The organism is Pseudomonas reinekei, from assembly GCF_001945365.1.
GTDB classification, from domain to species: Bacteria; Pseudomonadota; Gammaproteobacteria; order Pseudomonadales; family Pseudomonadaceae; genus Aquipseudomonas; species Aquipseudomonas reinekei.
The window spans coordinates 1-57,671 of the sequence record NZ_MSTQ01000018.1 but is presented as its reverse complement, the minus strand read 5'-3'; the positions used below and the strand labels follow the sequence as shown (position 1 = coordinate 57,671).

General features: G+C 58.6%; 44 protein-coding genes and 1 pseudogene (1 of these 45 running past the window's edge). 25 read left to right on the top strand and 20 right to left on the bottom strand.

The genetic code is table 11. The features are described from left to right. The 3 genes and pseudogenes from BVK86_RS23325 to BVK86_RS23320 all read right to left on the bottom strand — a co-directional run. Window positions 1–187 carry the start of an endonuclease/exonuclease/phosphatase family protein gene (locus BVK86_RS23325; RefSeq protein WP_075948662.1) on the bottom strand. The gene continues 611 nt to the left of window position 1, outside the view, so 187 of the gene's 798 nt are visible here — the first part of the coding sequence; it begins with the start codon at window positions 185–187; its stop codon lies off the left edge, out of view. 41 nt (window positions 188–228) lie between these two features. Further along, a pseudogene (locus BVK86_RS29570) lies at window positions 229–321 on the bottom strand (DUF72 domain-containing protein); the annotation flags it as partial. 156 nt (window positions 322–477) lie between these two features. Next, window positions 478–4,782, bottom strand: a complete 4,305-nt coding sequence (locus BVK86_RS23320) for a DEAD/DEAH box helicase (protein WP_075948661.1) — start codon at window positions 4,780–4,782, stop codon at window positions 478–480. Window positions 4,783–5,004: 222 nt separating this feature from the next. Here BVK86_RS23320 and BVK86_RS23315 point away from each other — a divergent pair, with 222 nt between their 5' ends. Then, window positions 5,005–5,889: a sugar nucleotide-binding protein gene (locus BVK86_RS23315; RefSeq protein ID WP_075948660.1), complete on the top strand. Its 885-nt coding sequence runs from the start codon at window positions 5,005–5,007 to the stop codon at window positions 5,887–5,889. Then, window positions 5,882–6,811, top strand: coding sequence for an NAD-dependent epimerase/dehydratase family protein (locus BVK86_RS23310; protein WP_075948659.1), 930 nt, complete (start codon window positions 5,882–5,884; stop codon window positions 6,809–6,811). Before BVK86_RS23315 ends, BVK86_RS23310 begins: the two co-directional genes overlap by 8 nt. Before the next feature lie 87 nt (window positions 6,812–6,898). On the opposite strand, the gene BVK86_RS23305 is transcribed toward BVK86_RS23310, so the two are convergent. The 5 genes from BVK86_RS23305 to BVK86_RS23285 all read right to left on the bottom strand — a co-directional run bounded on the left by BVK86_RS23305 (window position 6,899) and on the right by BVK86_RS23285 (window position 10,967). After that, a complete protein-coding gene (locus BVK86_RS23305; RefSeq protein ID WP_075948658.1) occupies window positions 6,899–7,597 on the bottom strand; it encodes an OmpW/AlkL family protein in 699 nt (232 codons plus the stop codon). 222 nt (window positions 7,598–7,819) lie between these two features. Then, window positions 7,820–8,338, bottom strand: coding sequence for a DUF3299 domain-containing protein (locus BVK86_RS23300; RefSeq protein ID WP_075948657.1), 519 nt, complete (start codon window positions 8,336–8,338; stop codon window positions 7,820–7,822). 11 nt (window positions 8,339–8,349) lie between these two features. Further along, a complete protein-coding gene (locus BVK86_RS23295) occupies window positions 8,350–9,615 on the bottom strand; it encodes an ABC transporter permease (protein ID WP_075948656.1) in 1,266 nt (421 codons plus the stop codon). A 1-nt stretch (window position 9,616) separates the two neighbouring features. Continuing rightward, window positions 9,617–10,327 carry an ABC transporter ATP-binding protein gene (locus BVK86_RS23290; protein ID WP_075948655.1) on the bottom strand — a complete coding sequence of 237 codons (711 nt, stop codon included), beginning with the start codon at window positions 10,325–10,327 and terminating at the stop codon, window positions 9,617–9,619. Between the two features lie 49 nt (window positions 10,328–10,376). After that, on the bottom strand, window positions 10,377–10,967 hold the full coding sequence (locus BVK86_RS23285) for a DUF2796 domain-containing protein (RefSeq protein WP_075948654.1): 591 nt from the start codon (window positions 10,965–10,967) through the stop codon (window positions 10,377–10,379). A 134-nt stretch (window positions 10,968–11,101) separates the two neighbouring features. Here BVK86_RS23285 and BVK86_RS23280 point away from each other — a divergent pair, with 134 nt between their 5' ends. Continuing rightward, a complete protein-coding gene (locus BVK86_RS23280; RefSeq protein ID WP_075948653.1) occupies window positions 11,102–11,452 on the top strand; it encodes a hypothetical protein in 351 nt (116 codons plus the stop codon). On the opposite strand, the gene trxA is transcribed toward BVK86_RS23280, so the two are convergent. From trxA to BVK86_RS23265, 3 genes are all read right to left on the bottom strand, one after another. Beyond that, window positions 11,449–12,321 carry a thioredoxin gene (gene trxA / locus BVK86_RS23275; protein ID WP_075948652.1) on the bottom strand — a complete coding sequence of 291 codons (873 nt, stop codon included), beginning with the start codon at window positions 12,319–12,321 and terminating at the stop codon, window positions 11,449–11,451. The two genes, BVK86_RS23280 and trxA, sit on opposite strands and share 4 nt — an antisense overlap. A 169-nt stretch (window positions 12,322–12,490) precedes the next feature. Beyond that, entirely contained in the window at window positions 12,491–13,147 is a 657-nt protein-coding gene (locus tag BVK86_RS23270) for a class I SAM-dependent methyltransferase (RefSeq protein WP_075948651.1), read from the bottom strand. After that, the gene (locus BVK86_RS23265) at window positions 13,144–13,608 is read right to left on the bottom strand and encodes a YbaY family lipoprotein (RefSeq protein WP_075948684.1); all 465 of its coding nucleotides are present in this window, start codon (window positions 13,606–13,608) and stop codon (window positions 13,144–13,146) included. The genes BVK86_RS23270 and BVK86_RS23265 overlap by 4 nt, the downstream gene beginning before the upstream one ends. A gap of 127 nt (window positions 13,609–13,735) precedes the next feature. Here BVK86_RS23265 and nrdR point away from each other — a divergent pair, with 127 nt between their 5' ends. The 13 genes from nrdR (at window position 13,736) to BVK86_RS23200 (ending at window position 23,876) form a co-directional block, all read left to right on the top strand. After that, window positions 13,736–14,200 (top strand): transcriptional regulator NrdR, encoded by a 465-nt coding sequence (gene nrdR / locus BVK86_RS23260; RefSeq protein ID WP_003228656.1) that lies wholly within the window; start codon window positions 13,736–13,738, stop codon window positions 14,198–14,200. After that, the gene (gene ribD, locus BVK86_RS23255; RefSeq protein ID WP_075948650.1) at window positions 14,197–15,330 is read left to right on the top strand and encodes a bifunctional diaminohydroxyphosphoribosylaminopyrimidine deaminase/5-amino-6-(5-phosphoribosylamino)uracil reductase RibD; all 1,134 of its coding nucleotides are present in this window, start codon (window positions 14,197–14,199) and stop codon (window positions 15,328–15,330) included. Before nrdR ends, ribD begins: the two co-directional genes overlap by 4 nt. Before the next feature lie 47 nt (window positions 15,331–15,377). After that, window positions 15,378–16,040: a riboflavin synthase gene (locus BVK86_RS23250; RefSeq protein WP_075948649.1), complete on the top strand. Its 663-nt coding sequence runs from the start codon at window positions 15,378–15,380 to the stop codon at window positions 16,038–16,040. Window positions 16,041–16,070: 30 nt separating this feature from the next. Beyond that, window positions 16,071–17,162 carry a bifunctional 3,4-dihydroxy-2-butanone-4-phosphate synthase/GTP cyclohydrolase II gene (gene ribBA / locus BVK86_RS23245; RefSeq protein WP_075948648.1) on the top strand — a complete coding sequence of 364 codons (1,092 nt, stop codon included), beginning with the start codon at window positions 16,071–16,073 and terminating at the stop codon, window positions 17,160–17,162. 91 nt (window positions 17,163–17,253) lie between these two features. After that, complete coding sequence (ribH, locus tag BVK86_RS23240) at window positions 17,254–17,730, top strand: 6,7-dimethyl-8-ribityllumazine synthase (RefSeq protein ID WP_003228649.1); 477 nt, start codon at window positions 17,254–17,256, stop codon at window positions 17,728–17,730. After that, window positions 17,727–18,227: a transcription antitermination factor NusB gene (gene nusB / locus BVK86_RS23235; RefSeq protein ID WP_003185935.1), complete on the top strand. Its 501-nt coding sequence runs from the start codon at window positions 17,727–17,729 to the stop codon at window positions 18,225–18,227. Before ribH ends, nusB begins: the two co-directional genes overlap by 4 nt. A gap of 23 nt (window positions 18,228–18,250) precedes the next feature. Continuing rightward, a complete protein-coding gene (gene thiL, locus BVK86_RS23230; RefSeq protein WP_075948647.1) occupies window positions 18,251–19,216 on the top strand; it encodes a thiamine-phosphate kinase in 966 nt (321 codons plus the stop codon). Continuing rightward, window positions 19,213–19,716 (top strand): phosphatidylglycerophosphatase A family protein, encoded by a 504-nt coding sequence (locus tag BVK86_RS23225; RefSeq protein WP_075948646.1) that lies wholly within the window; start codon window positions 19,213–19,215, stop codon window positions 19,714–19,716. The genes thiL and BVK86_RS23225 overlap by 4 nt, the downstream gene beginning before the upstream one ends. Before the next feature lie 23 nt (window positions 19,717–19,739). Next, window positions 19,740–20,480 (top strand): substrate-binding periplasmic protein, encoded by a 741-nt coding sequence (locus tag BVK86_RS23220; protein ID WP_075948645.1) that lies wholly within the window; start codon window positions 19,740–19,742, stop codon window positions 20,478–20,480. 163 nt (window positions 20,481–20,643) lie between these two features. Further along, window positions 20,644–21,261: a GTP cyclohydrolase II gene (ribA, locus tag BVK86_RS23215; RefSeq protein WP_075948644.1), complete on the top strand. Its 618-nt coding sequence runs from the start codon at window positions 20,644–20,646 to the stop codon at window positions 21,259–21,261. Continuing rightward, window positions 21,258–21,677 (top strand): MFS transporter, encoded by a 420-nt coding sequence (locus tag BVK86_RS23210; protein ID WP_075948643.1) that lies wholly within the window; start codon window positions 21,258–21,260, stop codon window positions 21,675–21,677. Before ribA ends, BVK86_RS23210 begins: the two co-directional genes overlap by 4 nt. Continuing rightward, window positions 21,677–22,477, top strand: a complete 801-nt coding sequence (locus BVK86_RS23205; RefSeq protein WP_075948642.1) for a cobalamin-binding protein — start codon at window positions 21,677–21,679, stop codon at window positions 22,475–22,477. Before BVK86_RS23210 ends, BVK86_RS23205 begins: the two co-directional genes overlap by 1 nt. 217 nt (window positions 22,478–22,694) lie before the next feature. After that, window positions 22,695–23,876, top strand: coding sequence for a pyridoxal phosphate-dependent aminotransferase (locus BVK86_RS23200; RefSeq protein WP_075948641.1), 1,182 nt, complete (start codon window positions 22,695–22,697; stop codon window positions 23,874–23,876). Between the two features lie 70 nt (window positions 23,877–23,946). On the opposite strand, the gene BVK86_RS23195 is transcribed toward BVK86_RS23200, so the two are convergent. From BVK86_RS23195 to BVK86_RS23180, 4 genes are all read right to left on the bottom strand, one after another. Beyond that, window positions 23,947–25,830: a TonB-dependent receptor domain-containing protein gene (locus BVK86_RS23195; RefSeq protein ID WP_075948640.1), complete on the bottom strand. Its 1,884-nt coding sequence runs from the start codon at window positions 25,828–25,830 to the stop codon at window positions 23,947–23,949. Window positions 25,831–25,980: 150 nt separating this feature from the next. Further along, window positions 25,981–27,879 carry a 1-deoxy-D-xylulose-5-phosphate synthase gene (gene dxs / locus BVK86_RS23190; protein WP_075948639.1) on the bottom strand — a complete coding sequence of 633 codons (1,899 nt, stop codon included), beginning with the start codon at window positions 27,877–27,879 and terminating at the stop codon, window positions 25,981–25,983. A 91-nt stretch (window positions 27,880–27,970) separates the two neighbouring features. Further along, a complete protein-coding gene (gene ispA, locus BVK86_RS23185) occupies window positions 27,971–28,858 on the bottom strand; it encodes a (2E,6E)-farnesyl diphosphate synthase (RefSeq protein ID WP_075948638.1) in 888 nt (295 codons plus the stop codon). Further along, window positions 28,855–29,097: an exodeoxyribonuclease VII small subunit gene (locus tag BVK86_RS23180; RefSeq protein ID WP_075948637.1), complete on the bottom strand. Its 243-nt coding sequence runs from the start codon at window positions 29,095–29,097 to the stop codon at window positions 28,855–28,857. The genes ispA and BVK86_RS23180 overlap by 4 nt, the downstream gene beginning before the upstream one ends. 248 nt (window positions 29,098–29,345) lie before the next feature. Here BVK86_RS23180 and BVK86_RS23175 point away from each other — a divergent pair, with 248 nt between their 5' ends. From BVK86_RS23175 to BVK86_RS23140, 9 genes are all read left to right on the top strand, one after another. Then, entirely contained in the window at window positions 29,346–30,134 is a 789-nt protein-coding gene (locus BVK86_RS23175) for a YfaP family protein (protein ID WP_075948636.1), read from the top strand. Window positions 30,135–30,170: 36 nt separating this feature from the next. Continuing rightward, a complete protein-coding gene (locus BVK86_RS23170; protein WP_075948635.1) occupies window positions 30,171–31,883 on the top strand; it encodes a DUF2138 domain-containing protein in 1,713 nt (570 codons plus the stop codon). After that, entirely contained in the window at window positions 31,868–32,518 is a 651-nt protein-coding gene (locus BVK86_RS23165; RefSeq protein ID WP_075948634.1) for a DUF1175 domain-containing protein, read from the top strand. The genes BVK86_RS23170 and BVK86_RS23165 overlap by 16 nt, the downstream gene beginning before the upstream one ends. Then, window positions 32,515–37,074, top strand: coding sequence for an alpha-2-macroglobulin family protein (locus BVK86_RS23160; protein ID WP_075948633.1), 4,560 nt, complete (start codon window positions 32,515–32,517; stop codon window positions 37,072–37,074). The genes BVK86_RS23165 and BVK86_RS23160 overlap by 4 nt, the downstream gene beginning before the upstream one ends. 1 nt (window position 37,075) lies before the next feature. Next, on the top strand, window positions 37,076–38,695 hold the full coding sequence (locus BVK86_RS23155) for a DUF2300 domain-containing protein (protein ID WP_075948632.1): 1,620 nt from the start codon (window positions 37,076–37,078) through the stop codon (window positions 38,693–38,695). Between the two features lie 3 nt (window positions 38,696–38,698). Further along, window positions 38,699–39,508: a YfaP family protein gene (locus BVK86_RS23150; RefSeq protein WP_075948631.1), complete on the top strand. Its 810-nt coding sequence runs from the start codon at window positions 38,699–38,701 to the stop codon at window positions 39,506–39,508. A gap of 508 nt (window positions 39,509–40,016) precedes the next feature. After that, entirely contained in the window at window positions 40,017–42,554 is a 2,538-nt protein-coding gene (locus BVK86_RS23145) for an ABC-three component system protein (RefSeq protein ID WP_075948630.1), read from the top strand. Next, a complete protein-coding gene (locus BVK86_RS29560) occupies window positions 42,551–43,255 on the top strand; it encodes an ABC-three component system middle component 1 (RefSeq protein WP_139315792.1) in 705 nt (234 codons plus the stop codon). The genes BVK86_RS23145 and BVK86_RS29560 overlap by 4 nt, the downstream gene beginning before the upstream one ends. Then, window positions 43,252–46,356, top strand: coding sequence for an AAA family ATPase (locus tag BVK86_RS23140; protein WP_075948629.1), 3,105 nt, complete (start codon window positions 43,252–43,254; stop codon window positions 46,354–46,356). The genes BVK86_RS29560 and BVK86_RS23140 overlap by 4 nt, the downstream gene beginning before the upstream one ends. A 233-nt stretch (window positions 46,357–46,589) precedes the next feature. Here the strand turns inward: BVK86_RS23140 and BVK86_RS23135 are convergent, their stop codons facing one another. The 5 genes from BVK86_RS23135 to BVK86_RS23115 form a co-directional block, all read right to left on the bottom strand. Next, a complete protein-coding gene (locus BVK86_RS23135; RefSeq protein ID WP_075948628.1) occupies window positions 46,590–48,368 on the bottom strand; it encodes an Hsp70 family protein in 1,779 nt (592 codons plus the stop codon). Continuing rightward, entirely contained in the window at window positions 48,353–49,558 is a 1,206-nt protein-coding gene (locus BVK86_RS23130; protein ID WP_075948627.1) for a hypothetical protein, read from the bottom strand. Before BVK86_RS23130 ends, BVK86_RS23135 begins: the two co-directional genes overlap by 16 nt. A 3-nt stretch (window positions 49,559–49,561) precedes the next feature. After that, window positions 49,562–50,629, bottom strand: coding sequence for a hypothetical protein (locus tag BVK86_RS23125; RefSeq protein ID WP_075948626.1), 1,068 nt, complete (start codon window positions 50,627–50,629; stop codon window positions 49,562–49,564). Between the two features lie 315 nt (window positions 50,630–50,944). After that, window positions 50,945–54,223, bottom strand: coding sequence for a DEAD/DEAH box helicase family protein (locus BVK86_RS23120; protein WP_075948625.1), 3,279 nt, complete (start codon window positions 54,221–54,223; stop codon window positions 50,945–50,947). 1 nt (window position 54,224) lies between these two features. After that, on the bottom strand, window positions 54,225–57,620 hold the full coding sequence (locus tag BVK86_RS23115) for a DNA methyltransferase (protein ID WP_075948683.1): 3,396 nt from the start codon (window positions 57,618–57,620) through the stop codon (window positions 54,225–54,227). Window positions 57,621–57,671: the final 51 nt, after the last annotated feature.

The window sequence follows — 57,671 nt, the reverse complement described above, 5'->3', positions numbered from 1 at the left end:
CTTCCTGCAAAAACACCACGTCAGCAGAGACGCTGCGCACCGCTTCACGCAACTCCGGCAAAATGAAACGCCGATTCAATGCCGTGAAACCCTTGTGCGTGTTGACCGTCAGTACGGTAAAGCGGTGAACGGCAGTGTTGACGGACGCTTGCTCGTCCGTGACGCCGATCGGTTCGGACAGGCTCATGGCATCACTCCTTCGACCACGGGTTGGCCGGGAGCGGTGAGCAGACTGCGCTTCTGGGGTAAGCCCTCTGGGTTGAAATCCTCCCGCCAGGGCGTGTAGCGCCAACCTGAAATTCCGATGTGAATCACCGCCATGTCGCCTCCCGTCTGAGTGCCGCCTTCTTTTGCTGACTGCGGGGCGGCGACGAAAGTTTCGGTGGGGCTATGAACGGCATGCGTTTCTGAGGTTGCCACAAGGCCTGCAGGCGCCGGCTTGCGGGCGATAGCGCGAAGCGGCCGGCCCAGACAACATCAATACCGGATCAGCCTGTTACTGATCTCGGCACTGACCGACTGATCCAGTTCCATCCAAAAAACCTGCTTGCCCGCAATCTGCGCCGCCACCGGCAACCCATCGCGATACACCAATCGATTACTCACCAGCGCCGGGACTTTCACGCCAGGCAGCAGCGTGCCGGCCAGGTTCAGCGGATCAACCCCGCACACCGCAATCAAGCTCCCGTCATGGGGCCGGCGCCGGACTTCGCGCAGCAACGGTATGGCCTCAGGCAACGCAAATTGCTCGCCCGCCAGGCCACTGACAAACCGCCCGCCACGAATCTCGCCCCGGGCTTCCAGGCGATGGAAAGTGCGCAGCAATTCCCGCCAGCTCGGTAACCAATCTGCCTCCCGCTCAAGCAATCGCCAGAACACCACGCCATAGCGACGCAACAAGGTCATGGCGATGTGTTCCAGGGTCTCGGCGGGTATTGCTGCCGGACGCGGATTATCCACAACCGGCGCAGCGACACCACGCCTGAGCAACGCCCAGCGCCCGGCGTCATCCATCCCCCCGACAAAGGCCCCGCGCCCGCGTCGGCTGCTGCGGTTCTGCCGTTTACTGGCCGGAGTGATCAACGCCCGCAGACCGGCAAAGCTGTCAGCGTTCACCAGCCCGGCGCCGACCAATTCCTGCAAGGCGATTTCCAGTTCCGAGCGCAGCAGGTGTGCTTCATGAGTCAGCTCGTCAAAAAACAGTGCGCCCTGTTGGCTAAGGGCCGCGTGGACCTTTTGTGTTTTCGGCGACAGCTCGCTGACCGGCGTTTGCTCGGTCAACTCGCTCCAGAGCCCGACCCGGTTGCGCGGCAACAACACAATGGGCGTACTGCGCAGGGCGGTACCGGCGCTCTTGTTGGGCGCGGTCAGGCGGGTCCACACCAGTTTGCCGTTGCGGCACAGCTCATCGAGCCAGGTCGGCGAATAGTCCTTGATGCGCGCCGGGAGGATGTCGCTGTCCCAGGCTGATGCGGCGGCGGGGTAGCCTTCGAATTGCGCGATGATCGCCGGCAACACCGCATTGCCCTGACCTTGGGCCGTGCTGGACAGATGCTGCCAGTCGAACAGAAACCGCATGAAATCCTGCAACGCCACGGGCTCGATTTCCCGCCGCAAACGCTTGACCGTGTAGCGGTGAATTCGCGCGAGCAGGTGCCGTTCGCACCACTCTTCTTCGGCGCAGCCCGGGGTGAATCGGCCTCGCAGCACGTAACCTTCGCGCTCCAGTTGCGCCAAGGCCTGGTTGACTTGAATCGTCGGTAACCCGAGCGGTTCGGCAATCGCTTTCAGCGGCAACGGGCCGAAAGCACTGAGCCGCGCACGCATCACTTCCCGTACGGCGTCGTCCACTTCCCAGGGGGCATCAAAACCCGGCAACGCTTCCAGCTCCGGCCTCATCTCGGCCTGTGGATAGACTGCCCGCAGGCAGTTCAGGCGTTCCCGTGGCAGCCACAGGGCACGATTGATCTGGCAGGCACGCCCGCTGTCGGCCAGGGTTTGCAGCCAGTCGAGCCCGTGCGGATTGGCCCGGGCCTCGGTGTCGGTGATGCACGCCAGGCTCATCAATGCCTCGTGCATCTCATCGACATTAGAGGGTGCAGGCCAGGCTTCTTCGCCCACGGCGACAATCGCCTCGGCATCCAGCGCGCCGAGGTCGTCGGTGGATTGCGGATCGCTCCAGCGTCGGTTGAGCACCGCCTGCGTGCGGCGCTCCTCAAGCGGCGCGTCGTCGAGAAAGGTGTAGGGGCGAGCGCTGAGGATTTCTGCCGCCAGCGGCGAGGGCGCCGGCAAGTCGCGGCTGATCAGGCGAACGTCGCCGCGCTCCATGCGCCGCAGCAAGGCCAGCCAGCCTTCGCAGTCCATGGCTTCGTGCAGGCAATCGTCGAGGGTTTGTTCCACCAGCGGATGGTCGGGAATTTCCCGCTCGCCGGCGAGGTTTTCCACGCAGGCGATCTGGTCGGGAAACACGCTGGCGATCAGGTCTTCACTTTTCATTCGCTGGATTTGTGGCGCTACTTTACGTCCGCCGCTGTAGCGCGGCAGGCCCAGGGCGACCCCGGCATTCCAGCGCCAGCGCACGCCGAACAACGGTGCGTCGAGTACCGCTTGAATCAGGAGGTGCTCGGCACTGTTGCTGTGCAGGTAGCGCCAGACGTCGTCCAGCTCAAAGCTGTGGCTGGTGGACAGCGACAGTACGATGGCATCTTCGCTGGCGGCGGCCTGCAGTTCGAAGTTGAAGGTACGGCAGAAACGCTTGCGCAGGGCCAGGCCCCAGGCGCGGTTAATGCGGCTGCCGAACGGGCTGTGAATGATTAATTGCGTGCCGCCGGACTCGTCGAAAAAACGCTCCATCAGCAGCGTATCTTGCGATGGCAGGGCGCCGAGGGTCTGGCGCGCCCGGGCGAGGTATTCGACCAATTGCCCGGCGCTGGCCAGGTTCAGGCCGAGGGTGTCCGTCAGCCAGTCGAGACTCGGTTGCAAGTTGCCCGGCGTGGCGCCCAGCAACTCATCGAGATGCGCTTGCAGACGGGCGACGGCCACCGACAATTCGGCACTGCGTCCCGGCGCCTCGCCGAGCCAGAACGGAATGGTCGACGGCTGGCCCTGTGCATCTTCGACCCGCACTTTGCCGGTATCCACGCGCAGGATGCGATAGGACGTATTGCCCAGCTGAAAGATATCCCCGGCGATGCTTTCCACGGCGAAGTCTTCGTTGACGCTGCCGATGTTCAGCCCTTGGGGTTCGAGCAGCACGCTGTAGTCGGCGTTGTCCGGAATAGTCCCGCCGCTGGTCACCGCCGTCAGCTTCGCGCCACGGCGCCCGCGCAGGCTGCGGGTGACGGCGTCGCGGTGCAGGTAAGCGCTGCGGATACCCTGACGGCCGTTGTAGCCTTCGGCCAGCATGTGCAGCAGTGCCTGATAGTGTTTGTCGTCGAGTTCGGCGTAGGGCGAAGCGCGGCGCAGCATCTCCAGCAACGCCTGCTCCTGCCATTCCTGACAGCTGACTTCGGCGATGATCTGTTGCGCCAGAACGTCCAGTGGTGCCACGGGAATCAATAACGTATCGAGTTCGCCCCGGCGGACGCAGTCCAGCAATGCGGCGCATTCGATCAGGTCGTCGCGAGTGGTGGCGAACAAACGACCCTTGGGCGTGCCGCCCACCTGGTGTCCGGAGCGGCCAACCCTTTGCAGAAACCCGGAGATCGAACGCGGCGAGGCGATTTGGCACACCAGGTCGACATCGCCGATATCGATACCCAGTTCTAGCGATGCCGTGGCGATCAGCACTTGCAACTCGCCGCGCTTGAGCCGCTGCTCGGCGTCGAGGCGAAACGCCTTGGCCAGGCTGCCGTGGTGGGCGGCCACGGCGTCCTTGCCCAGGCGCTCGCTCAGGTGTCGGCTCAAGCGTTCGGCCAGGCGTCGGGTGTTGACGAAAATCAGCGTGGTGCGATGTTCTCGGGCGAGGGCGGCGAGGCGGTCGTAGACCAGCTCCCAGACATCATTGGCCATCACTGCCGACAACGGCACGGGCGGCACTTCGATGTCCAGATCCCGTGGGCGGGCGTGGCCGATGTCGACGATTTCGCAGGGACGGTCGCGGCCTGCGAGAAAGCGCGAGACAGCGTCGATGGGTTTCTGCGTGGCCGACAGGCCGATGCGCACCAACGGCTCGGCGCACAGCGCCTGCAAGCGTTCGAGGCTCAAGGCCAGGTGACTGCCGCGTTTGCTGGCGGCGATGGCGTGGATTTCGTCGACGATGACCGTGCGCGTGGAGCGGAGCATTTGTCGGCCGGAATCGGACCCGAGCAGCACGTAGAGCGATTCCGGGGTGGTCACCAGAATGTGCGGCGCGGTTTTGCGCATCGCCGTGCGGTCTTTTTGCGGCGTATCGCCAGTGCGCACGGCGGTGGTGATCTGCAATGGCGGCAGGCCCATCAGGCGCAATTGTTCGGTGATGCCGGCGAGCGGGTTTTGCAGGTTGATGCGGATGTCGTTGGACAGTGCCTTGAGTGGCGAGATGTAGACCACCAGGGTTGCGTCGGGCAAGCCTTCAGGGCTTTCCAGGCCGCGATGCACCAGGTCGTCGATGACGGCGAGGAAGGCGGTGAGGGTCTTGCCGGAACCGGTGGGCGCCGCGATCAACGTCGAGCGGCGCTGGCGAATCAACGGCCACGCCCTGGCCTGGGCGGCGGTGACCGCGGGAAAGGTGTGATTGAACCAGGCGCTGACGGCGGGGTGGAAGCCGCTCAGTGCACTGTCTGCGGGGATGGGCAGGTTCATAGAGTGATTTATGCGGGTGGGGGTTGGAAGTTACAAGTACCGCTCGGTTTATTAACGGCTCATGTGGTGAGGGCGCATTGAAATCCCGGACATCTACACTTTACGGATGACGGTTGCGCACTAAACCCGCAAAATGCAACGATTCCGGCATCTATCAACGGCATCGCCCGTGGGCGTTGTCGATACAGCCATTGTTTCAATCAGACTGGGCCTGCTGACTCTATGCGAATGCGCCTTATGTTACTGGGCGGCGGAAATGCCCTTGGGCAGGCGCTGATTCGCCTCGGTGCAGAGGAAGACATCGGTTTCCTCGCCCCCCGCCCGCCGCAAGACGGCTGGGACGCCGCGAGCCTGACGCAACTGCTCGACGACACTCGCCCGGACGCGTTGATCAACCTCGCCTACTACTTCGACTGGTTCCAGGCCGAGGCGGTCAGCGAGCAGCGTCTGGCCGGGCAAGAGCGGGCGGTCGAGCGTCTCGCCGAGCTGTGCCAGCACCACAACATCGTGTTGTTGCAGCCTTCGAGCTATCGCGTGTTCGATGGTTCTCGCGCCACCGCCTACAGCGAAAAAGACGAACCGGTGCCCTTGGGCCTGCGCGGTCAGGCGTTGTGGCGGATCGAACAAAGCGTGCGCGCCACTTGCCCGCAGCACGTGCTGCTGCGCTTCGGCTGGCTGCTCGATGACAGCCCCGACGGCAGCCTCGGACGTTTCCTCGCACGGGCCGAGCAGCCTGAAGAGCTGTTGCTGGCCGACGACCGTCGAGGTAATCCGACGCCGGTGGACGACGCTGCCCGGGTGATCATTTCGGTGCTCAAGCAACTCGACTGCGCCGCGCCGTTGTGGGGGACCTATCACTACGCCGGGCATGAGGCGACCACGCCGCTGGCGCTGGGGCAGGCGATCCTCACCGAAGCCCGGGCCCTGCATGCGCTGGCCATCGAAGCACCGACCGCCCAGGCTCACGCCGCGCGCCCGGACGCCGCCGAAGAGCCGCAACACGCAGTGCTGGCCTGCAAGAAAATTCTACACACCTTTGGAATCAAGCCACGCGCCTGGCGTGCGGCACTTCCCGGACTACTGGACAGGTTCTATCGCCATGGCTGACAGTCCCGTTTTAATCACCGGCGGCGCCGGTTTCATAGGCTCGCACCTGACCGACGCGTTGCTTGCCAAGGGCCATTCGGTACGCATTCTGGATGACTTGTCGACCGGCAAGCGCAGCAACCTGCCGCTGGACAATCCCAAGGTCGAGTTGATCGTCGGCGACGTCGCCGATGCCGCGCTGGTGGCTCGGGCTGTGGCCGGTTGCCGCGCTGTGGCGCACCTGGCGGCGGTGGCGTCGGTGCAGGCGTCGGTGGACGATCCGGTGAGGACGCACCAGAGCAATTTCATCGGTTCGCTGAATGTCTGCGAAGCCATGCGCCAGGCGGGCGTCAAGCGCGTGCTGTTCGCTTCCAGCGCTGCGATCTATGGCAATAACGGCGAAGGCGAATCGATCGATGAAGACACGCCCAAGGCACCGTTGACGCCCTACGCCTCGGACAAGTTGGCGAGCGAGCATTACTTCGATTTCTACCGGCGCGAGCATGGTCTTGAACCGGTGATTTTCCGCTTCTTCAACATCTTCGGCCCGCGCCAGGATCCGTCCTCGCCGTACTCCGGGGTGATCAGTATTTTCAGCGAGCGCGCGCAGAAAGGTTTGCCGATCACCGTGTTTGGCGACGGTGAGCAGACCCGGGATTTTTTCTACGTCGAAGATCTGGTCAAGTTGCTGATGCAGGGCATCGAAAAACCGCAGGCTGACGTCGGCGCAGTGAACGTTGGCTGGAATCAGGCGACCAGTCTCAAGCAATTGCTCGCCGCACTTGAGGAAGTGGTCGGTCAGTTGCCGCCCGTGAGCTACAGCCCGGCGCGCTCCGGGGACATTCGCCATTCGCGGGCCAATAACCGGCGATTGCTGGGGCGATTCAACGCCCCCGCGCAAACACCGATAAGCGTTGGCCTGGCGCGGTTGTTGGGACAATAGAAAAAGGCGCCTGTACAGGCGCCTTCTTTTGTTGCTGATCGTTCCCGTGCAGGGCGTGGAACGACCCATTCACCACCACGTGAATCCTTAGAACTTGTAACCCAGACCAACCATGTAGATGAACGGATCGACGTCCACGTTCACCCGTGCCCGGGTGCCCGGTGCCACCGCGTTGTTTTCCACGGTCGCGCGGGTATCGATGTCGATGTAGCGCACTTGGGCATTGATCATCACGCGATCGGTCAGCATGTAGTCGGCGCCGACCTGCCAGGCCATGCCCCAGGAATTCTTCGCCTTGAAGTTGCTGAAACCGGCGGCACTGGCATCGCTGCCAACGTGTTCGTCGTAGATCCAGGTGTAGTTGATGCCTGCGCCTACATACGGCTGGAAGTCGGATTTGGCGTCCAGCGGGTAGTACACAACGCTCAGTGTCGGCGGCAGGTGTTTGAGCGTACCCAGTTTGCCGTTGGCGGCGCTCAGCGCGGTGTTTTTCAGTTTCACGTCATGCTCGAACGGCGTCGCCGCGAGCAGTTCGATACCCCAGTTGCTGGTGAGCATGTAGGCGAAGTTGAGGCCCAGTTGCGTGTCGCTGCTCATGGTCGCCTTGCCACCCAGGTCGGCGCCGCTCAGCGGACCTTGATCGACCTTGACGCTGGAGCTGTCGGCGGTCGGGTTGGTGGTGATCGCGCCGGCACGAAGGATGATGTCGCCCGCCTCGTGGGCTTGGGCAAGCGGGGCTGCGAGCGCGAGGGTAACCAGCGAGGCGCCGAGCAAGGACTTGTTCATGGGGGCTCCAAAGGACGTTAAAAACTTTCGATGTCCAATGGTAAGCCGGCTAACAATTTGGTCTTTTGACGCAGCTCAATGAAAGTGGGATGGGGTTAGTTTTGTGGTGTTTTTGATGTGCCCATCGCGAGCAGGCTCGCTCCCACAGGAAAATGCATTCCAAATGTGGGAGCGAGCCTGCTCGCGATGACGGTGTTGCTGACTGCGCAAACCTGCCGGATTTCACTCCGGCAATTCATACATGTAAATCTTCTCCGCCTCCATCTGATACCCGGCATCCGCCAACTCGCTGGTCGACGCTTTGACTTGCATCGCACCTTCGATCCAGTACGGCTGATACAGCTCATCGAGCTTCACCCCGACCTCGCTTTTGACGTGCACGATCTGGTTCGACGGCGGTGGCGGCACGTGAATGCAGGCGCCGAAGTACGGCACCAGCAGGAAGTCCGTGGTGCGGCCGTCCTCACTCACTTCCAGCGGCACGATGTAGCCCGGCAGGCGAATGTTCTGGCCGTCGAGGGCTTTGACGACCGGCGCGTTGGGCATGTCCTGCCTGGCTGCCGGTGCCGACTCGGCGGACAGTGCATCACTCATCTTCGACATGTCATGCAGCGGTGTCATGTTCGGCACTTCCGGCAGCGCGTCCGGTGGAATCATTTCCGACCAGGTCAGCTCTTTCGGCTCGGCCGCCCACAGGGGGAGGGCGACCAGCATCAACAGCGCAAGGAAAGCGCGGGGCATTTTCAAAGTCCTCATAAACGGATCGACAGGCCATCGGCCAAGGATTGGCGATAAGCGCGCCAGGCCGGCACGCTGCCCATCAGCAGCGCGGCGATCAGAATGCCACCGAGCAGCGTCCATTCATATTCGCTGGGCCAGGCTAACGGTAAAAACAGCCCATAGTTGGCTTGCACGTATCCTTGGGCCACGGCGATGCATGCGTAAAGCAGGGCCACGCCTGCCACCACGCCGGACAGCGCCAGGGCAAACGCCTCAAGCACCAGCAACGTTGCAACATGCCATGGCCGCGCGCCCACCGAACGCAGAATCGCCATTTCGCGGCGGCGTTCGTTAAGGCTGGTGAGAATCGCCGTAAGCATGCCGATCAACCCGGTCAGCACGACAAACAGCGACACCACGAACAAGGCTTTTTCCGCCGTGCTCATCAGGCTCCACAACTCTTGCAGCGCTACGCCCGGCAGGATCGCCAGCATCGGTTCGCCACGGAATTCGTTGATCTCGCGCTGCAAGGCGAAAGTTGAAATCTTGCTGTTGAGGCCGAGCATGAACGCGGTGATCGCTTGCGGCGTCAGGTCCATGTTGCGGGCCTGCTCGGCACTGATCCGCCCGTTGCCCCGGGCCGGTACGCCGTTGTGCCAATCGATGTGAATCGCCTCCATGCCGCCGAGGCTGATGTGCAGTGTGCGGTCCACCGGTGTGCCGGTGCGCTTGAGAATGCCGACCACGGTGAACGGTTTGTCGTCGTGCTTGACCAGACTGATCGCCGCCACACCGTGGGCCAGCACCAGTTTTTCACCGAGTTTGTAGTGCAGCGCCTGCGCGACTTCGGCGCCGAGCACCACTTCGAAGGGGTCGGTGGCGAAGGCTCGGCCGTCGGCCAGTTCCAGGTGTTGTTGGCGGCCGTACTGGTAATGCTCGAAGTAGGCCTCGGTGGTGCCCATCACCCGATAGCCGCGATGGGAATCGCCGAGGGACATCGGGATCGCCCACTTCACTTTCGGGTTGTTGGCGAAGTGTTCGAAGCTGTCCCAGCGGATGTTGTTGGTGGCGTTGCCGATGCGGAACACCGAATACAACAACAAGTTGACCGAGCCGGAACGCGCGCCGACGATCAGGTCGGTACCGCTGATGGTGCTGGCGAAACTGGCCTTGGCTTCGGTGCGCACGCGCTCCACGGCCAGCAGCAGGCACACCGACAGGGCAATGGCGAACGCGGTGAGGATCGCAGTGAAGCGGCGGTTAGCCAGGCTGGCCATGGCTAGACGAAACAAATACATCTCAGACCTCGGACGGGGTGGCGGCGCGATTAAGCTCGGCCAGCGACAGGTTGCGATCGAACAGCGGCGCCAGGCTCTGGTCATGACTGACAAACAACAGGCTCGAGCCGGCTTCGCGGCACTCGGCAAACAGCAGGCGAATGAAGTTTTCCCGTGCGTCGTAATCGAGCGCCGAGGTCGGTTCGTCGGCGATCACAAGTTCCGGCTGACCGATCAACGCGCGCGCGGCGGCCACCCGTTGCTGCTGGCCGATAGACAGCGAATCGGCACGTCGACCGAGAATGTTTTCATCTTTCAGGCCAAGGTGGGCGAGCAGGGTGGCGGCGGCTTTAGTAACACTGCCGTGACGCTGTTTCGCCCGTTCGGCGCGCAATTTCGAGAAGTGGCAGGGCAGTTCGACGTTCTCGCGCACCGACAGAAACGGCAGCAGGTTGAATTGCTGGAAAATGTAGCCGGTGTGATCGACGCGAAAATGATCGCGGGCACCGGCCGAGAGTTCGGTCAGCTCCCGGCCGAGCAGGCGGATGCTGCCGCGGTCGGGTTTTTGCACGCCGCCGAGCAAGCCGAGCAGGGTGGTCTTGCCACTGCCGCTGGGGCCTTTGAGGAACAGGGTTTCGCCCGGTTCCAGGCGAAACGCCGGGATGTCCAGCAGCGGCGGGTGACCGGGCCAGCTGAAGCCCAGGTCAGACAGTTCGATGAGTGCTTGGGTCATATGGCGCCGGTCTGTTGAGAGATGAGCCCACAGGGGATCGTCCGTGGATTCAGAATTTCAGGCTGGCAGCCTTGGCCGTCACTTCAACCCCTTGCTGCCCGCTTGGTCCGATCAGTTGTACCTGAATTTTCTGGGTGGCCGGGAAGGTATTGAAAATGTTCGCCAGATCCAGGGTCTTCAGCGCGCCCGGCGTGGCGCAGGTGAACCGGTAATGGGCATGGATTTCGCTGTGGTCGTGGTGATGCGCGTCCTTGGCGTCCTCATCGTGATCATCGTCGGCATCTGGTTTGTCGCCGAACAACGGGCTTTCCAGTTCCTGGCTCGCGACCACGCAGCCTGCGGCTTTCGGCAGGTTGAACAGCGCCAGTGGTTTCTCCAGCTGAGTACGAACGGCCGCCACTTTGGCTTTATCGGCATCGGTGGTGGCGGCATGCTCGAAGCCGACCAGGTTCATCGCCGGGCTTTGCAGTTCCAGCTCCAGGGTCTGCCCGTCCAGTGCCGCGTTGAGGCGACCGACACCGTGCTCGTGGGCGCCAAGGCTGCCGTGTTCATGATCGTGATCGTGGTCATGCTCGTCAGCCGCATGGGCGACGGCCAGGGGCAACAAGGCAAACGGCAAAGCGAGCAGCAGACGACGCATGGCGAGTCTCCGGTAGGTAAATGAAGAGTTTGTTATGTAATCTTATAACGTAAGTGTGGAGAGTTTGACTGGCTGCTTGGCGTTGCACAAGTCCCATGGGAGCATGCAAGTCAGAAATGTGCAGGAGCAGACTCATGTTGCGAATTCGCGGAAGCATCGGCGACTGGCCGGTGGATTTGACCCTGGAGATGGATGACGCTGACTGGGCGCGGCTGGGTGCGCAGTTGACCGTGGAAAAAACCGAGGTCAGCGCTGCGCCGGCCAAACCGCAGAATCAGGACGATGCGCTGTGGCAGATCGCCAGGGACCTGTTGCGCAAGGCAGGGCAGTTGAGTGGGCCGGATTTGCTGGAGCAGCTGGAAGGGCTGACCGGCAATGCGTCGGCGGGCAAACGCCTGTTGGTGCGTTTGCGCCATAGCCCGGACGTGAAGGTCGAGAGCGGCGGGGATACGCCGCTCTACCGCTGGTCGTTGGAGCGAGCTTAATAAAGCGCAGCAAACAACTTGCGGCGGTAGGTGCTCACCAACGGATGATCGTTGCCGAGCAGTTCGAACACCTGCAGCAAGGTCTTGTGCGGCAAGCCTTCGCTGTAGCTACGGTTACGGATGAACAGCTTGAGCAGGGCATCCAGTGCGGCGTCGTATTGCTGACGGGCCAGTTGCTGGATCGCCAGTTGATAAACCGCCTCGTCGTCCTGCGGGTCTTTCGCCAGTCGCGCCTTCAGGTCAGCAGCATCCGGCAGATTCCTGGCCAGCCCGAGAAACTTGATCTGCGCCTTGGCACCGGCCAGGGCAGCCTTGTGCTCATCGCTTTTGACCGCGTCGAGCACCGCCTGCGCTTCGTCCAGCTCACCGCGTTCGGTGAGGCAGCGGGCGTACAGGATCAACGCCTTGGCGTTGGTGTTGTCTTCGCCCAGGATCACTTTGAGCAAGGCTTCGGCATCGGCAAAGCGGCTATCGTCAAACAGTGCCTGGGCCTGTTCGAACGGATCGGCGGCGGCTGGCGGCGGCATTTGCACATGGGGTTCGAGCAGGGCGCGTACGGCCGATTCCGGCTGCGCTCCGGCAAAACCGTCCACCGGTTGACCGTCCTTGAACAGCACCACGGTCGGCAGGCTACGGATACCGAAGCGGGCGACGATGTCCTGTTCGATGTCGCAGTTGACCTTGGCCAGCAGCAACTCGCCCTGATAGCTCTCGGCGATGGTCTGCAGCATCGGCATCAGTACTTTGCACGGCGCACACCATTCGGCCCAGAAATCCACCAGTACCGGTTTGTGGAAAGAGTTCTCGATCACTGACTGGTCGAAATCGGCAGTCGTGGCGTCGAAGATGTACGGCGTTTCCTGACTCATGGGCAATCTCGTAGAAGCGTGAATGGGGCAACTATACGGCTTGGTGGGGTCGCGCCGGAAGCGGGGTGTTCGTTAGAGATGCTTCGTTTGACAGGACGTCATCGCGAGCAGGCTCGCTCCCACACTGGAATGCATTCCCTCTGTGGGAGCGAGCCTGCTCGCGATGCTTTTAGCTGCGGCTGGCGTGGTACAGGCTCACATGCCGAAATTCTTCCGGCTCGGCCAGGTCCGGCAAGGTCATTGCCTCAAGCATTTCGATACGCCGGTACAGCGGATGACGAAAATCCCGCACCCGAGAATCCGCCACCAGCGCTTCGCGGCCGCGACTGAGAAACTCGTCGAGCAGCGGCAGGTTCGCCCGGTCGTACAACACGTCTGCCACCAGGATCAGATCGAAGCGATCGGCCTCGGTGAAAAAATCGGTCGAGTAGCTGAGCTGTACATGATTGAGTTCGGCATTCGCCCGACAGGCGGCAATCGCCAGCGGGTCGAGGTCACAGGCCACCACTTCCAGTGCCCCGGCCTTCATAGCGGCAATCCCTGCCACGCCAGAGCCGGCGCCGAAATCCAGCACCCGCTTGCCTTCGACCCAGTGGCGGTGTTCGGCGAGGTAACGAGCCACCGCCAACCCGCTGGCCCAACAGAAACTCCAGTAGGGCGGCTCGTGCAGGATGCGCCGGGTTTCTTCCGGGCTGAAGGCGCGGTCCATGTTGTCGCCATCGATCAGCCACAGCTTCAGGTCGGTCTGCGGAAGTTCACAGGCGACCAATTGCGCATCACCGAGCAACTCACCCAGCGCCCGTTGCAGGTCGAGCGGTGCACTCATGGCGCTTTGACGAACTGCAACTGGCCCAGCGTCTGGGTCGTCGGCTGGCTGATCAGTTGCGACGGCAGATGCAGGATCAACTGACCGGACTGGCTGGCGCGACCACGCAGTTCAACCCGCGCACCGGCCGGGAAGGACTCCGGATTGAAGCGCAGGTGGAATGGCAATACCTGGTTGTTGCCGATCAGGCTGGAGCTGGCGAGCAATTGTTGCGGCCGGTCTTTGTCGTCGATCACCAGCAGTGCGAGTTCGACCTCGGCACCGGTCGGCACACCCTGGAGGGTGCCGCTCAACTCGCGCTGAAACGCGGGCAACGGGCCGAGTTCGGCGGCCTCCTTGGCTTTTTTCTGCGCTTGTTGCGGCGCAGGGCCCGGGGTCGGTGGCTGGGGCTGCGGTGCATCGCTGCTGCAGGCCACCAACAGGCTAAAAAGACTGAGCAAAACGAGCGGACGTAACGACATTGGCAGCTCCGGAAAGATGAAATCCATGGATCAAGTGATCATCCCGTCTGTATACCGCAAACCCTATGGCTTGTCTTGCCACCGGGATGCGCTACCATGGCCCTCCCTTTTTTTGTTGCCTGCCACCATGCACTGTCCCTTCTGCGGTGCCAACGACACCAAGGTCATCGACTCGCGTCTGGTCGCCGAGGGCGAACAGGTGCGCCGCCGGCGTGAATGCCTGGCCTGCGGCGAACGTTTCACGACGTTCGAGACGGCTGAACTGGTGTTGCCGCGCCTGATTAAAACCGACGGCAGTCGCCAGCCGTTCGACGAAGAAAAACTCCGCGCCGGCATGCAGCGCGCGCTGGAAAAGCGCCCGGTGAGTGTCGAGCGCCTCGAGTCGTCGCTGGTGCACATCAAACACAAACTGCGCGCCACCGGCGAACGCGAGGTCAAATCCCTCGTGGTGGGTGAGCTGGTGATGGCCGAGCTGCAGAAGCTCGATGAAGTCGCCTATATCCGCTTTGCCTCGGTGTATCGCCGCTTCCAGGACCTCAACGAGTTCCGCGAAGAGATCGATCGCCTGGCCCGTGAGCCGGTGAAAGAATGACCACATCCGCCGAACAGGCCGTCCTCGACGCGCACTACATGGCTCGCGCGCTGGAATTGGCGCGCAAGGGTCACTACACGACACACCCCAATCCGCGGGTTGGCTGTGTGATCGTCAAGGACGGGCAGATTGTCGGCGAAGGCTGGCATGAGCGCGCCGGTGAACCCCACGCCGAAGTCCATGCCTTGCGCGCCGCCGGTGAGCGGGCCCGGGGCGCCACGGCTTACGTTACCCTCGAACCTTGCAGCCACCATGGCCGCACGCCGCCCTGCGCCGATGCGCTGGTGAATGCCGGTGTGGCGCGGGTGGTCGCGGCGATGCAGGACCCTAATCCGGAAGTCGCCGGTCGTGGCCTGCAACGTCTGGAACAGGCGGGCATCGCCACCAAAAGCGGCGTGCTGGAAAGCGAAGCGCGCAAACTCAATCAAGGCTTCCTCAAACGCATGGAACACGGCTTGCCGTTCGTGCGGGTCAAGCTGGCCATGAGCCTCGACGGCCGCACCGCGATGCAAAGCGGTGAAAGCCAATGGATCACCGGCCCGGCGGCGCGTTCGGCGGTGCAACGCCTGCGTGCCCAGGCCAGCGTGGTGCTGACTGGCGCCGATACGGTGCTGGCGGACAATGCGCGTTTGACCGTGCGCGCCGATGAGCTCGGTCTGGATGCCGAACAAACCGCACTGGCCATGAGTCGGCCGCCACTGCGTGTGCTGGTCGATGGCCGTCTGCGGGTGCCGCTGGATGCGCCATTTTTCAAGGCCGGTCCGGCGCTGGTCGCTACTTGCGTGGCGGTGGAAGAGCAATACGCCAACGGCCCGGAATGCCTGATCGTGCCGGGTTACGATGGGCAGGTCGATCTACGTCAGTTGCTGGTCGAACTGGCCAACCGTCAGGTCAATGAAGTGCTGGTCGAGGCCGGCCCACGGCTGGCGGGGGCCTTTGCCCAGCTCGGTCTGGTGGACGAGTTCCAGATTTTCATCGCCGGCAAGTTCCTGGGGTCTTCGGCGCGGCCATTGCTGGATTGGCCGCTCGCGCAAATGAAGGATGCGCCCGAGCTTAAAATCACCGAAATTCGCGCGGTGGGCGATGACTGGCGGGTCACTGCCATTCCTTCGCCAGCAGCCAGCGTATAATTCCCGGCCATCGCTATAGCGCTGGCTTTGTTCTCGAGGAGAACCTCATGTTTACCGGCATCATCGAATCCATCGGCAGTATTCGTGCATTGACCCCAAAGGGCGGTGATGTACGGGTTCACGTCGACACCGGCAAGCTCGACCTGAGCGACGTCAAACTGGGCGACAGCATCGCGGTCAATGGCGTGTGCCTGACCGCCGTTGAGCTGCCAGGCAACGGCTTCGCGGCGGATGTCAGCCGTGAAACCCTCGACTGCACCGCCATGAACGACCTCAAAAGCGGCAGTCCGGTCAATCTGGAAAAAGCCCTGACCCCGACCACGCGCCTGGGCGGTCACCTGGTCAGCGGTCACGTCGATGGCGTGGGCGAAGTGGTTGCCCGCACCGAGAACGCCCGCGCCGTGGAATTCCGCATTCGCGCGCCGAAAGAACTGGCCAGGTACATCGCCCATAAGGGTTCGATCAGTGTCGACGGCACCAGCCTGACCGTGAACGCGGTCGATGGCGCCGAGTTCCTGTTGACCATCATTCCGCACACCCTGAGCGAAACCATCATGGCGTCGTACCAGCCAGGTCGCCGGGTGAACCTGGAAGTGGACTTGCTGGCCCGTTACCTGGAGCGCTTGCTGCTGGGCGACAAGGCCGCAGAGCCTGCTTCCAGTAACATCACCGAAAGCTTTCTGGCCGCCAACGGCTACCTCAAATCCTGAGCTCTAATTTCGAAAGAAGGGGGGTGCCTTGTGGCGCTCAATAGCATCGAAGAACTGGTTGAAGACATCCGCCAAGGCAAGATGGTCATCCTCATGGATGACGAAGACCGCGAGAACGAAGGCGACCTGATCATGGCCGCCGAGTGCTGCAAGCCCGAGCACATCAACTTCATGGCCAAGCACGCCCGTGGCCTGATCTGCATGCCGATGAGCCGTGAGCGTTGCGAGCTGCTCAAGCTGCCATTGATGGCGCCGCGCAACGGTTCCGGGTTCGGCACCAAGTTCACCGTCTCGATCGAAGCGGCCACCGGCGTGACCACCGGGATCTCCGCCGCCGACCGTGCGCGCACCGTGCAAGCGGCTGCCGCCCGCGATGCCAAGGCTGAAGACATCGTCAGCCCGGGCCACATTTTCCCGCTGATGGCCCAGGCCGGCGGCACCCTGGCTCGTGCCGGCCACACCGAAGCCGCATGCGACCTGGCGCGCATGGCCGGTTTCGAGCCGAGCGGTGTGATCTGTGAAGTGATGAACGACGACGGCACCATGTCCCGTCGCGCCGAGCTGGAAGCGTTTGCCGCTGAACACGACATCAAGATCGGCACCATTGCCGACCTGATTCACTACCGGATGATCCACGAACGTACCGTTCAGCGGATTGCCGAGCAGCCGCTGGACAGCGAACTGGGCCAATTCAACCTGGTGACCTATCGTGATTCCGTGGAAGGCGATGTGCACATGGCACTGACCCTGGGCAATGTCTGCGCCGAAGAACCGACCCTGGTTCGGGTGCACAACATGGACCCGCTGCGCGATTTGCTGATGGTCAACCAGCCCGGCCGCTGGAGCCTGCGCGCCGCCATGGCCAAGGTTGCCGAGGCTGGCAGCGGTGTGGTGCTGCTGCTCGGTCACCCGCTCGATGGCGATGTGTTGTTGGCGCATATCCGCGAAACCGCCGATCACACGGCAGTTAAAAAACCGACCACCTACAGCATTGTCGGTGCCGGTTCGCAGATCCTGCGTGACCTCGGTGTGCGCAAAATGCGCCTGATGTCGGCACCGATGAAATTTAATGCGATATCCGGTTTCGATCTGGAAGTTGTAGAATACGTGCCCTCCGAATAATGACCGGTTGTTTACGGCCTTGAATTCGCGGTTCAAATATCACTGAGGGACGCGTACGAGACGCGTCCCGGCTCTTTAAGAGATCTAACGAATGACCCTGAAGACCATCGAAGGTACCTTCATCGCCCCTAAAGGCCGCTACGCTTTGGTAGTGGGCCGTTTCAACAGCTTCGTCGTTGAAAGCCTGGTCAGCGGTGCAGTTGATGCCCTGGTTCGCCACGGCGTGAGCGAAAGCGACATCACCATCATCCGCGCCCCTGGCGCCTTCGAAATCCCGCTGGTTGCGCAGAAAGTCGCTCAGAAAGGCGAGTTCGCAGCAATCATCGCCCTGGGCGCGGTCATTCGTGGCGGTACTCCGCACTTCGAATACGTGGCTGGCGAGTGCACCAAAGGTCTGGCCCAGGTGTCCATGGAGTTTGGCGTGCCGGTCGCTTTCGGCGTCCTGACCGTTGATTCCATCGAACAAGCCATTGAACGTTCCGGCACCAAGGCCGGTAACAAAGGTGCTGAAGCTGCCCTGTCCGCTCTGGAAATGGTCAGCCTGCTGGCGCAGTTGGAGGCCAAGTGATTAGCGACGAAAGCGATCGTTTCAACCCGCGCGATCCAAAGCCTGCGGATGCCGGCAAGCCATCGAAAAGCGTCAAGCGTCGCGAAGCCCGTCAGCTCGCGACGCAGGCGCTGTACCAATGGCACATGGCCAAGCAGTCGTTGAACGAGATCGAAGCGCAGTTCCGGGTCGATAACGATTTTTCCGATGTCGATGGCGCGTACTTCCGCGAAATTCTGCACGGGGTTCCGCAGTTCAAGACCGAAATCGACACCGCACTCACGCCTTGCCTCGATTTGACCATCGAAGAGCTGGACCCGGTTGAACTGGCGGTTTTGCGCCTGTCGACCTGGGAACTGCTCAAGCGCGTCGACGTGCCGTACCGCGTTGTGATCAACGAAGGTATCGAACTGGCCAAGGTTTTCGGTTCCACCGACGGCCACAAGTTCGTCAACGGTGTGCTCGACAAGCTGGCCCCGCGTCTGCGTGAAGCTGAAGTCAAGGCGTTCAAGCGCTAACCTGCGCTTGAACTGCCATTGCCATGGGTGAGTTTGAGCTGATCCGCAATTTCTTCGCCGCCGCGCCCTGTGCGCAGGGCGGCGAAGGTGTTGCCCTCGGGATCGGCGATGATTGCGCCTTGCTGGCCGTTCCTCCCGGGGAACAGTTGGCCATTTCTACCGATACGCTGGTGGCCGGCGTGCATTTCGCCGACCCCTGCGATCCGTTTCTGCTCGGTCAGCGCTCGCTGGCCGTGGCAGTCAGCGACCTGGCCGCCATGGGCGCCACTCCGGTTGCCTTTACCCTGGCCCTGACCTTGCCGACGGTGACCGCCGATTGGCTGCAAGCCTATGCCCGTGGTTTGAATCGGATGGCGCAAAGCTGCGGCGTGGCGTTGGTTGGCGGCGATACCACTCGCGGGCCGTTGAGCCTGACCATGACCGTGTTCGGTCGCGTGCCGTCCGGCAAAGCGTTGACTCGCAGTGGCGCACAGCCGGGCGATCTGTTGTGTGTCGGCGGAGAGTTGGGGAATGCCGCCGGCGCATTGCCGTTGGTGCTCGGCCAGCGTACGGCAGAAGCGGCCATTGCCGGCCCGTTGCTGGCGCACTATTGGTCGCCGCAACCACAGCTTGGTCTGGGCCAGGCTCTGCGCGGCAAGGCCACTTCGGCGATGGATATTTCCGATGGCCTGCTTGCCGATTGCGGGCATATCGCCCTCGCTTCAAAAGTCTGTCTTCAGGTTGAGCGTGACCGGTTGCCGTTGTCGCAGGCGTTGCTGGCATTCCTTGGCCAGTCCGATGCACAAAGCGCGGCCCTGAGCGGCGGTGACGATTACGTGCTGGCGTTTACCTTGCCGTCCGTCGAGTTGCCGGCGCTGCTGGCCAACGGCTGGCCGATTCATGTCATCGGCCGTGTCGGGAACGGGCAGGGCGTGACGCTGCTGGACGCCGATGGGCAGGACATCACCCCGCAAACCCGGGGTTATCAACATTTTCGGGAGTCACCGTGACAGATCATCCCAAGCAGGTCCCGGCGGAATTCGTACCGCCGTCGGTCTGGCGTAATCCCTGGCATTTCCTGGCGTTCGGCTTCGGCTCGGGCACCTTGCCAAAGGCACCGGGCACCTGGGGGTCGTTAGTTGCGCTACCCTTTATTCCGTTGTGGCAGATGTTGCCCGATTGGGGCTACTGGCTGATGCTGGGCATCACCATGCTGTTTGGCTTCTGGCTGTGCGGCAAGGTGGCTGATGATTTACGCGTGCACGACCATGAAGGCATCGTCTGGGATGAGATGGTCGGGATGTGGATTACCCTGTGGCTGGTGCCCGAAGGATGGCAGTGGTTGTTGGCGGGTTTTTTGGTGTTCCGTTTCTTCGATATTCTCAAGCCGTGGCCGATTCGCTGGATCGACCGGCACGTTCACGGCGGCGTCGGGATCATGCTTGATGACGTATTGGCCGGGGTGTTTGCCTGGCTGGCGATGCAAGGATTGGTGTGGATATTCGCCTAAGGGGTTAAGTGGGAGATCTAGGGATGGCTCGGCGCGGGTTGTTGGCGATGGTGTTGGTCTTGTTTGGCTCATTCGTCCAGGCGGGTGACGCGACCACGACGACGCCTTCGGTGGTTCAACTCGCCAGCGAAGAATGGGAAGACTACACCGCCGCCGATGGACACGGCCTCGCTTGGGACGTGCTGCGCAAGGTCTTTGAGCCGGCAGGCGTCACGCTGAAGATCCGCACCGAACCTTACTTGCGCTCCATGGGCCTGGCCGAGCGCGGTGAGGTCGACGCCTGTGTCGGCTCCTACCGTGACGAATTGCCCGGGCTGATCTATCCCAAGTGGAATTTCGACACCGATCACATCTATGCCCTGGGGTTGGCCAGCAGCCCGGTGCCCACGCCGCAAACCCTGGGCGACTATCGACTGGCCTGGGTCCGGGGTTATGACTACCAGGATTATCTGCCCAACGTTCGCCGTTACAACGAAGTGCTGCGGCGGACCGGCATTGTCTCTATGCTGACTCAAAATCGTGCCGACTTTTACATCGATGCACTGACAGAAGTCGAATACGTGCGCAGTCGGGCCAAGGATCCATCGCAGTTGCGCAGCACCCATATCGCGGAATTACCGTTGTACCTGTGTTTCGCCAAGACCCCCAATGCCCGCGCCCTGGCGAAGCTGTTTGACCAGCGCATGGAGGTGTTGGTGAACAGTGGCGAGCTGAAGCCGATCTTCGAACGCTGGAAACAACCGTACCCATTTGAAGAGCATTAACACGGTTTGTTGCGGTCGGCGATTACCCCTTGCGGAAGTTGTCACGGCGGATATCAAACTTTTTGATAGTTATTGCCGATAATTCAGCCTAAGCGTCGTCTGGAACGTGCTGTTACAATGCCGACCTGCGAATCTTAAGACTCTTTAGATCAGGAGCACACCGGTGCCTGTCGTTTTTGTCGCCGCTTCCAAGCTGCCAACGCCTTTTGCGCAATTCACCATGCACGGTTTTCTCGACGAAGCCACCGGCCGCGAGCACGTTGTGCTGAGCCTGGGTGAGATCGCCGATGGCGCTCCGGTACTCGGCCGGTTGCATTCCGAATGCCTGACGGGCGATGCCTTGTTCAGCCAGCGTTGCGACTGCGGCTCGCAACTTGAAGCCGCCCTGCAGGCCATTGCCCGTGAAGGCCGCGGCGTGTTGCTGTACTTGCGTCAGGAAGGGCGTGGCATTGGCCTGTTGAACAAGATCCGCGCCTACGAGTTGCAGGACGGCGGTGCCGACACCGTTGAAGCCAACGAGCGCCTGGGCTTTGCTGCCGACCAGCGCGATTACGCCATGTGCCTGCCGATGCTGCAGCACCTGGGTGTCAAGTCCTTGCGTCTGATGACCAACAACCCGCGCAAGGTCAAAGCCTTGACCGACATGGGCATCGTGGTTGCCGAGCGCGTGCCGCTGCACACCGGCCATAACCCGCACAACAAACTCTACCTGGCGACCAAGGCCAGCAAACTCGACCACATGATGGGTAACGAACATCAAGGCGAGGTAGATCGGGCGTGACGCGCGGTCAGGTACGGCGGCGACTGTCCGTCAACTGGTGGCAGTACCTGGCGCTGGCCTTGTTGCCGCTGTTCGTGATCAACGGCGTATTCGGCCAGAGCGAGGCGATTTTGCCGGTGCTGGCGATGCCGTTGTTCATCGCCGGTGTCGCCTCGATGTTTGTCAGCCTGAAGTTTTTCGGTGGCTACAAACACGCATTGATCGCCACTCAGAAAGCCCTCGATACCCCTGAAGAACCTGCCGCGTGGATCCGCCTGGCAGCCAAGCGCCGAACGGCGTTCCTCGTCGCCGGCCTGCCAGCATGGATCGGTGCACTGGCCGTGTTCGTGGGGCTGGAAGCGGTACCGCTGATGTTGCTGGCGCTGTCGACCACGGTGCTGTTCTATCTCTACCGTATTCCGCGTCAGCTCGGTTGATGCGTGCGATCTGGCTGACGGTTTTGCTGTTGGCCTTCAGCGGTTCTGCAGCCGCAGTCGAGCGAGTCGTCAGCCTCGCGCCTTCTCTCTCTGAAATCGTCGTTGAACTGGGTTCGGCCGACCTGCTGGTGGGCGTGCTGGATGCCGGTGAGCGTCCTGTCGAACTCAAAGGCCTGCCTTCCGTTGGCCGCTACGGCCAATTGGACATGGAGCGCTTGCTCAGCCTGCAGCCCGATTTGCTGCTGCTCTGGCCCGGCAGCGTTGGTCCGGCCCAGCGTGAGCAACTCAAGCGTTTGAACATCCCGACTTATGTCGCCGAACCCCACGATTTCCAACAGCTCACCGCGCAGATCGAAGCGATAGCCGCTCGGCTCGGGCGACCGGAGCGGGGCGCGGCACTGGCGACCGGTTTGCGTCAGCGACTGGCGGACCTGCGCCAACGCTATCGTCGGGATCAGCCGTTGCGGGTGTTCTACCAGGTGTGGGATCGGCCGCTGTACACCATCGGCGGTGGGCAGATCATCAGCGATGCGCTGCAGGTGTGTGGGGCGCGAAATGTATTCGACGAGCAGACATTGCCAGCGCCGCAAGTCAGCGTGGAGGCGGTGTTGCAGCGCAATCCCGAGATGATTCTGGTCAGCGATCAAACGCAACTCGATGCATGGAAAACCTGGCCGCAGGTGGCGGCTGTAAAGCAAGGGCAGTTGCGCCTGGTGACGGACAAAGGCCTGGAGCGCCCAAGCGGGCAGATGATCGAGGCGACTGCCAGGCTGTGCCAGTTGATCGCCCCCGATCGCTAGGCCGAGGCGCAGCCACTGCGCCAGCTGCGTGGTACCGCTAACAGGAAACGACCGGCAAACTTTTTTGCCGGTTTGCCACCACGGGTGACCGCAGGTTTCGTCGAACCAACTATTGTCATCGAGCAGGGCTTTGCCCGTATCGGCAAAACGCCCCAACGTCAGGCCTGACTTCAACATTGAGTAGAACGTCACCCCGAGGGTTTTCAAGGAGCTTCAAATGAAATACTCGTCCATGGTCGAGCGCATCAGCGGCGAAACCGTCACCGCCTGGGACATCCACTACGCCGCGTGTGATGCGCAGGCACGGGGTGAAGATGCGATCGTGCTGAGCATCGGCGATCCGGATTTCGCCACCGCCGATGAAATTTGCGCCGCAGCGGTTCAGGCAATCAACGCAGGCGACACCCACTACACCCATGTGATCGGTCGGCCGGAACTGCGCGAAGCCGTTGCCTTAAAGCAGACGGCCTTGCTCGGCCAGCCGGTGTCTGCCGACAACGTAGCGCTGGTGGCCGGTGCGCAGAATGGCTTGTACGCGACGGCCATGTGCCTGTTCGAACAGGGTGATGAAGTGCTGGTGCCGGCGCCGATGTACCTGACGTATGCGGCAAGCATTCAGGCCTCGGGGGCGCTGCTGGTACCGATTGCCCAGCCCGCGGAAGATGATTTCCGCCTGACCCTCGCGGCCATCGAGGCAGTGGTCACCGACAAGACGCGCGGCATCGCCCTGGCTACGCCGAACAACCCCACCGGCAACGTCTACACCCATGAGGAGCTCGAAGCTGTGGCGCTGGTCGCTCAGCGTCACAACCTGTGGGTGATCAGCGATGAGGTCTACGGTCAGCTGACCTATGACCGTCCGCACCAGAGCGTGGCCACCTTCGAAGGTATGGCCGACCGCACCGTGGTGCTCAATAGCTTGTCCAAGTCCCACGCCATGACAGGCTGGCGGGTAGGCTGGGTGGTGGGCCCGCGAGCGCTGATCGGTCATCTGGATAACCTGCTGCTGTGCATGCTCTACGGGCTGCCGGGATTTATTCAGGCGGCTGCGCTCAAGGCGCTGGAGCTGGATGAGCAGGTGGTCAGCCATGCGCGGGAACTGTATCTGCGACGTCGAAACCTGGTGGTCGACGGCTTGCGCAATGTGCCGTTGCTCAAGTGCAAGGTGCCCGAGGCCGGCATGTTCATGTTGGTGGATGTGCGCGAGAGCGGGCTGTCGAGCACCGAGTTCGCCTGGCAGCTGTTCCGTGCAACCGGGGTTGCGGTGCTCGACGCCAGTGCGTTCGGCGCCAGCACCGCCGGATTTGTACGGATCTCGTTCACCGTTTCCGATGCCGCGTTAAGAGATGCCTGTCGTCGTATCGCAGGCTTTGTCGAAGGCCTTCAGGCGCGCAGCTGATACACCGATCTGAACGTTTCAGCGAGTGACTGGCCTCATGGGGGCCAGTCAAAACGCTAACAGTTCAAGCTCAGATTTCCGGCGTCCAGGTCACCCCGAACATCCACGCCCGACCTTCTTCGCGATACCCGTACTGGCTGCCGTCATGGCTGTACAGCGTGCGGCTGTAACCCTTGTCCAGCAGGTTATCCACCTTCAACTCCAGCTTGATCTCGCGATTGAGCGCCCAACTGCTGCGTAACCCCAGCAAGGCATAGCCGCCCAACGGTTGTTGATTGCTCAAGTCGTCGTAGCTGCTGCTCACTGCTTGCCAACTGACACCGAGGCCCAGTCGATCGAACTGCCGATCCAGGTCCAGGCTCACGGTGCGTCGTGCGCGACGGGCCAGGGTGTGCCCGCTGTCGCGATCCCGTGGGTCGATGATCGCCACGCCGAGGTTGCTTTGCCAGCCGAACAGTTCCTGTTTCAATGCGGCTTCGACGCCGTTGATCCGGGCCGAGGCGACGTTCTCCGGGCGCGAGTTGCTGCCGAAGATGATCGCGTCTTCAAGGTCCGTGCGGTACAGCGAGGCTTCCAGTCGGCTGTTTTCGGTCAACTGGCTGCGCCATTGCAGTTCATAGCTTTTCGAGGTTTCCGGCTTCAGGTCAGGGTTGCTGAAGTCGGGGTAATACAGGTCGTTGAAGGTGGGGGCGCGGAAGCCTTCGCTGTAGGTCAGCAGCACATCGTTGTTGGGGTTCAGCGGCAGGGTGAGGGTCCCGCTCCAGCTGTTCTGGCCACCGAATTGCTGGTTCTGGTCGCGGCGCAGGCCCAGTTCGGTGGAGAAACTGTCCGCCTGATAACGATGCTGGATGAATGCCGCACGGTTCCAGCGGCTGTTCTCGTCGAACGCGGTGCTGCTGTTGACCCGGTCTTCGTACCAGTCACCGCCGAGGATCAGGCTGTTGCTCTCGTTGAGTGTCAGGTCGTTCTGCCAGTTCAGCGAGTCGCGGTAGGTGTTGAATACGCTGCGTTCATCGCTGAGCTTGTCGAAGGTTTTCTCGCGGTTTTCGCTGTGGCCGAGTTCAATCCGGGTTTTCCACAGGTCGTTGACCCGCGCGTCGACGTAGCTGCTGACGCTGCTCACATCGAATCTGTTGTACGGCTGCTCCTGGACGGATTCGAAAGTATTCAGGTCGAAGCGGCCGAACGGATTGTCGTATTCACTTTTACCGCCGTTATCCAGCACGTTGGCGCCGATTTCGACGTCATCGCTCAACGCATGGCTCACGCTTATGCTGAACGATTTATTGCGGTACGCATCGTGATCGCTGTCGCTGGGGTACGACTCATGGGTGCGATCGATCCCGGCGGTTTCATCGAGGCTGGCGCCGAGATTGAAGCGAGTCTGTTCATCGCCGCCAGACAAATTGACGCTGCGCTCCCAGGTCTGGTGGCTGCCAAAGCCAACGTGCATCTGCGGGCGCAACCCCGGTTCGCTGCCACGCCGGGTAAAAATCTGGATCACCCCGCCAATCGCGTCGCTGCCGTAAATCACCGATCGCGAGCCGCGCAGCACTTCTACGCGCTCGACCTGTTCAATGTTGATGTGCTGCAGATTGCTGTCGCCCGAGGACGAATTGCCGATGCGTTGACCATCTACCAGCACCAGGCTCTGCGCTGACTGCGTGCCGCGAATGTAGATCCCCGGCAGACTGCCACGCCCGCCGGTTTGCGCGACTTGCACCCCGGGCACCCGACGCAGCAGGTCGGTAACGCTGTCTGGTTGCAGACGGTCGATGTCGTCGCGGGTGAACACGGTGTTGGCGGCACTGCTGTCGTTGCGCGCTTCGACCTGGCGGTTGGCGCTGATCAGCACGTCGGGCAGCTTCAGCGCCTGGTCGCGTTCAAAGGTGTCGGCCAGCAGCGGGCCGGACGGCAGAAGGGTCAGCGTCAGGGCGAAGGGGGAGAGTTTCATCGGCAGTCCGTGGGTGTTTCGTAGAGCACACAAATCAAATGTGGGAGCGAGCCTGCTCGCGATGGCGGTGTATCAGTCAACATCTGAGTCGACTGACAGTCCGTTATCGCGAGCAGGCTCGCTCCCACAGGGGTGCATGCATCCAGAGATTCAGATGTTCAGCAGTTGCAAACGCTCGCGGATCGAGGCCTCGATTCCGGTCTCGTCCAGCCCACACTCAGCCAGCATCTGCGCAGGCTTGGCGTGTTCGACGTAGATGTCCGGCAAGCCGAGGTGCAGCATCGACTTGAGGATGTTCTCGCGGGCGAGGAACTCGCTGACCGCGCCACCGGCGCCGCCCATGATCGCGTTCTCTTCGATGGTCACCAGCAATGTGTGGCTGCCAGCGATTTCGCGCACCAGGTCTTCGTCCAGCGGTTTGACGAAGCGCATGTCGACCACCGTTGCATCGAGCTTCTCTGCAACTTTCAGCGCTTCGGCCAACTGCACGCCGAACACCAGCAGGGCGACGTTGCTGCCTTGGCGGCGAACGACGCCTTTACCGATTTCGATCGGTTCGAGGTCTTTCTCGATGGTTGCATTCGGGCCGTTGCCGCGTGGATAACGCACGGCCGCCGGGCCTTCGTAAAGGTGACCGGTGGTGAGCATTTTGCGCAGTTCGTTCTCATCGCTCGGGGTCATCACCAGCATGCCGGGGATGCAGCGCAGGAACGACAGGTCGAAGCTGCCGGCGTGAGTCGGGCCGTCTTCGCCAACAAGACCGGCGCGGTCGATGGCGAACAGTACGTCGAGGTTCTGCACGGCGACGTCATGTATCAACTGGTCGTAGCCGCGCTGCAGGAAGGTCGAATAAATCGCCACTACCGGTTTGGCGCCTTCGCAGGCCATGCCGGCCGCCAGCGTCACAGCGTGTTGCTCGGCAATCGCCACGTCGAAGTAGCGCAGCGGGAAGCGTTCGCTGAAGGCCACCAGATCGGAGCCTTCCTTCATTGCCGGGGTGATCCCGACCAGGCGCGGGTCAGCCGCCGCCATGTCGCACAGCCACTCGCCAAATACACCGGAATACTTCGGCCCGCTGGCCTTTTTCGGCGCAGCGGCCGGGGCGTCCAGTGGTTCGAGTTTGGTGATGGCGTGGTAACCGATCGGGTCGACTTCCGCCGGGGCGAAGCCTTTGCCTTTCTTGGTGACGATGTGCAGGAACTGCGGGCCTTTCAGATCGCGCATGTTGCGCAGGGTGGCGATCAGGGTCGGCAGGTCGTGGCCATCGATCGGGCCGATGTAGTTCCAGCCCAGCTCTTCGAACAGCGTGCCGGGGACCAGCATGCCTTTGGCGTATTCTTCGGTGCGCCGGGCGATTTCCCAGGCACCGGGCAGTCGCGACAGCACTTTTTTGCTGCCTTCGCGCATGCTGGCGTAGGTGCGGCTGGAAAGAATCTTCGCCAGATAGTTCGACAGGCCACCGACGTTACGCGAGATCGACATGTCGTTGTCGTTGAGGATCACCAGCATGTTGGCGTCCACTTCCGGCGCATGGTTCAGCGCTTCGAACGCCATGCCGGCCGTCAACGCGCCGTCGCCGATCACCGCGATCGCCTTGCGATCACTGTTTTGCAGGCGGGCGGCAATCGCCATGCCCAGCGCGGCACTGATCGACGTGCTGGAGTGGCCGACGCCAAAGGTGTCGTACTCGCTCTCGGAGCGGCGCGGGAAAGCGGCAATGCCGTCCTTCTGGCGCAGGGTGCCCATGCGCTCGCGGCGACCGGTGAGGATCTTGTGCGGATAAGCCTGATGACCGACGTCCCACACCAGCCGGTCATCCGGGGTGTCGAAAACGTAATGCAACGCGATGGTCAGCTCGATCACGCCCAGGCCGGCACCGAAATGCCCACCGGTCTGGCCGACCGTGTAGAGCAATTCCAGGCGCAACTCATCGGCCAGGGTTTCCAGCTCGGCTTCGCCTAACCGGCGCAGGCCGTCCGGCGTGTTCGCGCGGTCGAGCAGGGGCGTGGTCGGGCGCTTGCGGGGAATCTCATGAAACGTCGTGGGCATCAGGCGAATCGTTATAGGTATAAAAGATGCGGCAGTTTACCTGATGCATCGGCCCCTGCCCACGCGTTGGTCTTTTTTGGCGGATACGCCGTCAGTTGCGCCGGTCGACGATATACCGGGCCAGGTCGCGCAACGGCTCTGCCGCCGCGTCAAACGGTCGCAGCGCGTGCAGGGCCTGATCGCGCAGTTCCAACGCGTAAGCCTTGGCCGCGTCGAGGCCGAGCAGGGCCGGGTAGGTCGGCTTGTCCCGGGCAATGTCCGCGCCCTGGCGCTTGCCGAGGGTTTCGGTATCGCTTTCGACGTCGAGAATGTCGTCCTGCACCTGGAACGCCAGGCCGATGGCCTGTGCATAAGTCTGCAGGGATTTCAGTTCGTCCTTCTCGGCACGGCCGCTGGCCAGGGCTCCGAGCTTGACGCTGACTTCGATCAACGCGCCGGTCTTGTGCCGATGCATGTATTCGAGGGCTTTTTGATCAAGCTTCAGGCCGACTGAGCCCAGGTCGATGGCTTGACCGCCGACCATGCCCGCCGGGCCCGCTGCCTTGGCCAATGCGCTGACCATGTGCAGGCGAATCTCTGCATGCGCATCGCTCAGGCGCGGGTCGAGCAGGGCGCTGAAGGCCAGGCTCTGCAAGCCGTCGCCGGCGAGGATCGCGCAGGCTTCATCGAATTTCTTGTGAGTGGTGGGCTGGCCGCGACGCAGGTCGTCATCGTCCATGGCCGGCAAATCGTCATGCACCAGCGAGTAAGCGTGGATCAACTCCACCGCGCAGGCGGCGCCGTTGGCTTGCTCAGGCTTGCCGCCCAACGCTTCGCAGGCCGCGTAGGCCAGCAAGGGACGAACGCGCTTGCCGCCGTTCATCACGCTGTAGCGCATGGCTTCGTACAACCGCGCCAGTTCAGGGCTCGGTGCGGTGAACAAGGTGTCCAGCGCCGCATTGACCCGACCCTGGCTGGTCGCCGAATACGCTTCAATCATTCTGGCAGGTCCGCGTCGAAGGGTTCCTCGGCCAACTCGCCATCCCGTTCGAGCAGCACCTGAACCTTTTGCTCGGCCTGGGCCAGCGCCGCCTGGCAATCGCGGGTCAGACCGATACCTTGCTCGAAAGCGGTCAACGAATCTTCCAGCGACAATTCGCCATTCTCCAGTCGCTCGACCAGCGTTTGCAGGTCGGCGAGGGATTGTTCGAAATCCAGTGCAGCTTTTTTGCGGGCCATGGCGGCGATTTCCGGTTGACGTTAAACCGGCGCGACACTAGCAGATAGGGGGTTCATGGGCAAATGAGCGGGGTGATTCCCGCCGCATTTTCAATGGGGTCCGATTGTGATGATGCGCAGCAGCGTCTAACCTTCGCGCCATCGATGACCCAACCGTCACGGGTCTTTCAGACGAAACGCAGTATCTACATCTGTAACGCGCCGAGGATCAGGCGCAAGGTTTCGTCATGCATGGCAGGAGGCGTCACATGCGCTTATTTTTTTTGCTGCTGATCGGGTGGGTCTGTGTGCCGGCAATGGCCACGCCGGGTGCCGAATTGTCGGAACCGGTGGGCGGCTGGCGCTTTAATGGTTTGCTGGACCGCACGGAAAACCCGCGAGTCGCCTATCCCACGCCACCCATCGACCGGGGCGTGCAGCGAAATCGCACGATGATCGAAGGCCAGCTCAAGGCCATCGGTACGCAACGCGGGCCCCACACGCTGGCGGTCAATGGCAACCCCCTGAACCTGTACACCGACGATCAGGGGCGTTTCGCCCGGCCGTACGCGTTCGGCGCCGGTTCCAACAGCGTCGAAGTGCGCAGTGCCGAAGGTCAGTCGCTCAAGCGCGTTCAATTCTATGAAGCCAATCATTTACGTACGCCGGCGCGGATTCGCGTGGTGTTGGGCTGGGATGACCCGAAGGCCGAACTCGATCTGCACATCATCACGCCTGACGGCCAACACGCGTTTTGGGCTCACTCGGCGCTGACCAACGGCGGCGGCCTCGACCCGGACGGCGTCGACGGTCCCGGCCCGGAAATGTTCACCATGACCGCACCGCTGCATGGCACCTATCTGGTTTACGTCAACTATTGGGGCAACTTCGGCAGCGGCGGCTATAACTTCGATGAGGCTGGCAACCAGAACGAGGTGATCACTTCGCAGATCAACCTGGTGCTCAACGAAAACACGGTCGACGAAAAACGCGAGACTTTCATCGTGCCCTTGCGGGCCATCGGTGACCTGCTGCTGGTCAAGACTTTCAACTATTAAGCATCCCGCACCACGGATGACATCGGGTTTTGTGAAATGAGCGATAACACCGTTACCCCGGCTGCCGAAACACCGAACGCCAAACCGTCCCGTCGCTGGCCGGCCATTGTGGTCGGGCTGTGCCTGGTCGCCGGTGTGGCCGCTGGCATGGGCTGGCTGATGAAAAAAAGCACCGCGCCGGCGCCGCAACTGGCGGCGGAAAAACTGGGCATGAGCCGCCCCGATGGTTTGCTCGAAACCCGTTCCTTGAGCCAATTGCCCAAGGATTTGCTGGCCGTGCCGTTCCTCAAGGAAACCCTGACCGAAGATTTCGTCTTCTATTACGAAGCCCACGCCGATCGCCTCGGCCTGATCGGCAGCTTGCGGCGGATCATCTACGAACATGACCTGAAGTTGCAGGACACACTGATCGAGCAACTGTTCGACCAACCGGCGGACGTCGCGCTGTGGCGCGGGGCGGATGGGCGGCTCAAGGAATTTCTGCTGGTGATGGATCGCGGTGGCCTGGCCAAAGTGCTGGAACCGCTGGCAAAAGTGGCGCTGGATGATTCGCAACTGAGCAAAGTCGCAGACGTGAAAGTCGGCACCGATGACGTGGCGCTTTATCAGCTCACCTACAACGCCAGCAGGGCGCTGGTGTTCGGCTCCCATGGCGACAAACTGGTGGTGCTGTCCAACCCGACCAGGCTTTACGACCCTGACAGTGGCGTGACACTGGAAGCGGGCGGCGTTTCAACCAAGGCCATCGCGGCGCTGCTCAACGGCGAAAAACTGTTCCCCGAAGCCTTCGGCCTGCCACCCCGTGCGCCGGAGGTGAAACAGCGCCTGTCGGTCAACGCCAGTGTGTTGGCCATGGGTTATCAGCGCTTCATTCCCAACTTCGCCGGCTTGCGTTTCGACATGGACGATAAAGGCTGGCACAGCTTCCTGGCCATGGATGAGCTGGAGAATCAGCCAGACTTCGATTTCAAACCGGTCTGGCAAGCCATGCCCATGGGCGCCAGCGCTTGTGTGGCGCTGCCGCTGGCCGCTGAACAACAGACACCGTTGCTGGTAAAACTCGGTGCCGAAGAGCGCGCCGCTCAAGCGTTGACCGAGCACATGGGCGGTGCGGCAGGGCTTTGCTGGTACGCCGACTCGCGCCTGTACACGCCGCTGCTGGTGGCCAGTCTCAAGGATGAAGACAGTGCCAGCCTGGATGGCGATCTGGGCAAGTTGTTCGGTTCGATGGTCGGCGCCTACGAAGGCAAGGTTGATGAGCATGCGTTCCCGGTGGTGGAGAAACAGGAAGGCCAGAGCCATCAATGGCAGCGTCAGGTCAGCTCCAGTTTCGGTCCCTACGCGGCCAAGGCTGCCGAGAATCCGGACGCGATCAGCGGCAAGGCGTTCATGCGCGTGAGCCTCGCGCGGCATGGTTCGACGCTGCTGTTTTCCCTCGACGACAAGCTGGTGGACAAGGCACTCGGGACCCTCGACAAACGCTTCCCGCCGATGGCCGATGTGGTGCCCAAAGACCTGCTGATGCCGGTGTATTTCGGCCCCGAATCCATGGCGCAACTGATGCAGCAGGAAACCCTAGACAGCCTGCCCCAGGACATGGAACCGGTGTTTTACAACGCCGCGCAAACCTACCTGATCCCGAAATTGCGCAAGCTCGGCGGCTATGGCAAGTACGCCCTGACCCTGCCTGAAGGCAGCGAGCCGGACGGTCATTGGCAATGGCTGCCGCTGGAATGGAAAGCCCTGTGAACACGTTGATCCGCAGCCTCGGTTTCCTCGCTTTGCTGCTAAGCGCGGGTGCCTGGGCGATCGAAACACCCGCGCTGAATGTGCAGCAATCCCAAGTGTTCCGCGCCTGGTTTGTGCGCATCGCCCAGGAGCAACTGAGCCAGGGCCCGAGCCCACGCTGGTACCAACAGGACTGCGCCGGGCTGGTGCGGTTTGCCGCCAACGAGGCACTGAAAGTCCACGACGACAAATGGCTGCGCAGCAATGGCCTGTCCAACCGTTATCTGCCGCCGGAATTGCAATTGAGCGACGCCCAGCGCGGCCTCGCTCAGCAATGGCAACAGGGTGGCGGCAAGGTCGGGCCGTACGTCAATGCGATCAAGTTGATTCAGTTCAACAGTCATCTGGTCGGTCGCGATGTCGCGCAAGCACGGCCTGGCGACCTGATGTTTTTCGATCAGGGCGACGACCAGCACCTGATGATCTGGATGGGCCGCTACATTGCCTATCACACCGGTACCACCACCCCCACCGACAACGGCATGCGTTCGGCAAGCCTGCAACAACTCATGACATGGAAGGACACCCGATGGATACCCGATGCAGCCAACCCGAACTTCATCGGCGTCTATCGACTGAATTTTCTCTCCCAATGACCGGTGCCCGCATGCTGCGTTTTCTGTCTCTGCTGTTGGTCATGGTGTTGCCTTTCTCGGCGGTCAACGCCGAAGACACTGTCGAACCCAGCGGCTACACGCCGGTCCCCGGCGAAAGTTTTTTCCTGTTGGCCGACAGCAGTTTTGCCAGCGACGAACAAGCGATGGTGCGCCTGGAAGCGCCAGGTCGTGACTACCGGCGCTTTCGCATGGAGCCTTACGGCGGCGCCGACATTCGCGTGTATCGCATCGACAAGCCGCTGGATTTCCTCAAGCGTCAGAAGAACCTGCACCGCGTGGTCAGCGATGGCCAGTTCAAGGGCGAAGGCTTGTCCAACACGCTCGCGTACCTGTGGGACAACTGGTATCGAAAATCCCGTCGCGTGATGCAGCGGGCATTCTCCTATGAGTCGCGCAAACAGGTTACCGAGGAAGTCCCGGAACTGAAAATGGGCGCCGCCATGGCCGCGCCGACGCCTTACGACGCGCCACCACAATTCGCGCTGATTCCGGGCCTGCCAGTGGCCAGCCAGTTCCGCTATCCATTGTGGCAAGCCAAACCGATCCAGCCGCCGCAAGGCGTGAACCTGGCCGGTTCTTCCAGCGAATTTGTCAGCGTCGCGCCGGGTAACGTTTACATCCCGTTGGGCACTTTGAGGCCGGGGCTGTATCTGGTCGAAGCGCTGATCGGCAAGTACCGCGCGACCACCATGGTCTTCGTCTCCAACACCGTGGCGGTGAGCAAGATTGCCGGCGATGAATTGCTGGTGTGGGCCGCGCGCAAACACCAAGGCAGTTCGGTGCCCAAGGTCAATGTGCTCTGGACCGACGGCCTCGGCGTGATGAGCAGTGGCGCCACCGATGCCGAGGGGTTGCTGCGCCTGAAACACGTCAGCCCCGAGCGCTCGTTCGTGATTGGCGAGGACGAAGAGGGCGGGGTTTTCGTCTCGGAAAATTTCTACTACGACAGCGAAATCTACGACACCAAACTCTATGCCTTCACCGACCGGCCGCTGTATCGGCCCGGTGATTGGGTCTCGCTGAAAATCGTCGGCCGCGAATTCAAGAACGCCCGCGATTCGGTGCAGCCAAGCGCTGCCGACGTCAACGTGACCGTGCTGGATGCGACCGGCACCGCACTGCAATCCCTGGACTTGAAGCTTGATTCAAAGGCCGGCACCCAAGGCCGGTTCCAATTGCCGGACAACGCCGTGGCCGGTGGCTACGAGTTGCGCTTCAGCTACAAGGATCAGGCCTACAGCAGCGCCTTCCGCGTGGCTGAATACATCAAGCCGCACTTCGAAATTTCCCTCAACCTGGCCAAGCAGGATTACCGCACCGGCGAGGCGGTCAAGGGCAGTCTGGTGCTGCTGTACCCGGATGGGAAACCGGTGGCCAATGCCAAATTGAGCCTCAGCCTGCGTGCCCAGCAACTGTCGATGGTTGACAACGAACTGCAATACCTCGGGCAATTCCCGGTGGAGCTGACCAGCACCGAATTGACCACCGACGCCAAGGGCGCTGCGACTCTGGATCTGCCGGCCGCCGACAAACCGAGCCGCTACATGCTCACCGTGTTTGCCAGTGACGGCGCGGCGTATCGGGTCAAGACCACCAAGGAAATTCTCATCGATCGTGGTGCGGCGAATTTCCGCTTGAGCGCACCACAGCGGTTCAGCGCGGTGGGCGACAAGGTTGCGTTCAGCTTCGTCAACGAAAGCGAACAAAGCGCAGCGGTTACCCCGAGCAGCTACGGCTGGGTTCGCCTGGAAGACCAGAGCACCGGTGAAGGCAAGCTGGCGGCCGCCGATAAAAGTTTCACCCTGGCCTTTGACCGGCCCGGCACCTACAACCTGACACTCCGTGACGACCACGGCCGAACCCTCGGCGCCACCGGGCATTCAGTCACCGGCGACGGGGTCAAAGCCGTACCGGGTACCGTGGAAATCGTCCTCGATAAAGCGGAGTACAAGGCCGGCGATGAAGCACTGGCGTTGATCACCTTCCCCGAGCCGATCAACGATGCGTTGCTGTCGCTGGAACGCGACAAGGTCGAGGCTACCGCGCTGCTGTCCAGGGGCGGCGACTGGTTGAAGATGGAGAAACTCAGCGACACTCAGTACCGCGCGCGCATTCCGGTGAAGGACGGTTTTGCACCGAACCTGACGTTCTCGGTGCTGTACACCAAGGGCGGTCAGTACAGCTTCCAGAACGCCGGCATCAAGGTGATTACGCCGCAGATCGATGTGGCGATCAGCACGGACAAGGAAACGTATCAGCCGGGCGAAACGGTTTCTGTCGATCTGACGACGCAGTTCGCCGGCAAGCCGATTCCGGCGCATCTGACGGTCAGCGTGGTTGACGAAATGGTCTACGCGCTGCAACCGGAAGTAGCACCCACCATCGACCAGTTCTTCTATCACCCACGACGCAATAACGTGCGCACCAGTGCCAGCCTGTCGTTCATCAGTTATGACGTCGCGCTGCCGGGCAGCCCCGGTGCGCCGGGCAAAGCCAACCGCAGCGAACGCGGGGTGAAAGTGCTGGAGCGCCCTCGTCGCGAAGACGTCGACACCGCCGCCTGGCAACCGGAGCTGCTGACCGATGCCGAGGGCAAAACCCGTTTCACCTTCAAGATGCCGGACTCGCTGACCCGCTGGCGCATCACCGCGCGGGCGATCGCCGACGATGGTCAGGTCGGGCAGAAAAAGCAATTCGTGCGTTCGGATAAACCGCTGTACCTGAAGTGGAGCGGGCCGAGCAAGTTCCGCACGGGCGACCAGCCTGATCTCGGTGTGTTTGCTTTCAGTCAGGCGCAAAACCCGATCAAGGCTGAACTGGTGACGCATTACCAGGGCAGTGAGCAGCGCCTACCTGTCACGCTCAACAGCGGCATCAACTACATCCCGCTTCCCTCGTTCGCGCTGACGAGCGGCGAATGGACCGCCGAACTGCTGCAGGACGGCACAATCGCGGACGCCCTGGCTGTGCGCTTGAGCGCAAGCGGCGAAGGCTGGCAAGTGACGCAAAGCCAACGCCTGGATGTCGCCAGCGGTGATACGCCGCTGGCGATGCCGGCAGACGCCACGGACATTCGCCTGCGTCTGGATGACAGCCCGCAAGCGCTGTTCCGCTCGGCGCTGGATGATTTGTTGAGTTATCCGTACGGCGGTGTCGAGCAAACGGCCAGTCGTTTGTTGCCGCTGAGCATCGCCTATCCGACGCTGTCGTCGAATCCGCAGATCCGTGATCGCTTGCGCCTGATCATGCAGAACAGCCGTTTGCGCCTGGTGCAAATGGCCGGGCCTGCGGCGAGTTTCACCTGGTGGGGCATGGATGGCGAGCCGGATGCGTTCCTTACGGCCTATGCCTATTACGCGGACTGGCATGCCAGCCAGGTGCTGGAATTGAGCCTGCCACCGGAGCATTGGCAGCGGGTGCTGGAGGTCTATTCGAAGCAGGCGAAGAACACGCCGCTGTTGCAGCGTGCGTTGATTGTGTCGTTCGCCAAACAGATGCAGTTGCCGGTTGACACCTTGCTCAGCGGCTTGATGGACGATCTGACGAAAGCAGGCGAGGGCCATGACGCGAACCTGATGGAGGATGGCGAAGACAGCATTGTCATGAGTGATCCGGATTCGGCGTTGGGGCTGGCGGCGGCGCGTGTGTTGACGGCATCGCTGGCGCGTCAGTCAAGGGTAGCGTTGCCGGATTCTTTCAATCGTCAATTGGCGGACGCGCAAGAGCGTTTGGCCGTCAGCTCGCAGCCGTTCGCCGAAGCATTGAACCTGTCGCTGCAACCCTTTGATCAGGCGCGCGCTCAAGCGTTGTTGCAACGTCTGCTGCCACAACAATCAACCCTCGAACGGGGACTGGCATTGACCTGGCTGCAACGCAGTATCGAGCAGGCCTCGCCCACCATCGCACTGGCGCCCGGAGAGGGCTGGAAGAAGCAACACGGTGCCACCGGCGAAATGTACTGGACCTGGCAGGGCGTGACGCCGGTGCCGAGTGTGTTGTCGCTGTCGGGCGCGCAGGAGCGTCCGCTGCGCGCAGCATTGAGCTTCCAGACCCAACAGCCGCCAGTCGACCCGATGGCCGTGACCATCACCCGTCGCCTGTCGCGACTGGTGCCGGGTGACGAAGCCTTCACGTTCAAACTGGAAGCTGTCGGCAACGCACCTCTGTCCAGCGACAGCCTGTACCTGGACGAAGTGATTCTCACCAGCAAAGCAGCGAAGCCGCTGCGCTATGGCCTGCTCGAAGTGCCGCTGCCACCGGGTGCCGATGTCGAGCGCACTACTTGGGGCATCAAGCTGCAAGGCAAATCCGGCACTGAACCGACGGCACTGGAGAAAGCACGTTTCGAACCGGGACAACTGGCCTATGCCGTGCCCGTCGATGCGCTGAGCGGCGAATTGCGTTTGCGACATTTGGTGCGTTTCTCGCAGAAAGGCCAGTTCAACCTGCCGGCGGCACGCTTCACTCAGGTGTACGCCCCGCAGCATCAAGCCCAGGAAAAGAAACCGGCACTCGGTCAGGTCACGGTCCACTGACATGTTCCGGCCTCTGGTCTGCTGGCTGCTGTGTTTGATCCCTGCGCTGACGCTGGCGCAGGACGAACCGTTGCGCCTGGCCTTCAAGGACGAATTGTTGTCTTTGAACCGGTCGCAGTTGATGTCCCGCGAACCGTTGTCGGAGTCGTTGCAGACACCGTTGGGCAGCGTGTGGAAGTTGTTTGTCTATGGCTGGCTGGTAGACACCGGCGCCCGTGAGCCGGCGTATGAGTGTCACGGACAATCGAAAGAGGAAGTCTATTGCTGCACCGCCGGTGGCAAAATCGAGCGCGATCAGGCGTTGGTGAAATCCTGCGGTTTGTATTTCGAGCAAGCACGATTGGGGATCGACGCGGTTGAGTGGCGGAGTTATTGGCAGGCTCGGCAGGCACCTCCATGGTTAGTGGATTTGGCTACTTTGCAGCCCTCGACCCGTGTTTCGGTGGTTGAGTTGCTCCGCGCGCTGGCCGTGATGCCGGCGCAGGTGCAGGCGCGGCGAGTGTTGCTTGATGTGGTGCTGAGCGCGGCTGATGGCATTGTCGTCGGCGAACTGGGTAGCCGCTTGCGGGTTAAAACCTGGAGCTGGCTGGGCGATCAAGACCCCACATCACGTCAGGGTGGTTTCGCGGGCTGGACAGCGGACGGCACGCCGATCTGGGCCGGCGGACGTGGGACCAGTCAGCGCGTGCTGCGCGATTTTGCGCAGGCATTGGCGACGGTGGTGCCTGCGTCCCGGCCTGCGGAAACCGGGAAGTGTGTGGAGGTCGAGTTGTTCTCTCGCTACCCGCTTCGGCGCGTAATGTCGGGTGATCGTGCGCAGTCTTCCGGGCCGCTTCAGGGCGATTTGCGTGTTGAGTTCGTCAATGGCAACCAGCTCGATATCCACAGTGACGGCGAACTGTTTCTGATCAATAAAAAACTCGTCGCCCGGCTGGATCGCGAGGAATACGTCGCGCGGGTGCTTCAACGCGAAGCCACCCCTGAACCGGTCGAAGCCGCCAAAGCCCTGGCCGTCGCCATCCGCACTTACCTGCTGCAAAACGCCACGCGAAACGGTGAATGCCTGAGCATCGACGACAGCAGTCAGCGGCAACGGGTCGCCCCACGACCGGCCACCACCGAAGCACGCAACATCGCTGCGTGGACCAGCGACCTGGTGCTGGCGGGCAGCGCCGTCACTTACCATTCTGATCAACCCGGGCCGGACAAATTGTCCTGGCAACACGCCGTCGAGCAGGCCCGCGCCGGCCAGCGTTATGACGCCATTTTGCTGCACGCCTACCCGCGCGCCAGCCTCAGCCGATGGGACAACCCCGTGGCCTCCTGCGATGCACTGCCCGCCGCGCAAGAGTGGCTGCAAAAACAGCGACGCGGCTGGCGTCCTCGTCTGGAAGGCGAAGTGGGCTACAACGAAGTCAGCACCTTCGCCGTCTGCCGCCTGAGCTTCGGTCGGCCCTATGTCGACCGCGAACGCCAGCGCATCTATGTGCGTGGCGTGCTGTCCTTGCAGGACCGCCTCGACCTGACGCACGAATACCTGCACCTGGCCTTTGAAGCACACCCCAACGGCCAGGATGAAACCTACATCGAAGGGCTCGCCCGCCACCTTTTGCTGGAATAGACCATGACACTTCGTTATTCACAGGTCTTGCTGTTGCTCTGTTCGCTGACGGCGTTGCCGTGGGCAATGGCGCAAGGCGTAAAACTCGACACCCCTTCTGGAGGCTGGCGAACCGGCGCACCGGAGGGCGAGGGCGAAAGTTTCCGTCAGACCGTCAACTATCCCGCCTCGTCGGTAAACACCCCGGCCGGGCAAGCCAATACCGCGCGAATCAGTGGCCAGATCCACGCCACACCGAAATCCGCCGAGCCCGGTCGGCTGATCGTCAACGGCGTCAGCATGCCCCTGAAAATCGACCCCGCCGGCCGCTTCGATCGCCCCTTCTCATTTCCCAATGGCAGCAACAGCGTCGAAGTGCGCAGCCCCGATGGCCAACAACGCCACCGCACGCAATTCCTCAACGCCAGCGGCGGCGCCACCCCGGCCAAACTGCGCGTACTGCTGGCCTGGGACAGCGACGGCACCGACCTCGACCTGCACCTGATCACCCCCGACGGCGCCCACATCTGGTACGGCGACCGCGCCGTCGCAAACGGAGCAGCCCTCGACGTCGACGTCACCACCGGCTACGGCCCGGAGATCTTCGCCATGCCCGCACCGATCAAGGGGCAGTATCTGGTGTATGTGAACTACTTCGGCGGCGGCTATCGCAGCGATGAAGACGGGCAGGAGGACGCTGTGCAACCGCTGACCACGGCGCAGGTGACAGTGATAACGGAAGAGGGCACGCCGAGCGAGAAGATGGAGACTTTTTTGGTGCCGATGAGGGCGGTGGGGGAGTTGACGTTGGTTAAGGGGTTTAGTTATCCGTGAGGAAGATTGTGATGACAGGGCGGGCACTGCTCGTTTTTAATTCGCTGTTTTTCAGGCATTAAAAAGCCGGCTTGTGGGCGGCGTTTTATTTCGGTTATTGATAATGTTTGTTGGTGATTGTTTCATTTTTTTGTCTGTCCCCCCATTTGTCCCCCCACTTGTGTGATGCGTGAGACTTGCAAGGGTAAATTGGATCGCCCGAGAGGGCGCTGATCTTCTATCAAAAAACGAGCTCTAGCTATCGACATCAGAAAGTGTAGCCGTAGGGTGACCTTCACCCTAGCGTTACGTTTACGGCAAACCACAAATATGCGTTAACATCTTTTTATCGCCCCAGTGAATATACTCCATCAGGCATTTAGGGACAGGGATATGCAAGGAACGTTTGAGGTCAGCTCGGGAGATTGGTGGAAATCTATGCCGTACCCGATGGTTACTAAGGCTTTGCAAGCCTCTCTTGTCTTGAAACCGTTGCGTGACTACAACGCGAGGCTTAGCCGTGATTGAAATGCTATTTCCACGCGACGTAATCACTGGCGCAGCATCTCAAACACATCCAGGCCTTTATGTGCTCGGGTGCTACGACAAACGGATTACCTTTTACTCCCAGCAAGTCCGTGCATTATCGTTGGTGCACGCATTGCATGCTGAAGGTTATCTCAGTGCTCCAAAGCGTATCGCTGTAATTGGAGCTGGAGCGGCGGGCGTCACAGCGGCGGCCGCGCTTGCACTAATAACCGATAGTGAGGTTGTTTTATTCGAGCGAAGTCACGAGTTGATGCCAATTCAAAAGGCTACGCTGCGACGTAATATTGATCCTCATATTTTTGATTGGCCAGAATGGGACACTGACGACCCTCTAGCGGACTTGCCGATTCTTGACTGGACAGCGGGGCCGGCACAGGGAGTGCGTAAAGCAGTGGCGTCCGAATTTGAGCGTATGGTTGGCGCGCTTAGCCCGCGGCTTAAAAAGCGTATGCGTCACCGCGTCACAGCCATTAACCCTGAACGTAAGTCTTTCGAGTTAGTCTTCGAGAGAGACGCTGAACCAGGAGAGGTAGAAGATTCCGTTGAGGATCGTGATCGGTTCGATATTGTGTTTATCGCAATAGGCTTCGGCTTGGAACCTACGCAGACTCTGGTAGGGATCCAGAATCAGAGCTACTGGAGTGATGCGGGGGTCCCTGTTCCTGAGTTTGAAGGCAGAACAAAGCCGCGTTTTTTTATTAGTGGGAACGGTGATGGAGCATTAATCGACTTTGTCGCTTCTGCTTCTATGGATTTCGACCATGCGCGTATGATCGCTACTATCACTAAGCATCCCGGCATTGAAGAGATTTTCGATAGTTTACAAGCAATTGATCTTCGCGCTCGTGGTGTGGAAGCCTCTGGTGAGCGTTTTGACTTGGTGGCAGCCTATGACGCCGAAGTCTTGTCAAAATTGAAGACGTTGGGACTTATCCAGGCTGTGGTTGGGCGCTTACGTCCAGGAGTACAGCTAGTACTACAAACTCGGCATCCCGAAATTTTCACTGCGGCGACCTCAGTTCTTAATCGACTTGCGGCCTACATCACAATGAAAGCGTGTGAAGCACGCCCGCAGCACAGCTTTGAACATATTCACTGTACCGATGTTCGCATCGTGGCGCCGCCCGAAGAATCTCCTTATGAGGCTACGCATTGGCTTGAATGCAGTGGCATGACTGTAGGTGCTCATTCGGTAATTATAAGGCGTGGCCCCAATCAGACGGCTGTTCGAGCGCCTTTCGCAAATGTTTTGAGCGGATTTGAGGAAGAGCATCAGACTTGGCTGAATCTACATGGGGACGCGACGCTTGTTCCGCGTCTCTCTACAGAGGCAAGAGGTTTTTTTGAATCAAGAGCGCGGGAAATGCACCTTCCTTCAGCCCCACGCGCTCAAATGGCGACGGCTGCGCTCCTAACGGACAGTATTCAGATCCGTCCTGTTCATGGTGGGGTAAGATGGTCAGGTTCGATGGCCGCCCCTGAGGTCATGGCTGCCTGGAGTAACACAGGCTCCCAATTACACATATTTTGTACTGATGACCCCAGCTCATATGGACCTGTAGCCACAGCAATAGTGCGTCTGGCAACGCACGCAAGCAGTTGTAAAATTATTGCAGATCCCGCCCGTTGGAGGTTTTTTGCTGAGCGATTAAGTAGTGAGTCGCTTCATGCGGAAGGGCTACAGTTACCAGAAATTGAAGCTGGAGCTTCAACTGCGGTCAATCGTAATCCTGTTACTGATGATCCAGGCGAACTGGCGCGTACGATTCACAAGGTACTCGACAGCTGGACATTAGATGCAATCGATAACCATATTACGGAGTATCTTGCTACGGGAAGGGATTCTGGTCGTAGAGTAGGTTTTAACGCCGCGATTACATTACGAGTTCGAATGCGGCCAATCTGGCTTCGTTGGAAAGCATCGTTCGATAGAGATGAAGTAATGCGTGCACGCTTTTTGCGTCTGCTCGTTTGCGCTCTCGACGATGATGATTCCATCGAGCTTGCACATGTGCTTGTTGGACCCGCGAAACTCACATCTTTGGTACGAGGTACTACAGTTGCACTCGCAATTGCAGCGGCATGGGAGACACTTGCCCCCTGTGATTTGGCTCCCGGAAATCTCTTAAGGTCGCGGGCTGGGGCTACTTCATGGACAGGCCATACTTGCGCTGCCGATCAAGTAGACGGCGTCCCCATGTCGCTGTGTGCTGCTCGTTACATGTGGCAAACTCAATTTGTTATTCTCTCCGTTCGCGGATCGATAGATCTGGCGATGCGAGCTGAGGAAGCTTTCTCTTCCACCGATCAACAACAACCAAACTTCACTGAGTCGTTTGGTTCCGGGCAAATCATCATGTCTATCGATGCTGCGCTGACCAAGGCGCTCGAAACAGGCCCGGCCGAGCTTGCACTCCTTCTTGATGGAATCGAACGAGCACACTTCGCGCAATTAATTCAGAAAATTGAACCTCAAGGAGAGGAACATGCTTATGACGTGCAGGAGGAAAAATTATGACGGATCAATTTTCCAGCGTCCATGCTACATCTCCCGGATGGTTTCTCGAAAACTTAAAAGCTGCGGCGGAGCAATGCGAGCTACAAGTTAGTGATTGGCCGGAGCTTGCGGGAGTTTCGTTTCGTGGGGGGGAGGCGTCTGCTTCGACTAGGCTGAGCCCAAGTGACTTACCTGCTGTGAAGTATGGAATTAAAATTGGACGCTACTCTGTTGTTGTCGGTGTTCTCCCCGAGGAACCAAACGCACCGGCAATACGTGAAACGTTACGCAGGTATCGAAACCAATGTGTTATCGCACGCTCTTTTTTATCCGCAAACCAAGCGCTTGATTTACAGTTGATGTTAGTTGGACCAAGAGGCAGTGAGCGGCTTTCTGAATGGCAAGCGCTAGCGCTTATGGTTGAGCGAGATGACCGCGTCGCGCGCAAACTTGCTTGGCTGATGCCTGAAGAAGAAGCTAATGATGGCGCAAGTTTTGGTGATTTTTTAAAACGAACATTTCTTGCGCGTCCTTGGAGCTTTGAAGGTAGATTTTCCGCAGCGGCCTTAGATCGTCTTAGTTCAGCAAGTGAAACAAGTATTAGCCCGCTACCTCGCAATGTGGCTGAAGAGTGGGAACAGATCGCGCTAGGTCCTGAAGAGGATCCAATGAAAATTGTCGATGCCTTGATCAATGCTTGGAAGCGGAGGCTGTCAGAATGAGCGGCATTTATCTTTCTAAGGTAAAAATTAAGGATTTTCGAACATTTGGCAATTTCGAAATATCACTACCGTCTGGCCCCGGACTTACCTTAATCACGGGGACTAATGGGCTCGGAAAAAGTAGTTTTTTTGATGCAATTGAGTGGGGGTTAACAGGGAAAATTCGACGTTTTGAGCGCTACAACAAAAATATCGAAGAAGATCAATATCTTCCCCGTCGTGGAGCTTTGGCCGGCTCGCATCAGGTTGAGCTAGGCTTCAGTGACGGCACCACCTTTGCGAGGGGGAGTGCGACAAGCCCAGAGTCCGCCGCAATAATTGAGTGCTTAAAGAATAGTGAATGGGGCCCAGTAAATGATCTAGGTACTTATCTTGCTTTTACGCATTTTCTTGGTCAGGCCGCTCAGCAGAGATTCACTAGTCGCGAAGGTCATGAGCAATGGAGCGCTTTAAAGGGGCCGAGTGGAATCGAACGGTTGGAGGAGGTTCGGCAGGGGCTGCGTGGCAGGTCAACTCAATTAGCGTTTACCAAACGAATTGATCAAGAACAGAATCTTCTTGAGGATCTTCAGCGTCAACTAGCTGAGTGGCAAGGGTGGAGTGCCAGGCTTGAGCGTTTGCAGCAGGCTGCAAGTGCATCTGGTGCCCACTCACCTGAAGAGTTGAAGGCGTCGATCACTGAACTTGAGCGAGAGATTGGATCTATTACGATTGTTCCACTGGTCGTACTGGAAGGAGCCAGTTACAGCCTTCGGCTCAACATGTTGTCAAAGCAAATCGAGGAAACTCAGCGAAAATTATTTGATCGAAGAGATTCTCTGGAGTCTATTGGAGCACTTCCTAGTAGATATGTCTCGCTCATGGCTGACGCACAAATCGATGGACCTGTGCTTACGAGCGCGCTCGCGGCGGTTGGAGCGGCACGGGTTTTAGTTGCTGAAAGCGAAAACGCTTCAATATCTAGTGCCATAATAGCCGATAAACAGGAAAAAGTAGTCGCAGCTATCAAAAGCGATGTTGAACTACTGGAGTTGGCTAGGCACGACTTAGAACGAAAAACTCAGCTTGAGCCACTGATTTCTGTCGTAAAAAAAGACTTGCGTGAACTTTTAGATTTAATTGGGAGTCACCGTTCTGAACTTACTAAGATTGATCAAGCAATTGCTTACGAAGGATTGGCGAAGAACGAGCAGGCGCAGGCACAAGCTGTCTTTGATGCTGCATGCCAAATCGTTGGTGCTTGTGCAAATCTGAAAGAAGTTGAGGCGTCAGCAACTTCTAGTGTCGCGGCATATCAGTCAGCACTTCAAGAAAGTACGCAGGCTATAAATGAGCGAGAGAGTCTTATTGAGTCTCGTGAAGAACTCGTTCAGCAGCTTGGAGAAGCCGATGTTGCTTTGGATGCTGCTCGTCGGCGATCGGGAGAAATTGAAGCGGCTGTGGCGCGTATCGCGCTTCACATCCATGAAGACGATACCGTTTGCCCCGTTTGTACCACTCCTTTTGAGCGTGGCGAGTTAAGGCTTATAATCAATGCTGCAAGTTCGGCAGTCGACGCTGAACTTGTATTGGCTCAAGCATCAGTCGAAAACTTAAATTCAGACCTTAGGTCTCTAGATCATCAAATTTATCAGCTCGACGAAATTATTGAACAGGTGCGATTGGCAAAGCAAAGGGCGCAAGCTGACGCGGCCAAGGTTGATGATATCCGGCGAACCATCTCCGCATCGCTACATGTGGAATCAACAGCTGATTTATTCGATGTCTCTGCTGCAAACTACACGAAATCACAAAGTATACGGATTGTTGCCGATGAAAAGCTTCGCGAAGCATCTGTGGCAACAGCAGGTATTCGCGCGCGACAGTTAGTAGTAAATACGGAGCTAGACGCTATGGTTGAGCGTCAGGACTACTATGTAGAGCGGATGTCAGTATTGGAAGGAGAGCTGAGGAACTGTTCAGAACGCCTAGTCGCTAGGGATATGGCGGGGGCAGATGCTGCGGATCTGGCCGCAAGGTTAGGGGGCGAGCAGGTAAAACTAGAAGCAGCTCTAAAGGCGCAGCGTCTGTTAGATACAGTGGCAGAAAAAACTGCTGCTGATTTAATTACTCATCGCGCTGGGCTTACAGCTGCGGAGCAGGTGTTAGACCAAGCATCAAGTGCACGTAAAGCGGCAGAACAGTCTGCGGCGGACATTCGTGACCAATGGATGACAGCAGGGTTCGAACTATCGCCTAGTGAGGCGGGTCTTGAAGCGGCACGTGTTGCGACTCTAAGCACTCTCGGACATCTGGATCAGATTGCATCCAGGCTCAGTGTTCTTGCTCGTGAAAATGAAGCAACACTTCTTCAGCAGGAAATTGAGGTTGTGCGAGCGGCGATGTCCGCAGCGGCAGGTAGTGACGCAGTATTCGCTGATCAGGTTCAGTACGAAGCTGTTCTTAAAGAGCGAGTGAAGTCAGCACGTGATGCGCTCAAATTATCAAAGAGCACAAAAGTAGCAGTAAATAAATTTACTACTGGTCTTAAGAAAGAAGCCATAGATTTTTCTACGCAATTCCTCGTTCCTTTAAATAGAGTAATTGATGATTTCAACGAGGCAATGTTAAGTGCGCCGGGCGAGACGATTCGGTTCAACGCAGAGCACCGCGTCGATGCCACTCGCTTCGAAATGAAACTACATTCTCGTGATCGAATTGATAATGCGACGCTCGACAGGTCGTTGCCGCCGCAGATAGTTCTGAGTGAAGGGCAAATTGCCGCAAACGGTTTTAGTATTCTCTGTGCTGCAAGTACTGCATATCCTTGGTCTCGGTGGCGTGCATTGCTACTGGATGATCCGTTGCAGCATAACGATATTATTCATACGGCAGCGTTCGTTGATGTAATGCGCAATATGGTTGAGTTGAAGGGTTACCAGCTAATCATGTCTAGTCATGATAGAGCAGAAAGCGAATTCATAGCTCGGAAGTTTGATGCGGCAGGCCTACCCTGCTCGACGGTGACATTGACCGCGCCGTCTGCTTCCGGGGTTCAGTATGACGAAACTTCTGATAACCGTGTGGCGGCGCGAACTCGATGGAACGCTATGCGGCAATAGTTTAGTGATTTTTTATATTGGTTTTATTTGTTGGCCGTTTTTCGGCTTTCTATATGACTATATTTCTGTAGGAGGAAGAGGTTGTGAAGGAATGCATAGTTCTCTTCGGATTTGTTGACAGGAATTCGTAGAGAAGAGGGTTTAACCCGTCCGGCCAGCACGTTCTCTTGGCTTCCACCAAATTTAGTCAAGATGGATTGAGTAGGTGAGGTTGCCGGCGGGTTACCGTTTCATCAACCCCGACAGCACTTTTCCGACCACTGCGCGCCGCAGTTTGAGCATGGCTGATATCTGACATCTTCCTCCTTCTGCAGGGGTGTGAATTGTTTGCGCAGATAAATATGCTGATCGTTATAGGCCTTTAGTAACTCACCAGGAACGGTATCCCAGCGCTCGCAATCATTGGTCACATTGGCCTGAACCACGAGTTGCTTTGGGCCTTTGGTATCAATACGCAGGTTCACGCGGTTTTTTTTTTGCTCCGCATCAGCGGGCTGTTCATTCACCACCAACGAGAACTCAAGATCGTAGAACTGAATCTCGACCGTATCTTTCCGGTCGTTGGCAATCGCGCGCGTATGCAGGATAAGGTCGTCGTCAATAGTCACGGTCAGCTCGATGCGTTCACCCAAGGGCGGGAACGCCGGATTCACTTCCACTACCAGGCTTCCATAAGTGGTCCTGGGGTCTGCAGCTGCAGACTTCTGGACCATTTGGGGGCGCTTGAAGGTAAAGATGGCCTTTCCGTCACGCGGGTCAGAACAGTACATCGACTGCTTTTTCTGGATGGACTCACCGCGTACTGGTAAGCGTGTTCCTTCATGAATGATGGTCAACAAAGAGTTTCTTGCCTCGACCAGTTCGAAGGGTTTTGCCAGTGCCAATTGCAGATTGTCATGGGCGATCCAGGCAGCACCTTCTGAGATGATACGGTCGCCTTTTTCGGAAATGTGCAGGGCAGAAACACCGAAAATTTCTGTCAGCTTGCTCTTTATAAGCGGCATGTTGACTAGGCCGCCAGTCGCAAGACAGAGCGATAGGGTTTGTGGGTCGACATCGGCCTTGTCAGGTGCGAGGAGAGCATCGATCTCGTTGATGCCCTGGTTGATCAACCTGGTGCAGACTTTTTCAAGCTCATAGCGTGTGAGCCAAATATCGATTTCGGTTTCTTCGGCGCTCTCGCCTTGATAGTAATCCGGCAGAAAAATATGTGTTTTTTCAAGCGTGGAGAGAGTGATCTTGACGCGTTCGCATTGGGTCAGCAGTTGGGCGCGCATTCCAGGGTTGACCGATAGCTTTTCCTCGGCGGTCCAACCAAATTTGGCCGCATGCTGATCGGTGACATAGGAGAGGATGGCATCATCCAGATAGTCACCGCCAACCGAATTGTTGCCCCGGTTGAGGATCTGCACCAGAGCACCATTAACTACTTTGCACAATGTGAGATCTAGTGTTCCACCGCCCCAGTCAAATACTAGGATCATCCTGTCCTCATAGAAAGATAGGGCGTCATGAGTGTTATCCAGATCCTTGAAATAGCCATACAAGGCCGCTAGTGGCTCATGTACAAAGGTATCGACATGCACGCCCGCCTGCAGCAGCGCTTCGCGCAAATCCTGACGACCCCGTCCATCCAAGGCAACCGGGATAGTCACGACTGCGCGGGTAAGGTCGGCTACCTGCTCTTCGTCCGATGCGCGAGCATGTTCAATCAGGTGTTTGATGTAGTCGGCAATTACGCCAACAGGTGTCATCACCCGTCCATCGACGTTCACATGCTCCTTACCCAGCAGTTTTTTCGGGCCGCGCACGGTATTACCCAGAACACCTATGACCCGATTCTCTAGCTTGTCGCGTGCACTCCGACCACAGATTACCCGATCGCCCTCGTATCGCACTACCGAGGGGTGCGGACGCCCTGTGTCATCAAACGAGGAGATCTTGCTTTCGCGGGTGACGACAGAAATCAGGCTGTTTGTGGTGCCGAAGTCGATGCCTATTCTTTGAACCATTGGATATCCCTTCCGATGCTTTCCACCGCCAGTTCGATATGATGCGCGGCAACTTCCGTTTTCGGCTTTTCGCGTTGCAAGGCCGAGAGTGAGAGCTTAAGCGGTTCTAGCACATTTTCAGTCAGCAGGTTGAAAGCTCTTGCTTTGACCTGCCCAGTGTTGTCGCGTAAGTGGGTGCGCTTGGCCCGCTCGTCCAACTGCTGCTCCTCAAGTATGTGCTGCAGTTGGCTGATTTCCGCCTCCATTGCAGAAATTCGCTGAGTTTGCTCTTCAGTGATCCGCTTGTGTTCAGCTAGTTGCGTCTTGAGCCGCGCAGCTTCTTGCTCGCTACGTTCAAGTGCAGATTGCAGGCGTTGGCCATGTGTAACCTGCTCGTTCGCCCGTTGCTTGAAGTAGTCGAGAGTGTCGGCCAGCAAACTCTCGTGCTGGGCGCACTTCTCAGCTAGATAAAGGGCAACGTCACGATTGCTCCGATTGCGTGATTGGCGTTTCTCGAGCAGTTCTGTGAAAAACACCATCGCCTCAGATGGATCGCTTTTACCGTTGGCAAGCAGCCAAAGCCCACCGATCAGTAGCAGATTGTCGCGCTGAATGGCTAGCTCGGTCGGGGTCAAGACTGTCGAACCAGCAACGGTGTCTGTTACGCTGTCTGTCAGCAGTGTTACAGCCGGCATGGCCCGTACATGTTCGATCCGCCTGCTGTATAACGCTGCAATGGCATTGCACAGGAACCGCAGCGGGGTGGCGTCGAGTCCCTTGTCGCTGTCCAAAATATCCTGAAACAGGTCATGCGACTCACGATGCCGGTTGATCCACAAAGCGCTGGCAAGTCGAACACAAAAAGTCATTAACGCATGACGCTGTGCACCCTCACGGCATTTGCTGGTAGCAACTGCCATTAGCGCCAGCGCATTGAGTTGCGGGTCGGTTTTCCTCGCATCCACAGCCACTTTATCCGCCACATGAGCATCTAGTTCAGCAGTGGTTTGGCAACTGACGATAGCCTTGAAGTCGGTCCGGCTCAGGGTCGCTGGCTTGATGTTCTGATCTTTGTCCACGCTGATTACGAAGACCTGCGAAATAATCTCCGCGATCGGTTTGGCCTGTGTAGTTGGCTTCTGTTTTCTAGCCGGCTTGGCCTCAGCTGCTCGCTGTTGTGGCAATGCAGTATCTGAATCATGTCCGGTCATGGATCATTTATCTCCAGTGAGGGTGTTGAACACATCATCATGCCTGAGCTTCTTGCGGTACTTTTCGACCGCGGTCATGTCCTCGACCGCCACCGCTTTACGGAAACACAGGTAGTTGAGTTTGCTAGTGTCCTGCAGCGACCGGTACTTGACGGGTAACCAAGTGATTCGTTCCTCGATATCTGCCAACGTCGAATCGGAAAAAGATGGAATCAGATTTGCAAGAATGAACTCAGAGGACTGATCCACGGGCAGTTGTGCATCTGGCGATGCGAATGTACTGCCAACTAAGTCGTCACCGCAGAAAAAGGAGATAGTCCTGTCCATATCGGGTAGACCTGAGGCTTTCTGCATAAAACTGAAGTCGTTTCTGTTGAATCGGATCACGGCGCGCACAGCCGCTGCAAGTGGCGTAGTGTAATCTCTCAGAGAATCCAGTGCCTGATTGAAGCGTTTGTCGAAATCTTCGAACGTGGTGATGTCAGATAGGTGATCTTTGGCTTTCAAGCCGTGGAGGTAGCGCACCAGTCCGTCTACGTATCGGCTGACGGTGTCACAGTGTTTGACGGAGGCAGTGAATCCCTCGAGCAAAGGATCGGCAATACTGCCGGTAGAGAAATGCGCCCTGAAGGCCTGATCAATCTCAGTCAGTTGCTGAGGGTCGGCGATGCACACCTCAATCTTGAGGCTTTTTTCCAAAGTCTCATTGGCATAGGTGACACTAAAAAAGCCCCTACTTACTGACTTCAAAGCCAGAGTCAGTTCGGTGATAGAGCCAAGTGGCTGGCCGTTGAGTTCAATCTTGCTAACATTGCGTGCAGCAATGTCGCCAAGCTGGATCGGCGTATTGATCAGCAGACGTGTGGCGCCGAGCTCACGGTCACGATAGAACATGGTTGGATTTAGCAGCGGGTGCTCAAGTTCGTGCTGTTCGCGTACGGCAATCGACTTGAAAACCTGGTTGCAATAACGGCATGTATAGCCGGTCGGTAAGGCCGAGGAGCCAGGCTCAGTGCCTCTTTCCCATAATCGGTCCAGACCTGTTTCCTGAATCCATCCCAACGTTGGCATGCAGGCTCCTTATTTCGCGAGTGCATCTTTCGTAGACCCAACGCCGAGATTAGGCAAAATGCCATCGCTCTGTCCATGACTGTTAGCTGGTTAGTCCGCTTAACAGACAGCCTGGAACCGTCGAAGGAGTACATCTACCTCACCATGCGGTAAACCGTCGTGCAACAGCACTGTCAGGCGAGTGGCGGCGGTTGGTAAACAGATAAGCACAGTGCAGCTTCGCCGCACCGAACGCCGCAACCACCCGCGCCATGGCGGTCACTCATCGAAGTGATGGGCCATAAATGCCCAGCACTTCAAAAAAGAGATCGGGTATTAAGGTTGCACCAACGCCATCACTTTGCTGATGTAGTCCGGCTCTCCAATGAAGAAGACATGCAGAGCGTTCAAATCAGGTACCGGTAGCCCTTGTTGGCTCCACAAGTATTCGATCCGCATGCGGTTAGTGCTCGGCGACAGGATGATCGACTCCAGCTTCACGCCAGGGTCACTCAAGCGCGCTTCCAGATCTTTAATGCTCTGCGAGAGCTGAATTTTGTCACTGCCGGGACCTTCGTGTTCTAGTCCATGAGGATCAATGAAACAGATGCGTTGGCTGCCATCCGCCTTCAGGTACCAGAGAATGAAGTCAGGATAAAAATTACCGGCCTCAAAGAAGCCAATGCCCTGCTTGACCAGGTTGCGCAGCAGGAAAATACGCTCGCCGCGTTCGGTAAGGGTTGCTTCGTGGGCCTCCAGCCAGATGCGCAAATCGTCGACGAATTGGAACTCGGACTTATTGAGGGCGACGGGTTGGATCTTCACTTTCTCACTGGATAACAGTGGCTCGTAGAGGTGAGCGGCAAGCTTCAAGCCTTGTACGTACCCATGATCACGCCAGCCAACTTGAGCGAGCTCTTCCTTCAGCGCCTTGATGTCGTCGATTAGGTATTGCTCGGTGGCCTCGACAATCAGGTGGTAGTTAATATCGTCAGCCGGCAGGTTATCGTTGTCGCGGGTCAGCAGAACCAGCTCCATTCGGGGATCGAGGTATTTTCGCTTTTGGTGATTGAAGCAGCGCTCCAGTGCGCCGCTGAGTAGCTCGAAAGCGATCGACTGCCAGTGGCGGAGATTTGCCATCGAAGGTGCCCACCAATGCGCTGGCACCAGGATGCGATACCAGTCTGGGGTTTCCAGCAGTGGGCGTAACATTTCAGCTTTTACGATGACGTTGTCCAGGTGTCGCTGGCGGCGGAAGCGCTCCAGATCGAACCACAGCTTGTCCCAATCGAGCATCGACAGGCGCAGGGCATCGAAATGGCGTGGTGGGTTATCGATTGCCTCAGGGGCCTGGCCCATGACCTCTTTGGCCTGGATCATCTGCAGGCGTGGGAAGCGATCAACAACCAATGGCATTCCTCCCTTGGTCAAGCCAGGAGGGAGAGCACCGATAGTGAGATCCACGATGGGGCCATGTTTACGGAAGTCATACTGCTCCTGGGTGTCCTTGCGGAACTTGGAACGGAGGACCTTCAGCTTCTGGCCAAAGTCGTGGGTGACGTTGAGGGTGATTTCCTCAACATGAGGTGCATCGTTCGGCGGTAGGCCTTCGCTTTCTAGGAAGTCGCGGAAGGTTGCCATGAAGTCGGCTTGCACACCGAATACGTTCAGCGTTTCCAGGAAGTGAATATCCTTTGGTGGATTCACCGGTTGATAGCGGCTGGTACGCATCAGGCTCATTTCTTTGCCTTTTAGGCGCACTCCACGTCCGAACAGCTGAATGATCTGTGCGCCTTCGCTCTGGCCCATGCGCATAAGGCCGAGGCTGGACACCCGCCAGCAGTCCCAGCCTTCGATGAACTTCTTCGAGCCGACCAACATGTGAATGGGAGAGGTTGGTTTATGTACGTCGCCAAATACGGGCTCGCCAAATTCGCTAGGGCGCACCTCGGCCAGGGACTGCTTGTTTTCCAGTTCTTCCTGAACGTGTTTGGCCAGCGCAGCGGCATCGCCGACATTGATCACGCCAAAGGGTTGGTCGGCTTCGCCAACCTTCAACAGCAACTCGCCGCTGTCGCCTTTCACGCGCTCGATCACCAAGTGACCGCCGCCCGGGGCATGGAACAGGCGCTGACAGATGTCGGAATAGAACTGTGCTGCGGTTTGCTTCAAGCCTTTCAGGTAGGGGAACGACTGCACGAAAATATCGTGCCCTTGGGCATCGAGCAGACCTGTCTGCTGGCTATTGCCATTGAGCACGGTATGGATGAGCGAGGTGAAGGCTTCACGGTGCGCAAGAAAGCGCGCAAGGAAGTCGAGGATCTGCGCCACATCGGATGGCGATACGCTTTCCTCATCAACCTTGCGTCCAGTAACGCTGGCGCCGACAAAGACCCACAACGGCTTTTCCAGGTTGTAGCCGGTGTAGCGATTGCCCGCCTCAGTAAACATGCGCAGCTGCTGATAAAACCCCAGCAGGGCTGCGGCTAGGTAGGTGTCCTTGTGGGCCAGCTCATCCTTAGGCAGGTTGAAGATGCGGTAGTCCTTCCCATAACCGTCCGCATAGAAGTAGCGGTAGCTGTAATCGAACAGTACTGCTTTGGCGTAGCTCTCGGCCAGCACACGGTCGTTGGCTGCCTTGACTGCCTGCTTGAAGGTGGCGGAGTACTCGAAGGTGAAGCCCTTGGCCGCCAGCTTGTCACGCTTACTTTTCCAGTCGCTGCCGCTCATGCCACGGTGACCTTCGTCCACCAGCAATAAGTTGGCATCGCCAAAGCTGTCGACGGCCATCTGCTTGACCTTCTGCTCGTCTGCGAGTTTGGTGATTTCGGTCAGCAGCGGCACATCAAGGGCATTTTGCCCGCGTGAAATTAGGTCGCTTTCTTGGCGCAGCGGCTCCGGGTAGAAGCCGTTTTCGCGCAGCTCACGCTCGTGCTGCTCGGACAGGCGTTCGTTCGGTGAGAGCACAATGACTCGGCTGAAAGCGTCAGCCTGCCCGGTCGCACGCGCATGCTGGGCAAACTGCAGCAAATTCACATGCATGAGCAACGTTTTGCCGCTACCCGTGGCGTTTTGCAGGCAGAGCTTGTTGAGGTCTTCAACAGCGTATGCGCCGATGCCCGATTCGCGCCCTTGGCCTTGGTGATGAAGGTTGAAACGCTCGATAAACTCATTTAGTACGGCGCAGAGACCCTGGCGGTCGTTGAAATAACGGTCGAGGTAGATTTCAACAAACAATAGAGTCAGCCACTGGAAGTATTTCCAGGCAATTTCTCCTTTGTACTTACGACGGGCATTGATGACCCTCGTATGCGCAACCAGATTGGCGTCAAAACGCTCCAGTTCAACGGGGGTCAATGTCGCATTGGCAGGCAGGTGCGAGATTAGCTTCGCCAGAAAGCGGTGCTTGCCGTCCGGTCCTATGCCTGGCTCGACGCTACGCAGAGATTTGGCAATTATCTCCAGTGGCCGCACAGTGCGGCCTTCATCCTTGTGAGTCACCAGCGGGTCGATACCAAACAGGCTGATGAGGTACTGATTAAGTACCAATGCATCCTGAAAGTGACTCGCTACCAGTGGTGGCTGAGCTTTGTTTTTACGTGGGGCGCGGGCCATCTCAAGCGTCCTCCCACATGCGCTGGGCGAAGGTCTCTTCGATCAGGCGCACGCGTGTGGCGGCATCGCCATCGCTGGGCAGAGCATGATTACCATTCACGTAGATATAGTCGTATTCACTTTCACGCGGATTGATGCCGCGTTTGTTCAGCCATGCTTCCAGTGCAGCTTGATCGCGACCAGAGTCTCCGGTCAGCTTGCGCCAAATTACCAGGGCACGCTCACGCGACAAATCGTCTCCCGGTGCGCGGAAGATGTGGCCTTCCACAGCACGGAACCAGAACTCGCCATCGGCACGTTCCTTGATGGCGCTTGAAAGCCAGCGCGTATCTTGGTCTTTGGGTAGCTCCGGATCAGTTTCACGCACAAGTTCGATGGCATAGCGGCGTGGTTGATCGAGGTGGGCGACATGCAGACCAATGAGCCAGTTGAAGGTCTCCACCAAGTCGATGTTTTTTTCCACTTGGGCATCGCTACCAGGTTGCTTGACCTTGAGTTTGTAGGACGTCGGGTCAGTAAATTCGCGAACATTAAGCAGGCTTGGGCTGCCGGCGGTTTCGAACTCCAACCAATACTTGAGAAGATACTCACGTGTCATCTCGACGGAGTCGACCGATTTGGTGTTTAGATGTGGAGCGTCTGGCAGTTGCAGATTGTTTAACGTGTCTTCGAAAGATTCTAGGCGCAGATATTTAAAGCAATGGCTAATTCCGTCTCGGGAAATGGGTTTTTCATTTCTCCAAGTGTCTGAGTACGCAGATTTTTTAATTCTTGGTAGCAGTACGGATGAGAAGTGCTCACCCATCTCAAAAAGAACATATTTGTCATTGGTTTGGTTTTTTCTGTTTGTGCTTATAACTGCGTGACCTGTGCTTCCTGAGCCTGCAAAATAATCCAGAACATAATTCCCTTCTGCATTTTGGGCCATCTCGATAAGTCGAGATATCAGTTTTATAGGTTTTTTTCCTAATGGGAAGTCAACTGCGCCTTCGTGTTTCAAGTTGTTGGTGTCGATGTCGATCCATATTGTGGATGCAGGCTCGGCTATAGCTTGAGCTCCATCAACAATTCTTACGGATTTTGAAAGGAAATAAAACTGTCTTCCTCCGAGTAGATACATATTTTCGCTAGTGTCACGCTCAACTTTAACTACTTCATTTTTATTGTTTTTCGAGTACTCAATATGATCGCGAAGCCAAGGTGCTGGCTTTTGTAAAGTTTTAGTTTCGAACACTCGACTCGCATTTTTTATAGCGAATTGTTCGCATGCGTTTTCAACAATTGCAGATGCAGCATCCCCCCATTTCTGGCGTGCTAGCTTCATTCCAGCTGCAGAGTTTTCACATTCAAATCCCAGATCTTGAAGAACTTGAACCTTAATAGGCTTGAATTCCCAGCGAGAACAATCTTGCTCCGGGTTCACAATAAATCTTGAAAAGTGAGCGAGATCCACAGGTTTTTTTACATAGCTGGTTGTGTAGCTGTAATTGCTTCTGTCTTTTGCCGCAAAAATTAATCTGTCAGATATGTCTACTGGGCCTAGGTTTACGGTGCGAAAGCTGGAGGCGGTAGAGCACTTTGTAGTCACAGTTGTTATGTAACTTTCATCTCCAAGAGAGCTTTCGAGTAGTCCCCTGTATCGCCAGTCTTCAATGTCGTTAAGGTTGCAGACAATGCCGGCTGAGTTTGAAAGTAGCTCCTTTGCAAGGCTCAGTCTATCTGCTTGCATGGAGCACCAGCTGGAGTGCCTGTAGTTATCCTTGTAAACAAAATCATCTCCACCGGTGTTGTATGGCGGATCTATGTAGATCAGTTTAACCTGATTGCTAAGTTTTTCTTTTGTAATTGACAACGCTTGAAAATTGTCGGACTGGATGATTATTCCGTTGCAGGTTTTGTCAAGTTCACTCTGGGTTGCCAGTATCTCTGCTTTTGTTTCGTCATCAAAAAAACAGGTGTCGATTGTGAGGAATTTATTGAATTTCAAAAACTCAATAGAGAGAGGTGCGCTGTACCCAGGCTGGGCCATGTCGCCCTTAATTTCATCAATCGCAAATAATTTAACCCACTCTTTCCGCTGCTGCTCATTGGTTGCAATTTCTGGATAGAATCTTTCCGGTATGCGATCCAGGGTGATGCAGTACTGCGTCTCGACAACGAATTTTTTCTTGAGCCAGAGTTTTTTCTGGAAATCTTCGAGCTGGGCGAGAAAGTCGATAATGCGCCGTGCAATCTTGCGCAGGACGCGCAATTTTTTTAGATATTCATCCACGCGCGGACCATCGGCCGCCTCAATATCGTCAAGGCGGATGATCTCGTTTTTGATATAAAAATCCAGTTCGCGGCGCAAGAAACTACCGAGATTTTTGTGAATGAAGTAGTCCATGGTGTTGCGTGCTGTGAACTGGCTCAGATACTTGGCTAGTATTGTGCGTGTTGGCTGCTTATCGGTGGGGGCTGGCGCAAATAGCGGCTGTTCAAAGTCCCGAAGCTCTGGATATTTGAAAACTAGGTTGGCGAGCTGCTCGCCTACCACCTGTTCGGCCTCTGTCAGACGTTTCTGCTGCCAGGTGCCAGCTTGACCGGACTTAGTGCTGTCAGGGCTGTAGTCGAACTGCACAACGAGTTCCGGTAGCCCTTGATCGTTGATTTCCAGCTTCAGCGGTTCCGCTGTGTGGATGATGAAGAAGCGCTCCTGGCCTTCTTTTACGTTGTTGTGCTCACCTTCCGCTACTGCTGCCAGACGGAAATGCACCTTCAGTGGGGTTGTGATCGCTGGCTGGAATTCGAAGCCACTTTGGCGGCCCTGTTCCTTGGCCTGTGCTGCTGTGAGGTCGAAAGTGAAATTACTGAGTGCCTCGCTCGACTTGATGTAGTACTGGTCTTTGTTGGCCCAGTGCAACATGACCTCACGGCCATCGTAGGGCACAGCATAGGGAGCGGCACGGCTGTCGTTTTCGGAGACAAAGTAGCGCTTCGACATGAAGTCGCCCTTGTCGTAATAGCGGCTGAAGAAGCGGTACAGGTGTTCGTACACCTGGGCATCGTCAGCCAGTACGCCGCCACCATCGCGTGCGTGCTGCTGGGCAAGCTCGTATTCCTTACCGACCTTGGTTCCGCGATATTCAGGCTTCAGTTCACCCGTGGGTAAGAAAGCATCTTCCCCGAGCGTCTCGGCGACTTTTACGCGTGCGGCTTCTAACGCGTCATGAGCGTTACTTTGCGATTGGCCGGCGAAGTGGGCATCGATCTCGCTGCCCAGTTCAGTATCGATAAAGGCTTTGATCTGCGCGCTTCGGGCGTGAAGGATGCGGTACAGACTGTAGTGGTCTAATGAAACCGGACACCCATTTAGGCGAGAATGCTCGCCAGATAGAGGTGTCTGATGACCAAACAACGTCGTTCTTTTTCCGCTGAATTCAAACGCGAGGCCGCAGGCCTCGTGCTC

What these genes read in the sequence shown, in the direction of transcription:
- BVK86_RS23140 (WP_075948629.1), top strand. Translation starts at nt 43,252, where the DNA reads ATGAGCGGCATTTATCTTTCTAAGGTAAAAATTAAGGATTTTCGAACA.
- BVK86_RS23130 (WP_075948627.1), bottom strand. Translation starts at nt 49,558, where the DNA reads ATGACCGGACATGATTCAGATACTGCATTGCCACAACAGCGAGCAGCT.
- BVK86_RS23295 (WP_075948656.1), bottom strand. Translation starts at nt 9,615, where the DNA reads ATGTATTTGTTTCGTCTAGCCATGGCCAGCCTGGCTAACCGCCGCTTC.
- BVK86_RS23120 (WP_075948625.1), bottom strand. Translation starts at nt 54,223, where the DNA reads ATGGCCCGCGCCCCACGTAAAAACAAAGCTCAGCCACCACTGGTAGCG.
- BVK86_RS23265 (WP_075948684.1), bottom strand. Translation starts at nt 13,608, where the DNA reads ATGTCGTTACGTCCGCTCGTTTTGCTCAGTCTTTTTAGCCTGTTGGTG.
- BVK86_RS23270 (WP_075948651.1), bottom strand. Translation starts at nt 13,147, where the DNA reads ATGAGTGCACCGCTCGACCTGCAACGGGCGCTGGGTGAGTTGCTCGGT.
- BVK86_RS23285 (WP_075948654.1), bottom strand. Translation starts at nt 10,967, where the DNA reads ATGCGTCGTCTGCTGCTCGCTTTGCCGTTTGCCTTGTTGCCCCTGGCC.
- BVK86_RS23150 (WP_075948631.1), top strand. Translation starts at nt 38,699, where the DNA reads ATGACACTTCGTTATTCACAGGTCTTGCTGTTGCTCTGTTCGCTGACG.
- nrdR (WP_003228656.1), top strand. Translation starts at nt 13,736, where the DNA reads ATGCACTGTCCCTTCTGCGGTGCCAACGACACCAAGGTCATCGACTCG.
- BVK86_RS23170 (WP_075948635.1), top strand. Translation starts at nt 30,171, where the DNA reads ATGAGCGATAACACCGTTACCCCGGCTGCCGAAACACCGAACGCCAAA.
- BVK86_RS23160 (WP_075948633.1), top strand. Translation starts at nt 32,515, where the DNA reads ATGACCGGTGCCCGCATGCTGCGTTTTCTGTCTCTGCTGTTGGTCATG.
- BVK86_RS23300 (WP_075948657.1), bottom strand. Translation starts at nt 8,338, where the DNA reads ATGCCCCGCGCTTTCCTTGCGCTGTTGATGCTGGTCGCCCTCCCCCTG.
- BVK86_RS23205 (WP_075948642.1), top strand. Translation starts at nt 21,677, where the DNA reads ATGCGTGCGATCTGGCTGACGGTTTTGCTGTTGGCCTTCAGCGGTTCT.
- BVK86_RS23290 (WP_075948655.1), bottom strand. Translation starts at nt 10,327, where the DNA reads ATGACCCAAGCACTCATCGAACTGTCTGACCTGGGCTTCAGCTGGCCC.
- trxA (WP_075948652.1), bottom strand. Translation starts at nt 12,321, where the DNA reads ATGAGTCAGGAAACGCCGTACATCTTCGACGCCACGACTGCCGATTTC.
- BVK86_RS23180 (WP_075948637.1), bottom strand. Translation starts at nt 29,097, where the DNA reads ATGGCCCGCAAAAAAGCTGCACTGGATTTCGAACAATCCCTCGCCGAC.
- BVK86_RS23155 (WP_075948632.1), top strand. Translation starts at nt 37,076, where the DNA reads ATGTTCCGGCCTCTGGTCTGCTGGCTGCTGTGTTTGATCCCTGCGCTG.
- BVK86_RS23135 (WP_075948628.1), bottom strand. Translation starts at nt 48,368, where the DNA reads ATGGTTCAAAGAATAGGCATCGACTTCGGCACCACAAACAGCCTGATT.
- BVK86_RS23320 (WP_075948661.1), bottom strand. Translation starts at nt 4,782, where the DNA reads ATGAACCTGCCCATCCCCGCAGACAGTGCACTGAGCGGCTTCCACCCC.
- BVK86_RS29560 (WP_139315792.1), top strand. Translation starts at nt 42,551, where the DNA reads ATGACGGATCAATTTTCCAGCGTCCATGCTACATCTCCCGGATGGTTT.
- dxs (WP_075948639.1), bottom strand. Translation starts at nt 27,879, where the DNA reads ATGCCCACGACGTTTCATGAGATTCCCCGCAAGCGCCCGACCACGCCC.
- BVK86_RS23165 (WP_075948634.1), top strand. Translation starts at nt 31,868, where the DNA reads ATGGAAAGCCCTGTGAACACGTTGATCCGCAGCCTCGGTTTCCTCGCT.
- BVK86_RS23145 (WP_075948630.1), top strand. Translation starts at nt 40,017, where the DNA reads ATGCTATTTCCACGCGACGTAATCACTGGCGCAGCATCTCAAACACAT.
- ribD (WP_075948650.1), top strand. Translation starts at nt 14,197, where the DNA reads ATGACCACATCCGCCGAACAGGCCGTCCTCGACGCGCACTACATGGCT.
- BVK86_RS23125 (WP_075948626.1), bottom strand. Translation starts at nt 50,629, where the DNA reads ATGCCAACGTTGGGATGGATTCAGGAAACAGGTCTGGACCGATTATGG.
- BVK86_RS23280 (WP_075948653.1), top strand. Translation starts at nt 11,102, where the DNA reads ATGTTGCGAATTCGCGGAAGCATCGGCGACTGGCCGGTGGATTTGACC.
- BVK86_RS23315 (WP_075948660.1), top strand. Translation starts at nt 5,005, where the DNA reads ATGCGAATGCGCCTTATGTTACTGGGCGGCGGAAATGCCCTTGGGCAG.
- ribH (WP_003228649.1), top strand. Translation starts at nt 17,254, where the DNA reads ATGACCCTGAAGACCATCGAAGGTACCTTCATCGCCCCTAAAGGCCGC.
- BVK86_RS23175 (WP_075948636.1), top strand. Translation starts at nt 29,346, where the DNA reads ATGCGCTTATTTTTTTTGCTGCTGATCGGGTGGGTCTGTGTGCCGGCA.
- BVK86_RS23250 (WP_075948649.1), top strand. Translation starts at nt 15,378, where the DNA reads ATGTTTACCGGCATCATCGAATCCATCGGCAGTATTCGTGCATTGACC.
- ispA (WP_075948638.1), bottom strand. Translation starts at nt 28,858, where the DNA reads ATGATTGAAGCGTATTCGGCGACCAGCCAGGGTCGGGTCAATGCGGCG.
- BVK86_RS23220 (WP_075948645.1), top strand. Translation starts at nt 19,740, where the DNA reads ATGGCTCGGCGCGGGTTGTTGGCGATGGTGTTGGTCTTGTTTGGCTCA.
- BVK86_RS23200 (WP_075948641.1), top strand. Translation starts at nt 22,695, where the DNA reads ATGAAATACTCGTCCATGGTCGAGCGCATCAGCGGCGAAACCGTCACC.
- BVK86_RS23195 (WP_075948640.1), bottom strand. Translation starts at nt 25,830, where the DNA reads ATGAAACTCTCCCCCTTCGCCCTGACGCTGACCCTTCTGCCGTCCGGC.
- BVK86_RS23305 (WP_075948658.1), bottom strand. Translation starts at nt 7,597, where the DNA reads ATGAACAAGTCCTTGCTCGGCGCCTCGCTGGTTACCCTCGCGCTCGCA.
- BVK86_RS23310 (WP_075948659.1), top strand. Translation starts at nt 5,882, where the DNA reads ATGGCTGACAGTCCCGTTTTAATCACCGGCGGCGCCGGTTTCATAGGC.
- thiL (WP_075948647.1), top strand. Translation starts at nt 18,251, where the DNA reads ATGGGTGAGTTTGAGCTGATCCGCAATTTCTTCGCCGCCGCGCCCTGT.